The sequence below is a fragment of the Streptomyces amakusaensis genome (assembly GCF_039532665.1).
GTDB classification, from domain to species: domain Bacteria; phylum Actinomycetota; class Actinomycetes; order Streptomycetales; family Streptomycetaceae; genus Streptomyces; species Streptomyces amakusaensis.
This window is the reverse complement of the sequence record NZ_BAAASB010000035.1, coordinates 1-41,747: the sequence shown is the minus strand read 5'-3', so window position 1 is coordinate 41,747 and position 41,747 is coordinate 1. Positions and strand designations below refer to the sequence as shown.

The 41,747-nt window shown below is 73.4% G+C and carries 25 protein-coding genes and 2 pseudogenes; 21 read left to right on the top strand and 6 right to left on the bottom strand.

Going from position 1 to position 41,747, the window contains the following annotated elements:
* Both ABD371_RS34485 and ABD371_RS34480 read left to right on the top strand, forming a co-directional pair.
* Nucleotides 1–229: pseudogene (locus ABD371_RS34485) on the top strand (hypothetical protein); the annotation flags it as partial.
* Nucleotides 230–447: 218 nt separating this feature from the next.
* Nucleotides 448–762: pseudogene (locus ABD371_RS34480) on the top strand (DUF3626 domain-containing protein); the annotation flags it as partial.
* Here ABD371_RS34480 and ABD371_RS34475 read toward each other — a convergent pair.
* Together ABD371_RS34475 and ABD371_RS34470 are read right to left on the bottom strand one after the other, a co-directional pair.
* A complete protein-coding gene (locus ABD371_RS34475; protein WP_190124041.1) occupies nucleotides 749–952 on the bottom strand; it encodes a hypothetical protein in 204 nt (67 codons plus the stop codon). The pseudogene ABD371_RS34480 and the gene ABD371_RS34475 overlap by 14 nt on opposite strands.
* A 170-nt stretch (nucleotides 953–1,122) precedes the next feature.
* A complete protein-coding gene (locus tag ABD371_RS34470) occupies nucleotides 1,123–1,716 on the bottom strand; it encodes a TetR/AcrR family transcriptional regulator (RefSeq protein WP_344486257.1) in 594 nt (197 codons plus the stop codon).
* A 110-nt stretch (nucleotides 1,717–1,826) separates the two neighbouring features.
* On the opposite strand from ABD371_RS34470, the gene ABD371_RS34465 reads away from it, so the two are divergent.
* Both ABD371_RS34465 and ABD371_RS34460 read left to right on the top strand, forming a co-directional pair.
* Entirely contained in the window at nucleotides 1,827–3,014 is a 1,188-nt protein-coding gene (locus ABD371_RS34465; protein WP_344486254.1) for a cytochrome P450, read from the top strand.
* A 5-nt stretch (nucleotides 3,015–3,019) separates the two neighbouring features.
* Complete coding sequence (locus ABD371_RS34460; RefSeq protein ID WP_344486250.1) at nucleotides 3,020–3,238, top strand: ferredoxin; 219 nt, start codon at nucleotides 3,020–3,022, stop codon at nucleotides 3,236–3,238.
* Between the two features lie 50 nt (nucleotides 3,239–3,288).
* On the opposite strand, the gene ABD371_RS34455 is transcribed toward ABD371_RS34460, so the two are convergent.
* Entirely contained in the window at nucleotides 3,289–4,779 is a 1,491-nt protein-coding gene (locus tag ABD371_RS34455; RefSeq protein ID WP_344486247.1) for an MFS transporter, read from the bottom strand.
* Nucleotides 4,780–5,012: 233 nt separating this feature from the next.
* Between ABD371_RS34455 and ABD371_RS34450 the strand changes: the two genes are divergently transcribed.
* From ABD371_RS34450 to ABD371_RS34405, 10 genes are all read left to right on the top strand, one after another.
* Nucleotides 5,013–6,161 (top strand): FecCD family ABC transporter permease, encoded by a 1,149-nt coding sequence (locus tag ABD371_RS34450; protein ID WP_381735504.1) that lies wholly within the window; start codon nucleotides 5,013–5,015, stop codon nucleotides 6,159–6,161.
* A 110-nt stretch (nucleotides 6,162–6,271) separates the two neighbouring features.
* Nucleotides 6,272–7,291 carry a FecCD family ABC transporter permease gene (locus ABD371_RS34445; RefSeq protein ID WP_344486267.1) on the top strand — a complete coding sequence of 340 codons (1,020 nt, stop codon included), beginning with the start codon at nucleotides 6,272–6,274 and terminating at the stop codon, nucleotides 7,289–7,291.
* A gap of 73 nt (nucleotides 7,292–7,364) precedes the next feature.
* Nucleotides 7,365–8,234, top strand: coding sequence for an ABC transporter ATP-binding protein (locus ABD371_RS34440; RefSeq protein WP_344486244.1), 870 nt, complete (start codon nucleotides 7,365–7,367; stop codon nucleotides 8,232–8,234).
* A gap of 252 nt (nucleotides 8,235–8,486) precedes the next feature.
* Entirely contained in the window at nucleotides 8,487–8,657 is a 171-nt protein-coding gene (locus ABD371_RS34435) for a hypothetical protein (RefSeq protein WP_344486241.1), read from the top strand.
* Nucleotides 8,658–8,814: 157 nt separating this feature from the next.
* Nucleotides 8,815–10,209 carry a salicylate synthase gene (locus ABD371_RS34430; RefSeq protein WP_344486238.1) on the top strand — a complete coding sequence of 465 codons (1,395 nt, stop codon included), beginning with the start codon at nucleotides 8,815–8,817 and terminating at the stop codon, nucleotides 10,207–10,209.
* Nucleotides 10,206–13,778 carry a non-ribosomal peptide synthetase gene (locus tag ABD371_RS34425; protein ID WP_344486233.1) on the top strand — a complete coding sequence of 1,191 codons (3,573 nt, stop codon included), beginning with the start codon at nucleotides 10,206–10,208 and terminating at the stop codon, nucleotides 13,776–13,778. The genes ABD371_RS34430 and ABD371_RS34425 overlap by 4 nt, the downstream gene beginning before the upstream one ends.
* Nucleotides 13,775–15,439, top strand: a complete 1,665-nt coding sequence (locus tag ABD371_RS34420; RefSeq protein WP_344486230.1) for a (2,3-dihydroxybenzoyl)adenylate synthase — start codon at nucleotides 13,775–13,777, stop codon at nucleotides 15,437–15,439. Before ABD371_RS34425 ends, ABD371_RS34420 begins: the two co-directional genes overlap by 4 nt.
* A 122-nt stretch (nucleotides 15,440–15,561) precedes the next feature.
* Complete coding sequence (locus tag ABD371_RS34415) at nucleotides 15,562–20,331, top strand: amino acid adenylation domain-containing protein (RefSeq protein WP_344486227.1); 4,770 nt, start codon at nucleotides 15,562–15,564, stop codon at nucleotides 20,329–20,331.
* Nucleotides 20,328–25,028 carry an amino acid adenylation domain-containing protein gene (locus tag ABD371_RS34410; RefSeq protein WP_344486224.1) on the top strand — a complete coding sequence of 1,567 codons (4,701 nt, stop codon included), beginning with the start codon at nucleotides 20,328–20,330 and terminating at the stop codon, nucleotides 25,026–25,028. Before ABD371_RS34415 ends, ABD371_RS34410 begins: the two co-directional genes overlap by 4 nt.
* A complete protein-coding gene (locus ABD371_RS34405; RefSeq protein WP_344486221.1) occupies nucleotides 25,025–32,605 on the top strand; it encodes a non-ribosomal peptide synthetase in 7,581 nt (2,526 codons plus the stop codon). The genes ABD371_RS34410 and ABD371_RS34405 overlap by 4 nt, the downstream gene beginning before the upstream one ends.
* A 63-nt stretch (nucleotides 32,606–32,668) precedes the next feature.
* On the opposite strand, the gene ABD371_RS34400 is transcribed toward ABD371_RS34405, so the two are convergent.
* On the bottom strand, nucleotides 32,669–33,697 hold the full coding sequence (locus tag ABD371_RS34400; RefSeq protein ID WP_344486218.1) for an ABC transporter substrate-binding protein: 1,029 nt from the start codon (nucleotides 33,695–33,697) through the stop codon (nucleotides 32,669–32,671).
* A 465-nt stretch (nucleotides 33,698–34,162) separates the two neighbouring features.
* Between ABD371_RS34400 and ABD371_RS34395 the strand changes: the two genes are divergently transcribed.
* The gene (locus ABD371_RS34395; protein WP_344486215.1) at nucleotides 34,163–35,092 is read left to right on the top strand and encodes a TauD/TfdA family dioxygenase; all 930 of its coding nucleotides are present in this window, start codon (nucleotides 34,163–34,165) and stop codon (nucleotides 35,090–35,092) included.
* A 68-nt stretch (nucleotides 35,093–35,160) separates the two neighbouring features.
* Here the strand turns inward: ABD371_RS34395 and ABD371_RS34390 are convergent, their stop codons facing one another.
* Nucleotides 35,161–35,838 (bottom strand): TetR/AcrR family transcriptional regulator, encoded by a 678-nt coding sequence (locus ABD371_RS34390; protein ID WP_344486212.1) that lies wholly within the window; start codon nucleotides 35,836–35,838, stop codon nucleotides 35,161–35,163.
* A gap of 83 nt (nucleotides 35,839–35,921) precedes the next feature.
* On the opposite strand from ABD371_RS34390, the gene ABD371_RS34385 reads away from it, so the two are divergent.
* From ABD371_RS34385 to ABD371_RS34365, 5 genes are all read left to right on the top strand, one after another.
* The gene (locus ABD371_RS34385; RefSeq protein ID WP_344486209.1) at nucleotides 35,922–36,527 is read left to right on the top strand and encodes a PadR family transcriptional regulator; all 606 of its coding nucleotides are present in this window, start codon (nucleotides 35,922–35,924) and stop codon (nucleotides 36,525–36,527) included.
* 67 nt (nucleotides 36,528–36,594) lie between these two features.
* Nucleotides 36,595–37,581, top strand: coding sequence for a hypothetical protein (locus ABD371_RS34380; protein WP_344486206.1), 987 nt, complete (start codon nucleotides 36,595–36,597; stop codon nucleotides 37,579–37,581).
* Nucleotides 37,582–37,728: 147 nt separating this feature from the next.
* Nucleotides 37,729–39,291, top strand: coding sequence for an alpha/beta fold hydrolase (locus ABD371_RS34375; protein WP_381735510.1), 1,563 nt, complete (start codon nucleotides 37,729–37,731; stop codon nucleotides 39,289–39,291).
* 153 nt (nucleotides 39,292–39,444) lie between these two features.
* Nucleotides 39,445–40,053, top strand: a complete 609-nt coding sequence (locus ABD371_RS34370; RefSeq protein ID WP_344486200.1) for a GNAT family N-acetyltransferase — start codon at nucleotides 39,445–39,447, stop codon at nucleotides 40,051–40,053.
* Between the two features lie 111 nt (nucleotides 40,054–40,164).
* Entirely contained in the window at nucleotides 40,165–40,920 is a 756-nt protein-coding gene (locus ABD371_RS34365; protein WP_344486264.1) for a class I SAM-dependent methyltransferase, read from the top strand.
* 11 nt (nucleotides 40,921–40,931) lie between these two features.
* Here the strand turns inward: ABD371_RS34365 and ABD371_RS35925 are convergent, their stop codons facing one another.
* The gene (locus ABD371_RS35925) at nucleotides 40,932–41,117 is read right to left on the bottom strand and encodes a DUF6192 family protein (protein ID WP_381735512.1); all 186 of its coding nucleotides are present in this window, start codon (nucleotides 41,115–41,117) and stop codon (nucleotides 40,932–40,934) included.
* Between the two features lie 323 nt (nucleotides 41,118–41,440).
* Between ABD371_RS35925 and ABD371_RS34355 the strand changes: the two genes are divergently transcribed.
* The coding region (locus ABD371_RS34355; protein ID WP_344486197.1) for a phosphopantetheine-binding protein at nucleotides 41,441–41,747 on the top strand (307 nt) is incomplete at its 3' end.

Below are 41,747 nucleotides of genomic sequence, written 5' to 3'. Positions count from 1 at the left end.
CTCCCGCCCCGACCCCCCCCTCCACACCCCCCCCACCCCCCGCACCCCCCAACTGCCCCCACCGGGCCAACGCGTCCCCTGGCCCGGCGCCCACGAGCCCCGCCCCTCGGTCCCGAAGCCGCCCGCACCCCAGCCGGGCACGACCTACGGCATGAAGGACATCTGCGACAGCTCCGCCGGAATCACCGACCCCTCCGTCACCGTCCTCTGCCGCGACGCCTACCGCTGAACCGGCATCCCCTCCCGGCCCGTTGGCACACGCGTCCCCCGTACGAACTCGGGTGCGGCGGCGACCGCCGTTCCCGCACAATGCGCGGATGGCCGCTCACACCCACGCTTCATCGCCGAGTCAGAAGGCCCTGCGGCATGTCGCGCTTCTCTCCACCGGCGGACCCCTCCCTCCCGACATGCGGGTGACGATGCACTTCCACCCCGATCGCCCGGCGGGAGGCCGCCGCTCACCGGCTTCCGTGCCCGGTGGAATGGCATCCCGGCTTCCGGCTCGGCGTGGACGAGCTGCGACGCCGTCCGGGCTACCGGGGGCAGCGATATGTCGACCTGGGGGTCGAGATCGCGGTGGGCGGCCGGCTCACTCCCGAGGTCGTCGGGGATGCCGCCCGTTCGGGCCGGTACGCGCTTCAGGACCTCAAGAAGGTCTGGCACTGCCTGGCGCGATTCGGCCACCCGTCGTACCGCGCCGGAGCCGGGGTGCGGGAGTGCGGCCGGCACCCCGGCGGGGGGCCGGGCCCTAGGGGGCGGTGATGTGGAAGACGCCGCACTGCACGGACGGCGAGAGCACCACCCAGTGCGGGCTACACCCCACCACCACGTTCGGGTTCTGCTCCGAGGAGATGACGATGTCGCCGAAGTCGAGGGCCGACGCGGCGGTCGTGGTGCCGAGGATTCCGGCGGCGGTGAGGGCGAGGGTGGTCAGGACGGCGCGGACGCGCATGATGGTTCTCCTTGGTGGTCGACGGACCGGAGTACGGGAACTTCCGCTGAAACGTTCCCGCGCTGTTGGCCGGGACATCGCGACACGCCGGTACGCACCTGATTGGCGGTCGGGTTTCACACGGCCGCAGCAAGGGGATCCGCCGTACGGCGGCCTGTTCGGCGCGGACGCTACTCCGTTCGGTCCGGCGCGGACCAGAGGTGGTCGAGGGCTCCGAGGACGAGCCGGCAGACGGCGTCCGGGTCCGCGCTCGCCAGGGGCTCGCGGGCGACGACCGTGCGCATGAGGCCGATGCCGAGCAGCCAGGCCATGGCGAGGTCGGCGCGGAGGGCCCCGTCCTCGGCGCCGGAGAGGGTGGCCAGGGCGCTCTGGTACTCCTGGCCCAGCTCCCGCAGGGTTCCGGCTTCCTCCTCGCCGCGTCCGACGGACCGCAGATAGACCTCCAGCGAGCGGTCGGCCGCGCCGGTGGCGCTGCCGGTCAGCATCGATCGCAGGGAGGCCTCGAACAGCTCTCCGGGGGGTGTCGCGCGCAGCCGCTCCAGACCGCCCTGGGCGACGACCTCGGTGAGCAGGCCCTGCTTCGACCCGAAGTACCGGAACAGCAGTGCCTGATTGGCCCCGGCCCGCTCGGCTATCTCACGGACCGTCGTCCCCTCGTACCCCCGCTCGGCGAACAGGTCCCGGGCCGCTTCGAGGAGCCGCAGCCGGGTGGCAGCGGCGTCGCGGCGGCGTTCTCCGGCGGGTGGACAGGGAGCTTCTTCCACGAGGTGATCCTTTCCGGCGATTGGTCAAAACAACGGCTGTATACGGTCGTTGACCGCCCCGAAGGCCGGGCCTACCGTTGTAAGCAGATGCTTACATCTGGGAGGTCGCAGTGACAGCCGACACCACACCCCTTGCCTACCCCTTCAACACCGCCGACGGGCTCCGGCTCGCCGACGCCTATGAGCACGCCCGCGATCAGGAGGGCCTGCTCTCCGTCCGTATGCCCTACGGCGAACCGGCCCTGCTGGTCACCCGTTACGCGGACGCCCGGTTCGTCCTGGGGGACCAGCGCTTCAGCCGCGCCCTGGCCGCCGAACACGACGCGCCCCGGCAGTCGGAGGGCCGTACCGACAGCGGGATCCTCGGCATGGACCCGCCCGACCACACCCGGCTCCGCTCCCTGGTCGCCAAGGCGTTCACGGTCCGCGCGGCGGAGCGGCTCCGGCCCCAGGTCAAGGAGTTCACCACGGGCCTCCTCGACGCCCTGGAGGAGACCGGGGCCCCCGCCGACCTGGTGGACGGCTTCGCGCTGCCGCTCCCGGTCGCGGTGATCTGCCGGCTGCTCGGGGTGCCCCTGGAGGACCGTCCCCGCTTCCGGATCTGGAGCGACGCCGCGCTGTCGACCAGCTCCCTCACCGCCGCCGAGGCCGAGGCCAACAACGAAGAGCTGCGCGTCTACATGGCCGGGCTGATCGAACTCCACCGCGAGAAGCCGCAGGACGATCTGATGACCGAGCTCATCGAGGCCAGGGACGGCGGCGACCGGCTCTCCGAGGAGGAACTCGTCGATCTGTGCGTGGCCGTGCTGGTCGCCGGGCACGAGACCACCGCGACCCAGATCCCCAACTTCGTCCTCACCCTGCTGGACCACCCCGATCAGCTCGCCCTGCTGAGGGCCCGCCCGGAGCTGATCCCGGGCGCGGTCGAGGAACTCCTGCGGTTCGTGCCGCTGGGCAGCGGCGCGGCCCACCCCCGGTACGCCACCGAGGACGTCGTGGTCGGCACCACCCTCGTCAGGGCGGGCACCCCGGTCCTGGTCGCGGCCGGCGCGGCCAACCGCGACGCGATGAGGTTCACCGCCCCCGGCGTCCTCGACATCTCCCGCGAGGGCAACCAGCACCTCGGATTCGGTCACGGGGTGCACCACTGTCTCGGCGCGCCGCTGGCCCGGCTGGAGCTCCAGGAGGCCCTGGGCGGGCTGATCTCCCGATTCCCCGGGCTGCGGCTGGCCGGCGATGTGGTCTGGAAGTCCGAGATGCTGGTGCGCGGCCCCCGGGCCATGCCCGTCGCCTGGTGACCGGCGTGAGCTGGAGCGTACGGGTCGACTCCCGGCTCTGTCTGGGCTCGGGCATGTGCGCCGCGATCGCCCCCGAGGTGTTCGCGCTGGACGGCGATCACGCGCGGGCCCGTGAGGACGGCGCGGAACCGGACGAACGCGCCCTGGAGGCCGCCGAGATCTGCCCGGCCCTGGCGATCACCGTCCACGACGGGACCGCCGTGATCGGCCCCCGCCGCGAATGAACCGCCGAGGAGCGCGCAGGCCTTCCCCCGGCTCCCGCTCCGGCTCCGGCTCACGCTTCCTGTGCGGCGGTGGCCCGGAGCCGGGGGAGAGCGACCGAGGTGAGCGCGGCGGCGGCCAGCGCGAGCGCGGCGGTGACGAGGAAGGCACGGCCGTACCCCGCCGCCAGCGCCTCCCGGGCTCCGGCCCCCGTGCCCTCGGCGGCCCTGGTCGCGGCGGCCGCGACGGTGGCGAGCACCGCGAGGCCGATGCTCCCGCCGCACTGGCGGCCCGCGTTGAGGAGTCCGCTGGCGAGACCGGCCTCGTGGTGGGCCACCCCGGAGGTGCCCATATAGGTGTTGGTGACCATGCTCAGCCCCATGCCGACGCTCGCCACCAGGGAGGGCCCGAAGAACCCGCCGATCAGGGTCGAGGAGGCGTCCGCCAGACTGAACCAGGCCATTCCGGCGGCGAGGAGCAGCAGACCGCCGACGATGAGCAGCCGCCGGTCCACCGTCTTGACGAGGCGCATGCCGGCCACGCTGCCGCCGATGGCCCCGAAGCAGAAGGGCAGGAAGGCGAAGCCCGCCTCCAGGGGGCTGTAACGCAGCACGTCCTGGAGGTACAGCGAGGCCAGATAGAAGCCGCTCACCATCGCCGCGCCCACCAGCAGCGAGTTGACGTTGGAGAGCCACACGGTGCGGCTCCGGAGTATCCCCAGCCGTACCAGCGGGGCGCTGCTCCGCCGCTCCCACAGGGTGAACGCGAGGCCGAGGAGCACGGCCAGGCCCAGTACGGACAGGGTCCGGGCCGAGCCCCAGGGGTGCCGGTCGGTACTCAGGACGCCGTAGACCAGGGCGGTCATCGACGCGGTGCCGAGGACCGCGCCGAGGATGTCGAGCCGGGGCCGCTCGTGGGACGGCCGGTCCCGCACGGCCGCCATCGCTATCGGCAGGGCCACGGCGATCAGCGGCACATTGATCAGCATCACCCAGCGCCAGCCGAGCAGATCGGTGAGCAGTCCGCCCGCGAGTACGCCCAGGGCACTGCCGGAACCGGCGACGGTGGCCCAGGTGCCGACCGCCTTGGTACGGGCCGGTCCCTCCGCGAAGGTGACCATGATCACGGTGAGGCCGATCGGCGCGAGCACCGCGCCCGCCAGCCCCTGCCCGGCCCGGGCGGCGATCAGCTGGCCCGGGGTCTGCGCGAAGCCGCCCAGCAGCGAGGCGATCCCGAACAGCAGCAGTCCGGCGATCATGGTGCGGCGGTGTCCGAACAGATCGGCCAGCCGCCCCCCGAGGAGCAGCAGTCCGCCGAAGACCAGGGTGTAGGCGTTCACCACCCAGGCCAGCGAGCCCGCCGAGAAGCCGAGATCGCGGCTGATGGCGGGCAGGGCGACATTGACCACGCTGATGTCCAGCGCCACGATGAGCTGGGACAGACAGACCGCGGCCAGCACCAGCCCGGTGCGCGCGGACGGCCCCCGGCCTCCGGCCCCCGTGGTGCCGGGGAGCGGTCCGGGCGCGGTGTCCCTGGTCGGGGAGAGGCCGCCGGAATCACCCATGGTTACCTCCTGTGTACCCGAGTCCCAACTGCTTAGGTAAGGTATGCCTAAGTCCACTTGTGTGCAAGTTGGAAGGGTTTCCTGCGGCCCCAACTGCCGTGCGGAGCAAGTTGATTCGTTCGCTGAGAGATGGTTAGGCTTTCCTTATCAACTTATGGACTGCTGGGTGCGAACGGGGGAGGCCTGGTGGTGAAGACGTTGTGCCGTTTTCCCGGAGCGACGGTGACCGAGTGGTGAGGCGGTACAGGCCGGCGGCGACGACCCCGGCCGAGTCGCCGGATCCGCCGGGCGGTTCGTCCCCGGCGGTCCTGACGAAGACCGCGGAGGAACCGGTCCCGACGGCCCCCGGGCCGACCGTGAGGGCCGCCTCCCCCTCGCTGCGCCGCCGGGCCGCCACGATGCGCTGGGGCGGCCTGCTGGCCGGTGCCGTGCTGCTCGCCGGGGTCTGTGTGCTCAGCCTCTCGGTCGGCGCGCGGAGCATCCCGTTCGCGGCCGTCTGGGAGGTGCTCTTCGACGGCAGGGGCGGCGAAGAGGGCTTCATCGTGCGGGAGCTGAGGATCCCGCGCACCGTGCTCGGCCTGCTGGCCGGCGCGGCACTGGGGCTCGCGGGCGCGCTGATGCAGGGGCTGACCCGCAATCCGCTGGCCGATCCCGGACTCCTCGGTGTGAACAACGGGGCCTCGGCCGCCGTGGTGGTGGCGATCTCCTTCCTGGGCGTCGGTTCCCCGATCGGCTATGTCTGGTTCGCCTTCCTGGGCGCCGCGGCCACCTACACCCTCGTCTATCTGCTCGGCTCCACCGGCCGGGCGGCCACCCCCGACCGGATGGTGCTCGCCGGGGCGGCGATCAACGCCGCGATGATCGCCTTCGTGTCCGCCGTCCTCCTCCACGACGTGGAGACCTTCGACAAGTTCCGCTTCTGGGACGTGGGATCGCTCGCCGGCCGCGATCTGGCCGTGGCCCTCCAGGTCGGCCCGCTGATCCTGCTGGGCGTGGTCGTGGCGCTCGCCCTGGCCCGCCCGCTGAACGCGCTGGCCCTGGGCGACGAGACTGGCCGGGCGCTGGGCGCGCACACCGAGCGGACCCGGCTGATCGGCGCGCTGGCGGTCGCCCTGCTCTGTGGCGGGGCCACCGCCGCGGCCGGGCCCATCGCCTTCGTCGGCCTGGCGGTTCCCCATGTCGTCCGGCTGGTCACCGGCCCCGACCAGCGCTGGGTGATGGCCTATTCGCTGGTGCTCGCACCGGCCCTGCTGCTGGGCGCGGACGTCGTCGGGCGGCTGCTCGCCGCGCCGGGGGAGCTGGAGGCGGGCATCGTCACCGCGTTCCTGGGCGCGCCGGTCTTCATCGCGCTCAGCCGCCGACGCAGGGTGACCGGGCTGTGAGCGCGGTACGCGGGGGTCCCCCCGTCAACAGGCCCGCCGGGCCCCACGAGTCCGCCGGGCCCGACAGGCCCGGCAAGCAGGGCAGGCCGGCCAGGCCGGTCACCGGGCGGGTGCTCCGCACCCCGGCCGGGGCGGTCTCCCTCCGCTTCCACTTCCGCTCGCTGGCCGCCGGGACACTGCTGGCCGCGGTGACCTTGGCCGTGGGTGTCGTGAGTCTGACCACCGGCAGCTATCAGGCCTCGGTCCCCGACGTGATCGCCACGCTGTTCGGCGGCGGTCCCGACGGGCTGGACTTCATCGTCAACGAACTGCGGCTGCCCCGGCTGCTGGTCGCCGTCATGGTCGGGGTGGCGCTGGGGATGAGCGGGGCGATGTTCCAGAGCATCTCCCGCAATCCGCTGGGCAGCCCGGACGTCATCGGCTTCACCACCGGCTCGGCCACCGGCGCGCTCATCGTGATCCTGCTGCTCGGCGGCGGCCTCCAGAGCGTCGCCGCAGGCGCGGTCGTCGGCGGTCTGGCGACCGCCGCCGTGGTCTACGGGCTGGCCTTCCGGCGCGGGGTGCAGGGCTTCCGCCTCATTCTGATCGGCATCGGCACCACCGCGATGCTCGCCTCGTTCAACGCCTATCTGCTGACGCGCGCGGCGCTCGCCGACGCGCACACCGCGCAGCTCTGGCTCACCGGCAGTCTGAACGGCCGCCGCTGGGAACACGCGCTGCCGCTGGCGCTCGCGCTGCTGGTCCTGGTGCCCGCCGCGCTCGCGCTCGGACGGCGGATGTCGCTGTTGGAGATGGGCGACGAGACGGCCCGCGCCCGGGGCGTGCCCGCCGAGCCGACCAGGCTCGCCCTCCTGGTGACCAGCGTCGGGCTGACCGCGGTGGCGACCGCCGCCGCGGGCCCCATCGCCTTCGTGGCGCTCGCCGCCCCCCAGCTCGCCCGCCGGCTGACCCGCTCGGCCGGGTCGGGACTGCTGCCCGCCGCGCTGATGGGAGCCCTGCTGCTGGTCGTGGGCGACCTGGCCGCGCAGCGGGTGCTGGCCCCGACGCAGCTGCCGGTGGGCGTCGCCACCGCCGCGCTCGGCGGGGTCTATCTGGCCTGGCTGCTGAGCCGGGAATGGCGGAACCGCTGATGGCGCGCCCCCGCCGGGACATCGCCGCAATCCACCACGCACCACACCACTTCGGAAGCGGGCAGGGAACGACATGAGCGACTCCGCGCACGGTGTCCGGCTCCAGGGCGAGGGCCTCACCCTGGCCTATGACGAGCGGGTGGTGGCCAGCGCCCTGGACGTCCGCATCCCGGACGGCTCCTTCACGGTGATCGTCGGGCCGAACGCCTGCGGCAAGTCCACCCTGCTCAAAGCCCTGTCCCGGATGATCAAACCGAGGGCGGGGACGGTCCGGCTGGACTCCGCGCCGATCTCCTCCTACTCCGCGAAGGAGGTGGCGCGGCGGCTCGGACTGCTGCCGCAGACCTCCACCGCCCCCGGCGGCATCACCGTGGGCGACCTGGTGGCGCGCGGGCGCTATCCGCATCAGCGGATGCTCCGTCAGTGGTCCGCCGAGGACGAGCGCGCGGTCGTCGAGGCCATGGAGATGACCGGCGTCCTGGAGCTGGCCGACCGGTTCGTCGAGGAACTCTCCGGCGGACAGCGCCAGCGGGTCTGGCTCGCCATGGTCCTCGCCCAGCGGACCGGGGTGCTGCTGCTGGACGAGCCCACCACCTTCCTCGACCTCGCGCACCAGGTCGAGGTGCTCGACCTCTGCTGGGACCTGCACCGGGGGCAGGGGCACACCCTGGTCCTGGTCCTCCACGACCTCAATCAGGCATGCCGCTACGCCACCCATCTGATCGTGATGAAGGACGGCAGGATCGCGGCCCAGGGGGACCCCTCGAAGATCATCACCGCCGAGCTGGTGGAGGAGGTCTTCGGGCTCGCCTGCCGGATCATCCCCGACCCGGAGGTGGGCACTCCGCTGGTGGTCCCCCTCGCCAGGCCCGACGACCCCCGGCGGCTGGGCGCGTCCTCCTCCTCCGGGCTGCTCGCCGCCGACGGCGCGCGGCGGAGCTGAGCCGGGCCGGGCCGTGCCGTGCCCGTCGTACGGAGGGACGGACTCCCGTCCGTCCCCCCATTCCCCCGCCAACTGCGGTAATTGTGCCGGGTTCCTTATGCGGAAGATCATTAATTACCCTTCCAACAGGGGCATTTGGGATGGGTGGCAGTGGTGCGCGCGGAAGGGATTAGGTTAGACTTACCTAAGTATCCGTGTGAGCGGATCATGGCACGGGAACCCCAGGCCGACGACGTAAGGATCAACTCGTCCATGACGACGAATCCCTTTGACGACGACAGCGGAACCTTCTACGCCCCGGTCAACCATGAAGGCACTCGCTCCTCGTGCCCGGAGCACATCGAACGGCAGCGGACCGACCTGCGTCCGCAGAGCCTCACGCGCCGGATGGAGCGGGACGCCCGGGCCCCCGCGCCCCGCTGACCCGTCGCACCCGTTCGCGCACAACCCCCCTCATCAGCAGGTGCGAACCTGCCTCTGAGCCGTCCAGGACCTGAATCTGTCACGGCGCACTCTGTGCTGCCAGAAGAGGACTTCCCATGCGGACCACGGAGCACCTTCAGCATGCAGTGAGCGTGCGGTGACCACACTTTCCGATCGCTCTGGCTATCGATCCACCACCGCGGGCGCACTCGGCGACCCCCTCGCGGTCGCCGCCTCCCTGGCCGGGGCCTCCACCGCGCCCCATGTGCTCTACGAGCGCGCGGGCCAGTGGTCCTTCGGGGCCGGCGCCGCCTACGAACTGCTGCTGTACCCGGACCGGATCGAGGTGCGGGACGACTTCGGCGCCCGCACCCTGCCGACCGGCCCCGCCCCCCTCCAGCAGATAGCCGACCTCCTCGCCGCCTGCCCGCTGCCCGGGTGGCGCGCCTACGGCTGGGCCGGGTTCGAGCTGGCGTACTTCCTGCACGGCCTGCCCCAGCTGGCCGGCCCGGAACCGCTGCTGCATCTCATCGTCCCCGAGACCGAGGTCCGCTGGCAGGACGGCGAGGCCACACTGCGCGCCCTGGACCCCGGGGCCCTGCCCGCGCTGGCCGAGCGGCTCGCCGGGGAACCCGCCCCGGCCGCCGGCGCGCCGCTCGACCTCGACGAGGGCGAACTCGGCGAGGAGTACCGCAAGGCCGTCGCCGCCGCCGTCGAGGACATCCGGGCGCGACAGCTCCAGAAGGTCATCCTCTCCCGGGTCGTCCCGGTGCCCCAGGAGATCGACCTCGCCGCCACCTATCTGCTGGGCCGCCGGGGCAACACCCCCGCCCGCTCCTTCCTGCTGGACCTCGGAGTCCACCGGGCGGCCGGATTCAGCCCGGAGACCGTCGTCGAGGTCGACGCCCACGGCCTGATCTCCACCCAGCCACTGGCCGGCACCCGGGCCCTGACCGGCGACCCGGCGGCCGACCACGACCGCCACGAAGAACTCCTCGCCGACCCCAAGGAGATCTTCGAGCACGCGATATCGGTCAAGGCCGCCTGCGAAGAGCTGTACACGATGTCCGAGCGCGGCTCCGTCACCGTGGACGAGTTCATGAACGTACGCAGACGGGGCAGCGTCCAGCACCTCGCCTCCCGGGTCGGCGCACGCCTCGCCCCCGGCCGCAACGCCTGGCACGCGCTGGCCGCGCTCTTCCCCGCGGTCACGGCCTCCGGCCTCCCCAAGACCGCCGCCTGCACCGCGATCCACCGGTACGAGAGCGCCCCCCGGGGCCTGTACAGCGGCGCGGTCCTCACCGCCGACGCGGACGGCTCCCTCGACGCCGCCCTCGTCCTGCGGACCGTCTTCCAGCGCGACGGCCGCACCTGGCTGCGCGCCGGGGCCGGCATCGTCGAACACTCCACTCCCGAGCGCGAGTTCGAGGAGACCTGCGAGAAGCTCCGGAGCACCAGCAGATTCCTCGTACCCCGCACGCGGTCCGACGCCGGCAGCCCCGAAGGGCCCCGCGACCCGCGCAACCGCGACTTCGGAGCGACAGAGCGATGACCTCACACGAACCGACCCCCGAGGCGCTGCGCCGGACGATCGCCGAACTCGTCGACGAGGAACCCGGGGCGATCGACGAGAACGCCAACCTCTTCGCGCTGGGACTCGGCTCCATCGCGGTGATGCGCCTGATCGGCGGATGGCGGCGCGGCGGCCTCATGGTGAACTTCGCCGAACTCGCCGAGAACCCCACGCTCGCGGCCTGGACCGGGCTGCTCACCACCCGTACCCCCGAAACGCCCGCCGCCCCCGAGCACGGCGACAGCGACAGCGACGGCGACAGGCCCGGCGATGACGAAGACGGCGAGTTCCCCCTCGCCGTGATGCAGCACGCCTACTGGATCGGCCGCACCGACGGACAGCGGCTCGGCGGCGTCGCCGCGCACCTCTACACCGAGTTCGACACCGCCCCGGGCGGCGGCGTCGACCCGGCGGCCTTACGCACCGCGCTGGAACGGCTGGTGGAGCGCCACGCGATGCTCCGCGCCCGCTTCACCGACGACGGACGCCAGCGGGTCGAGGCCCGCTCCGGCTGGCGCGGGCTGACCGTGCACGACCTGCGCGGGCTCGACGGACCCGCCCTCGAACGGCGGCTCGAAGACATCCGGCAGACCCTCTCCCACCAACTGCTCGGCATCGACCGGGGCGAGGTCTTCTCCACCGCGCTCAGCCTGCTCCCCGGCGACCGCACCCGTCTCCACCTCGATGTGGACATGGTCGCGGCCGACGCGGTCAGCTACCGGCTCCTCCTCGCCGACCTCGCGCGTCTGCACACCGAGCCGGACACCGAACTGCCCGCCATCGACTACAGCTACCGGCAGTACCGCGCCGCCCGCCCCGACAGCCGCGCCGAAGCCGCGCGGACGGCCGCCGACTACTGGCGGGAGCGGCTGCCCCACCTCCCCGGCGCGCCCGAACTCCCCCTGGCCCCCGAGCCGGACCGGACGGCCGCCGCCCGTGTCACCCGCCGGCACTTCGTCCTCGGCCCCGAGGCGCGCGGCCGGCTCACCGAAGCCGCCAGGCGGCGCGGACTGACCCCGGCGATGACCGTGGCGACCGCCTTCGCCGAGGTCATAGGGGCCTGGTCGGCCACCCCCCGGTTCCTGCTCAATGTGCCGCTGTTCGACCGCGAGCCGCTCCACCCGCACATCGACCGGATCATCGGCGACTTCACCGGCTCCGTCCTCCTCGACGTGGACCTCACCGAGCCGCTGCCCTTCGCCGACCGCGCCCGCGCGATCCAGACCCGGATGCACGCCGACATGGCCCACGCCGACCACTCCGGCGTCGAGGTGCTGCGCGACCTCACCCGGCGGGCCGGTGAACAGGTGCTGGCCCCCGTGGTGTTCACCAGCGCCCTCAACCTCGGCGAACTCTTCCACCCCACCGTGCGCGCCGCCTTCGGCGACCCGGTGTGGATCGTCTCCCAGGGCCCCCAGGTGCTGCTCGACGCCCAGATCACCGAACTCGGCGGCGGTCTGCTGGTCAACTGGGACATCCGCGAGGACGAACTGGCCCCCGGTACGGCCGAGGCCATGTTCGGCGCCTTCGAACGGCTGGTGCACCGGCTCGCCGAGGACGGCCCCGCCTGGGACCTGCCCGTCGACGGGCTGCCGCCCGCGGCGCAGCCGGCGGCCCGCGCCCGCGCCAACGACACCGGGCGGCCCCGCCGCGACCGCCCGCTCCACCAGGACTTCTTCACCCTGGCCCGGCGGAATCCGCACGCCCCCGCGCTGCTCTGGGGCGACGACGGCACGATGACCTACGGCGACCTCGCCGACCGCGCCCTGCGGGTCGCGGCGGCGCTCGTCGCCCGGGGAGTGCGCCCCGGCGACCCCGTCGGAGTGACCCTCCCCAAGGGACCGGGCCAGGCCGTCGCCGTCCTCGGAGTGCTGGCCGCCGGCGGCTCCTACACACCGATCGGGGTGGACCAGCCGCCCGCCCGCGCCGCCCGCATCACCGGGACCGCGGGGCTCTCCGTCACCGTCACCGCGGGCCACCCGGACCCGGACGCGGCCGAGGACTCCGGGCGCGCCCTGCCGCTGCCCGCCGCGCTCCAGGTACCGCCGCTGCCCGCCCCGGTCTCCGGCGGCGCGGGGGAGTCCGGGGACGGGACGGACGGCGATCCGGAGCGCCCCGCGTATCTGCTGTTCACCTCAGGGTCCACCGGCGAGCCCAAGGGCGTCGACGTGCCGCACCGGGCCGTCGTGAACACCCTCGACGACCTCGCCGAGCGCTACTCGCTGGGCCCGGACGACCGCACCCTCGCCCTCTCCGCCCTCGACTTCGACATGTCGGTCTTCGATCTCTTCGCCCCGCTCTCCACCGGCGGCGCGGTCGTCCTCCCCGACCAGGACGACCGCCGCGACGCCGCGCGCTGGGCCGAACTGGCCCGCCGCCACCGCGTCACGGTCCTCAACTGCGTACCCGCGCTGCTGGACATGCTGCTCACCGGAACGAACCACCCCGGCGACAGCCTGCGGCTGGTCCTGCTCGGGGGCGACCGGGTCGCCCCCGAGCTGCCCGGACGGCTCGCCGCGAAGGTCCCCGGCTGCCGGTTCGTCGCCCTGGGCGGCACCACCGAGACCGCCATCCACTCCACCGTCCGCGAGGTGGACGGGGTGCCGCCGCACTGGCACTGCGTCCCCTACGGGACGCCCCTGCGCAATGTCGTCTGCCGGGTGGTGGACCACCTCGGCCGGGACTGCCCCGACTGGGTGCCCGGCGAGCTGTGGATCGGCGGCGACGGCGTCGCCCTCGGCTACCGGGGCGACCCCGTGCGTACCGCCGACCGCTTCGTCGAGCACCTGGGCCGGCGCTGGTACCGCACCGGTGACCAGGCCCGCTGGACGCCCGTCGACGGCATCGAATTCCTGGGCCGCCGCGACCACCAGGTGAAGATCCGGGGCTTCCGGGTCGAACTGGGCGAGGTGGAGGCAGCGCTCACCGCCGACCCCCGGGTCCGCTCCGCCGTCGCCCTCGCCGCGGGCACCCCGGCCGCCCTCACGGCGGCCGTCGTCCCGGCCGGACCGCACGGCGCGTCCGACACCACCTCCGAAGCCCTCCGCGAAGCCCTCCGCGACCGGCTCCCGCCGCACATGGTGCCCGACCGGATCACCGTCCTGGACGCCCTCCCGCTCACCGCCAACGGCAAGACCGACCGCGCCGCGCTCGCCGCGCTGACGGCCCGGCAGAGCCCGGGCCCCACCCGTACCCCGCCGGGCACCCCGCTGGAGCGGGCCGTCGCCCACATCTGGCAGCAGACCCTCGGCGTCAAGGACGTCGCGGCCGACGAGGAACTCTTCGCCCTCGGCGGCGACTCGGTGCGCGCCACGGGGATCATCGCCCGGCTGAGGGAGGCCCTGGACGCCCCCCAGGCCTCCGTGCGGATGCTCTTCGCCGCCCCCACCGTCGCCGGACTGGCCCGCGCGCTGGCCGCCGCCCACCCCGACCCGGGCCGGCTGGAGCGGGTCGCCCAGCTCTTCCTCGACATCGAGGCGCTGAGCGACGACGAGGTCGTCACCCGGCTCGACGCCGCCCGCCTCCCCGGTCAGGAGGACGGCCGGTGACCTCCGTACCCTCAGCACCCGAGGGAACTCCAGGGCCCGCGAGCCTCCCCGACGGACCCGCCTTCACCCCCTGGCCCGCCGAGGACGCCCGCCGCTACCGCGACCTCGGCCACTGGCGCGGCACCGCCCTCGGCGAGCTGCCGCGCGCCTGGGCCGCCCGCTCCGGCGACCGCACGGCCCTGGTCTCCGGGGACCGGCGTCTCAGCTACACCGAACTGGACCGCCGCGCCGACACCCTCGCCGCCGGACTCCTCGCCCTCGGCATCGCCCCCGGTGACCGGGTCCTGGTCCAGCTCCCCAACAGCGCCGACTTCGCCGTGCTGCTGTTCGCGCTGGCCCGCTGCGCGGCGATCCCCGTCCTCACCCTCCCGGCGCACCGGCGCTCCGAGATCGCCCATCTGGCCGCGCTCTCCGAGGCCGTCGCCTACGTCGTACCCGACCGGCACGCGGGCTTCGACCACCGCGCGCTCGCCGCCGAGGTCGCCGAACGCGTCCCCACCCTGCGGCACATCCTGGTCGCCGGGGACCCCGGACCCTTCACCGCGCTCGACGGGGTGAGCGCCGAACCGGGCCCGCTGCCCACCGCGGACCCCTCGGCCCCCGCCGTCCTGCTGGTCTCCGGCGGCACCACCGGCAAACCCAAACTCATCCCCCGTACCCACGACGACTACGCCTACAACGCCCGCGCCAGCGCCGAGGTCTGCCGGCTGGGCCCGGCCGACGTCTATCTGGCCGCCCTCCCCGCCGCCCACAACTTCCCGCTGGCCTGCCCGGGACTCCTCGGCATCTGGAGCGCGGGCGGCACCGCCGTGATGGCCCCCGCCCCCAGCCCCGACGTCGCCTTCCCCCTCATCGAACGCGAGGGCGTCACGGTCACCGCCCTGGTGCCGCCGATGGCCCGGCTGTGGACGGAGTACGCCGAGTGGTCCCCGGAGGACCTCTCCTCGCTGCGGCTCCTCCAGGTGGGCGGCGCACGGCTCGACCCCGATCTCGCCCGCCGGATCCCGCCCGCCCTCGGCTGCTCCCTGCAACAGGTCTTCGGCATGGCCGAGGGACTCCTCAGCTACACCCGGCCCGAGGACGGCCCGGAGACCGTCGCCACCACCCAGGGCCGCCCCCTCTCCCCGCAGGACGAGGTGCGCGTACTCGACCGGGACGGAGCCCCGGTGGCGGACGGGACCGTGGGGGAGCTGTGGGCCAGGGGCCCGTACACCCTGCGTGGCTACTACCGGGCGGCCCGGCACAACGCCGGAGCGTTCTCCCCGGACGGCTTCTTCCGCACCGGGGACCTGGTCCGCCGGCTGCCGACCGGACACCTCGTGGTCGAGGGCCGGGCCAAGGACGTCGTCAACCGGGGCGGCGAGAACGTCTCCGCCTCGGAGCTGGAGGAACATCTCCTCGCCCATCCGGGCATCGCCCAGGCCGCGGTGGTCCCCCTGCCCGACGAGACCCTCGGCGAGCTGGTCTGCGCCGTGGTCACCGCGGCCCCCGGCGCCGAACGGCCCCGGATCAAGGAGGTCAAGGCCCATCTCGCCGACCGGGGCCTGGCCGATTTCATGCACCCCGACCGGCTCGTGGTGCTCGACACCCTCCCGCTCACCGCCGTCGGCAAGATCAGTAAGCGCGACCTGGTCGCCCGGCTCACCGACGAAGCCGGCTGACGCGCGACAGCGCCGACCCGCACACGCATACGCACACACAGACACAGACACAGACACGTACGCCGACTCACCACGCCGGACCCGCTGACAGCCAGACCCGTGCCCATGGAAGGCGAACCCCCGTGACAACTGACGGTGCCCGGACGGAACCAGGCGCGGCCGAGCGCCGGCGCGAACTGCTGCGCCTGGCCAAGGCCCGCGAGAACCTCACCGCGGACCCCACCCCGCCGCCCGCCCCCGCGACGCCCCACGGGGACCTGCCCCTCTCATCCGGCCAGCGCCGCATGTGGTCGATCCAGCAGCTGCACCCCGAGAGCACCGCCTACAACGTGCTGATCGCCCTGGACCTCCAGGGACCGCTGGAAGGACCCGTCCTCGGCGAGGCCCTCGTCCGGCTCACCCGGCGGCACGACATCCTGCGCACCACCTACCACACGGGCCCCGATGGCACCCCCGTCCAGCGGGTCAACGCCGAACTCCCCGTCCCCTTCGACATCGTGGACCTCCGCGACCTCGCCGAACCCGAGGCCGCCGAGCGCACCCGGCACGCGGCCCGCGCCGCCGCCGAACACGTCTTCGACCTGAGCGGCCGGCCCCCGCTGCTGCTGCGGCTCATCCGCACCGGCGAACACACCAGCGTCCTGGTCCTGGTGGCCCACCACATCGCCTGGGACGACAGCACCTCCGCCGTCTTCTTCGGCGAACTGATGGAGAACTACACCGGCCTCCTCACCGGCGCGGAGCCGGCGCGCGGCCCCGCCCTCCAATTCGCCGAGGCCGCCGCCCCCGACCGGCCCGCCGAACCCCGGCCCGAGGGCCTGGCCCACTGGCGCGAGACCCTCGCCGCCCCGCCGGCCCCCATCGACCTGCCCCGCCTCAGCGGCGGCAGCGGCGGCACCGGACGCCCCGGCGACGACCAGGCCCACCGGCTCCGGCCGGGCACCGGCCGCAGGCTGCGCGAGTTCGCCCGCGCCGAGGGCGCGTCCCCCTTCATGGTGCTGCTCGCCGCGGTCAACGCCGTGGTCCACCGCTACACCGGGGCGCAGGACTTCCTCATCGGCGCGCCCGTCGTCAACCGCGACTTCCCCCGCGCCGAGGAAGTCGTCGGCTACCTCGGCAACACCCTCGCCCTGCGCGCCGACGTCCGGCCCGGCGACACCTTCACCCAGCTCGTCGCCAAGGCCCGCGCCCGCTGCGTCGCCGCGTACGAGAACCAGGACATCGAACTCGAACACGTCACCAGGGAAGTCGACCCCCAGCGCCGCCGGGGCGAACAGGGCCTGTTCAACCTGGTCCTCTCCCTCCGCAGCACCGTGCTCGACCCGTTCACCGCCGCCGGGCTCACGGCTTCCCGCCACCACCTCTACAACGGCAGCGCCCGCTTCGATCTGACCCTCGCCGCCGAACTCCTCGGCGACGAGGTGGGCGTCGAGGCCAACCACTGGGCCGACGACGGGGCCGCCGCCATGGCGCGCGGACTCCTCCACCACCTCGACACCCTGCTCAACGCCGCGCTGGAGAGCCCCGACACCCCCATCAGCGCCCTGGAACTGCTCACCCCCCGGGAACACGCCAGGATCGCCGCGGCGGCGGCCGGCCCCACCCCCGAACTGCCCGGCGCGCTGCTGCCGGAACTCTTCCAGGCCCAGGTGCGGCGCACCCCGGACGCCACCGCCCTGCTCTCCCCGGCCGGCGCGATCGGCTACGCCGAGCTGAACGCCCGCGCCAACCGCCTCGCCCGGCACCTCACCGGCCTGGGCATCGGCCCGGAGGACCTGGTGGCGCTCGCCGTCCCCCGCTCGCACGACACCGTCGTCGCCGCGCTGGCCGTCCTCAAGGCGGGCGCGGCCTATGTGCCCGTCGACCCCGGCTATCCGCCGGACCGGGTCCGCTTCATGCTCACCGACTCCGCGCCCGCGCTGCTGATCACCACGGTCCCCGCCGACTCCCGGCTGCCCCGCGACACGGGCCCGGACCGGCTGCCGCTGGACGCCCCGGAGACCGTCGCCCTCCTCGCCGCCCACCGCGACGACGACCTCACCGACGCCGAGCGGACCACCCCCCTCGACCCGGACCACCCGGCGTACGTCATCTACACCTCAGGATCCACCGGCACCCCCAAGGGCGTCGTCGTCGCCCACCGCGCGCTCGCCGCCCATCTCGACTGGGCCGGCCGCATGTTCACCGGACTGGCCGGACACACCCTGATGCACTCCTCCGTCTCCTTCGACTTCTCGGTGACCCCGATGTACGGGCCACTGCTCCGGGGCGGCGTGCTCGAACTCTGCGAGGACACCCTCGACGGCCTGACCGCCGCCGCCGGCCGGGCCAGCTTCATCAAGATCACCCCCAGCCATCTCCCGCTGCTGCCCGCCGTCCGGTTCTCCGAGACGGGGGAGCGCACCCTCGTCATCGCGGGCGAGGCGCTGCGCGGCGAGGCCCTCGCCGGCTGGCGGCCCCCGGCCGGCGGAACCGTCGAGGTCATCAACGAGTACGGACCGACCGAGACCACGGTCGGCTGCCTCATCCACAGCCTCGGCACCGCCCACGACACCCCGCCGGGCCCGGTCCCCGTCGGCCGCCCGGTGCCCCACACCTCCGCCCATGTCCTGGACACCGCCCTGCGCCCGGTCCCCGACGGCGTCATCGGCGAGCTGTACGTCGGCGGACGCCAGCTCGCCCGCGGCTATCTGGGCCGCCCCGCCCTCACCGCGGCCCGCTTCGTCGCCGACCCCTTCGGCGAACCCGCCGCCCGGCTCTACCGCACCGGCGACCTCGTACGCCGCCGCCCCGACGGCACCCTGGACTTCGTCGGCCGCACCGACGACCAGGTCAAGATCCGGGGCTTCCGCGTCGAACTCGGCGAGGTCGAGGCCGCCGTCGCCGCCTTCCCCGGCGTCGCCAGGGCCGCCGTCGCCGCCCACCACGACGGCCCCGGCGGGGCCTATCTCGCCGCCTACGCCGTCCCCGCCGCCCCCGGCTCCGTCGACGTCGCCGCACTCCGCGACCACCTCGCCGCCCGGCTCCCCGAACACTCCGTCCCCGCCGCCACCGTGCTGCTCGACGCGCTCCCGCTCTCCCCCTCGGGCAAGACCGACCGCCGCGCCCTGCCCGCACCCGACTTCACCAGCGCCGCACCCGTCCGCGAACCGGGCACCGAGGCCGAACGCACCCTGTGCGCCCTCTTCGCCGAACTCCTCGGCGTCGAGAACGTCGGTGTCGACGACTCGTTCTTCGAACTCGGCGGCGACAGCATCGTCAGCATCTCCCTGGTCAGCCGCGCCCGCGCGGCAGGCCTCGCCCTCTCGCCCGGCGACGTCTTCGCCCACCGCACCCCCGCCGCCCTGGCCGCCGCGGTCGCCGACGCCGACGGGCTCGGCGGTACGGAAGAGCCCGCCGCCGCACCGGCGGACGACGGCTCGGGCACCGCAGGCCCCACCCCCGTCATGCGCGCCTTCGCCGCCCGCCCCGGCGGACTGCTGCCCCGCCACCACATGTCCGCACTGCTCGACGTGCCCGGCGACCTCACGGCGGACGAGCTGACCGCCGTGCTCCAAGCCCTGCTCGACCACCACGGAGCCCTGCGCTCCCGCCTCGAACCCGGCCCGCTCCTCACCGCCCCGGCCCCCGGCTCCGTACCCGCGAAACCCCTGCTGCGCCGCGTCGCCACCGAAGGCCTCACCGACGCCGAACGCACCGCGCTCACCGACCGGGAGCACACCGCCGCACTCGGCCGCCTCGACCCGGGCGCGGGAACCATGGTCCAGGCCCTCTGGCTCGACGGCGGCCCGGCCGGCGGACAGCTCCGCCTCCTCGTCCACCACCTCGCCGTCGACGGCGTCTCCTGGCGGATCATCACCGAAGACCTCGCCACCGCCTGGCGCGCCGTCCGCGCGGGCGAGCGGCCCCGGCTGCCGGAGGTACGCACCACCCTGCGCCAGTGGACCGGCGGACTTGCCGAAGCGGCGCACCACCCCGACCGCACCGCCCAGCTGGAGACCTGGCGGGCCGTCCTGGACGGCCCCGACCCGGTGCTCGGCACCCGCAGGCCCGACCCGGCCCGCGACCTGTGGTCCACCGTGGACACCGTCACCGTCACCGTGCCCCCCGAGACCACCGGCGCGCTGCTGACCACCGTGCCCGCCGCCTACTTCGCCGGCGTCGAGGACATCCTCCTCACCGCGCTCGGCCTCGCCGTCGCCGCCTGGCGGCGCGAGAGGGGCGTCCACGAGCCCACCGCCGTCGTCACCCTGGAGGGACACGGCCGCGAGCAGAACGTCGTCCCCGGGGCCGACCTCACCCGTACCGTCGGCTGGTTCACCAGCCAGTACCCGGTCCGCCTGGACACCGCCGGACTCGACCTCGACGAAGCGCTCGACGGCGGACCCGCCGCCGGAACCGCCGTCAAACGCATCAAGGAACACCTGCGCTCACTGCCCGACCGGGGTCTCGGGTACGGACTGCTGCGCCATCTCAACGACACCGCGGCCGGCACGCTCGCCGCCCACCCCGAACCCCAGATCGGCTTCAACTACCTCGGCCGCTTCGACACCACGGCCCGCGAGAAGGGCCAGGACTGGACCCTGGGCGCGGGCGGCCTCACCGCCGCCTCCGACCCCGGCATGCCCGCCCCCGTCGCCGTCGTCGTCAACGCCCTCACCGAGGACGGCCCCGAGGGCCCCCGGCTCACCGCCCACTGGACCTTCCCCACCGGTGTGCTCACCGCCGAGGAGACCACCGCCCTCGCCGACTGGTGGCGGCGCGCCCTCACCGCCCTCACCACCCACGCCCGGCGGCCCGACGCGGGCGGGCGCACCCCCTCCGACCTCTCCCTGGTCTCCCTGGACCAGAGCCAGCTCGACGCCCTGGAATCGAGGTGGCGCACCGCATGAGCACCCGATCCCCGATCGAGGACGTCCTGCCCCTGAGCCCGCTCCAGGAGGGGCTGCTCTTCCACTCCGTCTACGACGAGACCGGCATCGACGTCTACACCGCCCAGCTCCTCGTGGACCTGACCGGACCGCTCGACCCCGGCCGGCTGCGCCGCGCCGCCGAGGCGCTGGTCCGCCGGCACCCCACGCTCCGCTCCGGCTTCGTCCGCGACACCGGCTCCTCCCCGGTGCAAGTGGTGCTCCGCGAGGTCACCGTCCCCTGGCGGCACACCGATCTGACGCACCTGGACGAGCCCGCCCGCGCCGCCGAGCTGACCCGGCTGGTCGAGGCCGACCGGATCCGCCGCTTCGACCTGGAACAGCCGCCGCTGATCCGCTTCCTGGTCATCACCACCGGACCGGAACACCACCGGCTGGTGATGACCAACCACCACATCGCGCTCGACGGCTGGTCCACCCCGCTGCTGATGCGCGACCTGTTCGCCCTCTACGCGGCCGACGGCGACCCCTCCGGCCTGCCCGCCGCCCGGCCCCACCGCGACTTCCTGGCCTGGCTCGCCCGACAGGACCGCGAAGCGGCCCTCGCCGCCTGGCGCACCGCCCTCGACGGCGTCGAGGAACCCACCCTGGTCGCCCCCGGCGACCCCGCCGGGAGCCCCCGGCTGCCCGGACAGGTCACCGCACGGCTGTCCGGCGAACTCACCGACCGGCTCACCGCGCTCGCCCGCGGCCACGGCATCACCCTCAACACCGTGGTCCAGACCGGCTGGGGCATCCTCCTCAACCGGCTGACCGGCCGCCGCGACGTGCTCTTCGGAGCCACCGTCTCCGGCCGCTCCCCGCTGCTCCCCGGCGTCGAGACCATCGTCGGACTGCTCATCAACACCCTGCCGGTACGGATACGCCTCGACCCCGCCGAGACCGTCTCCCGGCTGCTCACCCGCGTCCAGGCGGAGCAGGCCGCCCTCGTCGACCACCAGCACATCGGACTCGCCGAACTCCAGCGCACGGTCGGCGCGGGCGAACTCTTCGACACCCTGACCGTCTTCGAGTCCTTCCCCTTCGACGCCGACGCCATCACCACCGCCCAGCGCGGCGCGGGACTCACCGCCGCCTCCACCACCCGGCCCATCGCCACCCACTACCCGCTCACCCTCATGGTCGAGCCCGGCCCCACCGGACTGGGGCTCACCCTCAAACACCGGCCCGACGTCTACGACGGGCCGCGGGCGCGCACCCTCCTGGACCGCTTCCGGCGCATCCTCGCGGCGATCGCCGACGACCCAGGGGCCCGCACCGCACGGGTCGACGTCCTCACCCCCGGCGAACGCCGCGCCCTGCTGGCACCCGCACCCGCACCCGCCGCTTCGGCACCGGCCTCCGGCGCGACCCTGCCCGCGCTCTTCGAGGAGCAGGCCGCCCGCACCCCCGACCGGGTCGCCGTCGTCCACGGCGAGGACCGCCTCACGTACCGCGAACTCAACACCCGGGCCAACCGGCTGGCCCACCGGCTGATCGCCCTCGGCGCGGGCCCCGAACAGCTGGTCGCCCTCGCCCTGCCCCGCTCCCCGGAGCTGGTCGTCGCCGTGCTCGCGGTCCTCAAGACCGGAGCCGGCTATCTCCCCGTCGACCCCGAGTACCCCGGCGACCGCATCCGGCTGCTCCTCACCGACGCCCGCCCCGCCGCCCTGCTCACCGTCCGCGACACCCCCGCCGCCACGACCCTCGGCACCCTCGCCGGGACCGCCCCGCCCACGCTCCGGCTGGACGACCCGGCGACCCTCGCCGACCTCGCCCGGCAGCCGGACACGGACCCGGCCGACGCCGACCGCCGCACCCCCCTCGACCCCGACCACCCGGCCTACGCCATCTACACCTCCGGGTCCACCGGCACCCCCAAGGGCGTCCTGATCCCGCACCGCAACGTCGTCCGGCTCTTCGCCGCCACCGCCGCCCTGATCGAGCCCGGCCCCGACGACGTCTGGACCCTCTTCCACTCCTACGCCTTCGACTTCTCCGTGTGGGAGATCTGGGGCCCGCTGCTGCACGGCGGGCGGCTCGTGGTCGTCCCCACCGCGACCAGCCGCTCTCCCGAGGAGTTCCTCGCCCTCCTCGACGAGCAGCGGGTCACCGTCCTCAACCAGACGCCGTCCGCCTTCCACCAGCTCGCCGCCGCCGTGCGCGAACGCGGCACCCCCACCGCCACCCTGCGCGCCGTCGTCTTCGGCGGCGAGGCCCTGCAACCGCCCCGCCTCGCCGACTGGTACGCCGACCACCCGGCCGGCGGCCCCCGTCTGATCAACATGTACGGCATCACCGAGACCACCGTGCACGCCACCCAGCAGCCGCTGACCCCCGCCATGACCGCCACCGCCACCAGCCCCATCGGACACGCGCTGCCGGGGCTGACGATCCATCTCCTCACCCCCGAACTGGACCTCGCCCCGCCCGGCGTCATCGGCGAGCTGTACATCGGCGGCCCCCAGCTCGCCCGCGGCTATCTGGGACTGCCCGCGCTGACCGCCGCCCGCTTCGTCGCCAGCCCCTTCACCCCCGGCGAACGCCTCTACCGCACCGGCGACCTCGCCCGGCGCGCCGCCGACGGCACCCTGGAATTCGCGGGCCGCGCCGACGACCAGGTGAAGATCCGGGGCTTCAGGATCGAACCCGGCGAGGTCGAGGCCGCCGTGGCGACCCACCCCGGGGTCTCCCGCTGTGTGGTGCTCGCCCGCTCCGACGGCCCCGGCGGCACCCGTCTCCTCGCCTACGCGGCCACCGCCACAACCACGCCGCCCACCGCCGCCGAACTGCGCGCCCACACCGCCGACCGGCTGCCCCCGCACATGGTGCCCGCCTCCTTCACCGTCCTCGACACCCTCCCGCTCACCCCCCACGGCAAGGTCGACCACCGCGCGCTGCCCGCCCCCGACACCGCGGGCACCACCGGGGCCCGCCCGCCCGCCGGACCCGCCGAGACCACCCTGTGCGCACTCTTCGCCGAACTCCTGCGCCTGGACCGGACCGGCCCCGACGACTCCTTCTTCGCACTCGGCGGCGACAGCATCCTCGCCATCGGACTGGTCTCCCGGGCCCGCGCCGCCGGCCTCCCCCTCACCCCCCGCGACGTCTTCACCCACCGCACCCCGGCCGCCCTGGCCCGCGCCGCCGAACAGGCCGCCCGGTCGGCCGGGGCCCCCGCCGAGGACGAGGGCACCGGAGAGATCGGCCCCACCCCCATCACCGCCTGGCTCCGGAGCATCGACGGCCCCACCGACGGACTCTCCCAGTCCGCCACCCTCCCCGTACCGCCCGGCACCACCGGGGAGCAGATCACCACCGCCCTCCAGACCCTCATCGACCACCACGACGCGCTGCGGCTGATCGCGGAGCACACCGAAGGCGCCGAAGGCCCCTGGACCCTGCGGGTCCGGCCCGCCGCCACCGTCCCCGCCGCACCCCTGACCCACCGGGCGGACCTCGCCGGACAGAGCCCACGACAGCTGTACGAGAGCGCCCGCGACCGCGCCGGGGCGGCCCGCGCCCGCCTCGCACCCGGCACCGGGCACATCCTCGCCGTCGACTGGCTCGACGCGGGCCCGGACCGCCCCGGACTCCTCCTGCTCGTCCTGCACCACCTCGCCGTCGACGGCGTCTCCTGGCGGATCCTGCTCCCCGACCTCACCGCCGCCCTCGAAGCCGCCGCCCGGGGCACCGCGCCGGAACTGCCCGCCGTGACCACCTCGCCGCGCCGCTGGGCCCGGCTCCTCGGCGAAGAGGCCCGCCACCCCCGGCGCACCGCCGAACTCCCGCTGTGGACCGAGATCCTCACCGACCCCGGCCCACTGCTCCGGGGCCGCCGCCCCGACCCCGCGCACGACACCCAGGGGAGCGCCGGACGCCTCGAACTCCAGCTGCCCGCCCACCGCACCGAACCCCTGCTCGGCCGCGTCCCCGCGCTCTTCCACGCGGGCGTCCAGGACATCCTCCTCGCCGCGCTCGCCCTCGCCCTCGCCCAATGGCCCCAGGGCGGCCGGCCCGCCGTCGTCGACGTCGAGAGCCACGGCCGGCACGAACACCTCTTCCCCGGCACGGACCTCTCCCGCACCGTCGGCTGGTTCACCGCCGTGCACCCCGTACGGCTCACCACCGAACCCCTCACCCCCCAGCAGATCCTCGACGACCCCGCCGCCCTGGGACGCGCGGTCAAGGACGTCAAGGAGCAGCTGCGCGCCATCCCCGGCGACGGACTCGGCCACGGCCTGCTCCGCCGGCTCAACCCCGAGACCGCGCCGGTCCTCGCCGCGCTCCCCGAACCGCTGCTGGGCTTCAACTACCTCGGCCGGTTCGCCGCGCCCGAGGAGGGCGACACCGCGGGCGGACCGGTGGGCGGCGGCGCGGACCCGGCCATGCCGCTCGGCCACGCCGTCGAGGTCAACGCCGCCACCTGGGACACCCCGGCGGGACCGCGCCTCACCGCCCGCTGGACCTGGGCCCCCAGCCTGCTCACCGAGGAGCAGGCCCGCGCCCTCGCCACCGCCTGGTTCACCGTCCTCGAAGCCCTCGCCGACACCGCCGACCTGCCGGGCGCGGGCGGGCGCACCCCCTCGGACCTGTCCCTGATCGACCTCTCCCAGGACGACATCGACGCGCTGGAAGCAGAGTTCGAGGACCCCGACACCGACAGGATGCCGTCATGAGCCAGCAGTCCCGCATCGAGGACGTCCTGCCCCTCACCCCGCTCCAGGAGGGCATGCTCTTCCACACCCAGCTCGACGACGGACAGGGCCCCGACGTCTACACCGTCCGCCTCGGCGTCGAACTGGCCGGCCCCGTGGACCCCGCGGCCCTGCGCCGCGCCGGACAGGCACTGCTGGAGCGCCACCCCAACCTCAGATCCGCCTTCCGCACCAACGCCCAGGGCCGCCCGATGGCCGTCGTGCTCCGCCGCGTCGAACTCCCCTGGACCGAGCACGACCTCTCCGCCCTCGACGAACGGGAGAAGCCCACCGCCCTCGCCCGGCTGGCCGACGAGGAGCGCTCCCGCCGCTTCGACGTCCGCAAGCCGCCCCTGCTCCGCATGGCGCTGATCCGGCTGGGCGCCGACCGCTTCCGGCTCGCCCTCACCTTCCACCACGTCCTGCTCGACGGCTGGTCCTCCCCCCTGGTCCTGCGCGAACTGCTCACCCTCTACGCCACCGGCCAGGACCCCCGGACCCTGCCCGCCGTCACCCCCTACCGCGACTACCTCGCCTGGCTCGCCGCCCAGGACCGGCGGGCCACCGCCGCCGCCTGGGACGAGGCGCTCGCCGGACTGGAGGAGCCCACCCTGCTCGCCGGGCCCGCGCCCGCCCGCACCCCGGTCCTCCCGCACCGCGTCGACCTCACCACCCCGCCCCGCCTCGCGGCCGCCCTGCACACCCTCGCCCGCGGCAGGGGAGTGACCACCAGCACGCTCGTCCAGGCCGCCTGGGGCCTGCTGCTGGCCCGCCGCACCGGCCGCACCGACGTCGTCTTCGGCACCGCGGTATCCGGCCGCCCGCCCGAGCTCCCCGGCGTCGAGAACATGGTCGGACTCTTCATCAACACCGTCCCCGTACGCGTCCGGCTCGACCCCGCCGAAACCCTCGGCGACCTGCTCGAACGCCTCCAGGACGAACAGTCACGGCTGCTCGGCCACCAGTACCCGGGCCTGGCCGAGATCCAGCGCTCCGCCGAAACCCCCGACACCGGCGACCTCTTCGACACCCTCGCCATCGTCGAGAACTACCCGCCGCCCGCCACCGGCGAGACCCTCGGCGGCCTGCGCGTCACCGGACTCGACGGCGAGGACGCCACCCACTACCCGCTCACCCTCACCGCCCTACCCGACCGCGACACCCCCGGCGGCCTCACCCTCACCCTCGACCACCGGCCCGACACCTTCGACCACGACCACGTGGCACTCCTCGGCGAACAGCTGCTGCGCGTACTCGAACAGCTCGCCACCGACCCCGAACTCCCCACCGCCCGCTGCGAGGCCCTCGCCCCCGCCGAACTCACCCACCTGCTGGACGGCTGGCGCGGCGAGCGGGCCCCACTGCCCGAACAGACCCTGCCCCAGCTGTTCCAGGCCCAGGCCGCCGCCACCCCGCACGCCCAGGCCCTCGTCCACGAGGGCGGCACCCTCAGCTACGCCGAGCTCAACGAGCGCGCCAACCGGCTCGCCCGGGTCCTCACCGGGCTCGGCATCGGCCCCGAACGCGTCGTCGCCCTGGCCCTGCCCCGCTCGGCCGAACTCGTCACCGCGATCCTCGCCGTGCACAAGGCCGGAGCCGCCTATCTGCCCATCGACCCCGACTACCCGCCCGAGCGCGTCGCCCTCATGCTCGACGACGCCCGGCCCGCCCTTCTGCTCACCCCGCCCGGCCCGGCCCCCGCCCACCCGGAACACCCCGCCACCCCCCGCCTCGCCGTCGGCCCCGACACCGGCCACGACCAGCCGGGCCACGACCTCCTCCCCGCGGAGCTGGGCGCCCCCCTCGACCCGCGCCACCCGGCGTACGTCATCTACACCTCGGGCTCCACCGGCCGCCCCAAGGGCGTCACCGTCCCCCACCGGGGCATCGTCAACCGGCTCCGCTGGACCCAGCACGCGTACGGACTCCGCCCGGACGACCGCGTCCTCCAGAAAACCCCCTCCAGCTTCGACGTCTCCGTCTGGGAATTCCTCTGGCCCCTCGTCACCGGCGCGACCCTGGTCCTCGCCCGCCCCCAGGGCCACAAGGACCCCGCCTACCTCGCCGCACTCATCCGCGACGAAGCCGTCACCACCGTCCACTTCGTCCCCTCCATGCTCGACGCCTTCCTCCGGGAACCGGCGGCGGCCCACTGCGGCACCCTGCGCCGCCTGCTCTGCAGCGGCGAGGCCCTCCGCCGCGAGACCGCCGACCGCTGCCACCGGGTACTGGGCCTCAGCCCGCACAACCTCTACGGACCCACCGAGGCATCCGTCGACGTCACCGCCTGGCCCCACGACCCCGACGCCCCGCCCGCCGCGACCGTGCCCATCGGACGCCCCGTGCACAACACCCGCGTCTACGTCCTCGACCCCGCGCTGCGCCCGGTGCCGCCCGGCGTCCCCGGCGAACTCCACCTCGCCGGGGACCAGCTGGCCCGCGGCTACCTCGGCCGCGCGACGGCCACCGCCGAACGCTTCGTCGCCGACCCCTTCGGCGAGCCCGGCACCCGGATGTACCGCACCGGCGACCTGGTCCGCTCCGACGCCGACGGAGTCCTGGAGTTCATCGGACGCACCGACGACCAGATCAAGATCCGGGGCTTCCGGATCGAACCCGGCGAGGCCGAGGCCGCCCTGACCGGAGCCCCGGGCACCGCCCGCGTCTGCGTCGTCGCCCGCGAGGACCGCCCCGGCGACCCCCGCCTCGTCGCCTACGCCGTACCCGCGCCCGGCGCCGAAGCCGGCGCCCTGGACCTCGAAGCCCTGCGCGCCCACGCCGCCCGGACCCTGCCCGAACACCTGGTCCCCGCCGACTTCGTGGAACTGCCCGCCCTGCCGCTCACCCCCAGCGGCAAACTCGACCGCCGCGCCCTGCCCGCCCCCGGCCACCGCCCCGACCCGGCGGGCCGCACCCCCCGCACCCCTCGCGAAGAACAGCTCTGCACCCTCTTCGCCGACGTCCTCGGCCTGCCCGCCACCGGCCCCGACGACCACTTCTTCCGGCTCGGCGGCCACTCCCTGCTCGCCACCCGGCTGGTCAGCCGCATCCGCACCGAACTCGCCACCGAACTGCCCCTGCGCGCCGTGTTCGACGCCCCCACCCCCGCCCGGCTCGCCCTCCTCCTGGACGGCGGCCCCACCGCCCGGCCCGCCCTGCGCCCCGCCGTCCGCCCGGCGGCCGTGCCGCTCTCCTTCGCCCAGCGGAGGATGTGGTTCCTGGACAGCCTCGACCCCGAAGGCACCACCTACAACATCCCCTGGGCCTGGCGGCTGGCCGGACCCGTCGACCCCGCGGCGCTGACCGCCGCCCTCGGCGACCTCACCGACCGCCACGAGGCCCTGCGCACCGTACTCCCCGCCGAGGACGGCGTCCCCCGCCAGCGGGTCCTGCCCCCGGGCGAGGCCCGCCCCGAACTGCGCACCGAGAACACCACCCCCGCACAGCTGCCCGCCCGGCTCGCCGCCGCAGCCGCCCACCGCTTCGCCCTCGACCGCGACACCCCCCTGCGCGCCCATCTGCTGACCCTCGCCCCCGACGACCACGTCCTGGTCCTCCTCGTGCACCACACCGCCGCCGACGGCTGGTCCCGGGGACCGCTGCTGCGCGACCTCGACACCGCCTACACCGCCCGCCGCGCCGGAGCGCCCCCCGCCTGGCGGCCACTGCCCGTCCAGTACGCCGACCACACCCTGTGGCAGCGCGAACTCCTCGGCGACGAGGACGACCCGCGGAGCCTGGGCCGCCGCCAGGAGACCTACTGGACCACCGCGCTGGCCGGCCTGCCCGAGGAACTCCCCCTCCCCGCCGACCGGCCCCGCCCGGCCACCGCGAGCCACCGGGCCGACTCCGTCCCCTTCACCGTCACACCCTCGCTCCACCGCGCCCTGCGCACCCTCGCCGAACGCTGCGACGCCAGCGTGTTCATGGTCTTCCAGGCCGCGCTCGCCACCCTGCTCACCCGCCTCGGCGGCGGCACCGACATCCCCCTGGGCACCCCCGTCGCGGGCCGCGACGACGAAGCCCTCACCGACCTGGTCGGCTCCTTCACCAACACCCTCGTCCTGCGCACCGACACCTCCGGCGACCCCGGCTTCCTCGAACTCCTGCGCAGGGTCAGAGACACCGACCTCGCCGCCTACGCCCACCAGGAACTCCCCTTCGAGCGTCTGGTCGACCTCCTCAACCCGGCCCGCTCACTCTCCCGCCACCCGCTCTTCCAGGTCATGCTGGCGCACCAGGTCGCCCCGCCCGCCCGCCCCACCCTGCTCTCCGTGCCCGCCGCCCAGCACGACACCGGACTGCGCACCGCCAAATTCGACCTCGCCCTCGACCTCACCGAACACCCCGGGGCCGACGGCGTCACCGGCCGCGTCGACTACCGGCTCGACCTCTTCGACCCGCCCACCGTCCAGACCCTGGCCGAACGGCTCATCAGGGTCCTCGAAACAGCCGCCGCCGCCCCCGAACGGCCGCTCAGCCGGATCGACGTCCTCTCCCCGGACGAACGGACACGCATCCTCGGCCCCTGGAGCGGCTCCCCCTCCACCCACCCGCCCGTCACCCTCGTCGACGCCTTCGAGGAACAGGCCCGGCTGCGCCCCGACGCGGTGGCGGTGGTCCTGGAGACCGACGAGGTCACCTACGCCGAACTCGACGCCCGCGCCAACCGGCTCGCCCGGCTGCTGCTCGCGCGGGGCGCCGGCCCGGAACGGATCGTCGCCCTCGCCCTGCCCCGCTCGATCGACACCGTCGTCGCCCAGCTCGCCGTGGTCAAGGCGGGCAGCGCCTACCTCCCCCTGGACATCGACTACCCCGCCGAGCGGATCGCCCTGATGCTGGCGGACTCCGCACCCGCCGTCATCGTCACCGCCGGCGACCCGGTACCCGGCCTCCCCGACTCCCACCCGGCCGCCCAGCCGCTCCGCCTCGACGACCCGTCCACCGCCGCCGCTGCCGCCGGACTGAGCGACACCCCGCTCACCGACGCCGAACGCGGCGGCCCCCTCACCCCCGACAGCGCCGCCTACCTCGTCTACACCTCGGGCTCGACCGGCCGCCCCAAGGGTGTCCTGCTCACTCACGCCGGAGTCGCCGGACTCATCTCCACCCAGCGGGAACGCTTCGGCGTCGGCCCCGACACCAGAGTCCTCCAATTCGCCTCGCCCGCCTTCGACGTGGCCTTCTGGGACCAGTGCCTCGCCCTGTGCTCCGGCGGCCGGCTGATCGTGGTCCCCGCCGAGCGGCGGGTCGCGGGCCCCGAGCTGACGGAGTACGCCGTCGAGCACGGAGCCACCTTCATGATCCTGCCCCCGGCCCTGCTGGAGGCGCTGCCCCCCGAGTGCGCACTCCCCGAGGACTCCGTCCTGCTGGCCGGCACCGAACGCGTATCGCCCCAGCTGGTCACCCGCTGGGGAACCGGCCGGCGGCTCTTCAACGCCTACGGGCCCACCGAGGCCACCGTCAACTCCACCCTGGGCGAGTGCGACCCGCTGGAGTACGCGGCCACCGCACCCGGATCGGTGCCCATCGGCATTCCCGACCCCGGCACCCGCGCCCACATCCTCGACGCCGCGCTGCGCCCGGTGCCGCCCTCGGTCCCCGGCGAGCTGTACCTCGGCGGCGCGGGGCTGGCCCGCGGCTATCTGGGCCGTGCCGCGCTGACCTCCCAGCGGTTCGTGGCCGACCCCTTCGGCCCTCCCGGGGCCCGGCTCTACCGCACCGGCGACGTGGTGCGCTGGCGGCCGGACGGCCGGATCGACTTCGTCGGCCGCAGCGACGACCAGGTCAAGATCCGGGGCTTCCGGATCGAACTCGGCGAGGTCGAGGCCTCCCTGACCGCCCACCCGGACGTGGTGTCGGCCGCCGCGACGGTCCGCGACGATCTGCCCGGCGGCGGACGGCTGGTGGCGTACGCGGTGCCCGTACGGGGGCGCGCACCGGACCCGGAGGAGCTGCGGGACGCGCTCGCGGCCGTGCTGCCCGCGCCCATGGTGCCCTCGGTCGTGGTGATCCTCGACGCGCTCCCGGTCACCGGGAGCGGGAAGCTGGACCGCGCGGCACTGCCCCGGCCCGACCGGCGGAGCCCGGCGGTCGAGGCCCGGCCGTCCGATCCCCTCCAGAAGGCCCTGGCGGAACTCTTCGCCGAACTCCTGGGCCTGGAAGGGGTGGGCGCGCACGAGGACTTCTTCGCGCTCGGCGGCCACTCCCTGCTGGTACCGCGCTTCCTCGCCCGGGTCCGTACCGAGCTGGGGGCGGAGCTGGCCACCAGGGCCTTCTTCGACGGCCCCACGGTCGCCGCCCTCGCGTCGGTGATCACCACCAGCGCCGCCGGGACGTCCGGCCGCGACGACGACGAGAAGGAGAGTGACGCCGTGGCGACGGCCGACCCGCAGGCGGAGATGGCGCTGGACGCCCGACTCGACCCGTCCCTGAGGCTGCCCGCCGCAGCCGCCCCGCCGGCCGACCGGCCGGCCGAGATCCTGCTCACGGGGGCGACCGGATTCGTCGGGGCGTTCCTCCTCGAAACCCTCCTGGAGCGCACCGACGCCCGGGTGCACTGCCTGATCCGGGCCGAGGACGACGAGCGGGCCGGGGAGCGGCTGCGCGAGACACTGGAACGCTTCGGGGTGAAGGCCCCCTCGCCGGACCGGGTGACACCGATCGCCGGCGATCTGGCCAGTCCCGGCCTCGGACTGGGCGAAGCCGCCCATCGCGCGCTCGCCGCGCGGATCGACACCGTCTTCCACAACGCCGCCTCGATCAGCCTGCTCCGGGGCTACTCGGGGCTGCGCGGGGGCAATGTCCTGGGCACCGCCGAGATGGTGCGCTTCTCGGTGACCGGCCGGCTCAAGCGGCTGCACCACACCTCGACGCTGTCGGTGATCCCCCGGCTGGAGACCGGGCTGCCCCGCTGGCCCGAGGAGGAGGAGCTGCCGGACCTCGAAGGCCCCGGCAACGGCTATGTTCTCAGCAAGCGCGCCGCCGAGGCGCTGGTGGCTGCCGCCGGGCGGCTCGGCGTCCCGACGACCGTGCACCGGCTCGCCCGGGTGACCGGGCACAGCAGGACCGGCGTGTGGACCGCCGACGACTTCCTCGGCCGTCTCCTCGTCGGCTCGCTGCGGGTGGGCCTGCTGCCCAGCCACGGCCCGGCCGAACTGTGGACCCCGGTGGACCAGGTGGCGCAGGGGATGGTCCATCTCGCGCTGCGGCCCGAGTCGCGGGGCGGGGTCTTCCACCACGCCGACACCCCGCCGATCACCATGGCCGAGCTGGGGGAGTGGATGGCCGCCTGCGGCCGGCCCGTCGGGCTGGCGGAACCCGCCCGGTGGGCGGAGGCCCTGGCGGCGGACCCCGGCAATCCGGTCGGCCCGTTCCTGCCCCAGCTGCGCGGCCAGGCACCGAGGCCGGCCGCCGTCTGGTCGCCCGAGCCCTTCCGCACCGACCGGCTGCGCGCCGGGCTGGCCGGCTCCGGCCTGGAGCGGCCCGAGCCCGGCCCCGGGCTGCTCGCCGGCTATCTCCGCTTCTTCGAGTCCCAGGGGCTGCTGCCGCCGAAGTGAGCCCGCGTGATTACCCGGCGCGCCCCGCCCGGCCGGCTTCCGGGCGGGGCGCACCGGCTAGGGCTACTTCTTCAGGGCCTTCGCGAGGAGCGGTTCGAGCCCCTTCACCGCGTAGGGGATGCTCAGCACGGAGGCGCTGGACAGGGCCAGGCCCACCGACGGGTGGGAGGGGAAGACCAACCGGTTCTCACGGGCGGCCTTCATCGCGCCGATCTGCGGATACTGGGCGAGGGTCTGCTTCAGCGGCATCTGCTGCTGGCTCAGCAGGATGACGACGTCGGCGTCCGCGTCGCCGGCCTTCTCCGCCGACAGCTCGACGAAGTACTTCTCGTCGCCCAGGCTCTCGACATAGGCCGAGGGCTTGAGGCCCAGCGCGGTGACGAGCTGCATCCGGGTGTCCCCGGCGGTGTAGACGCCGATCTTCCCGCCGAAGGCGAGCAGGATCGAGACGGTCTTCCCGGCGAACGCGGGGTTGGCCTCGGCGGTGTTCCGAAGCAGCGCCTCGGTGTCCGCGATGAGCTTGTCGCCCTGCGCGGTACGTCCCACGGCGGCGGCTATGGTCTTGGTGGACTCCCGCCACGGCACGGCGTTGGGCGTGGCTCCGGCGGGCAGCCCCACCGTGCGGGTGATGTCGGTGAGGGTCTTGTACTCGGTCGCGTCGCCGCCGGACTGGACGTTGACGATGAGATCGGGGGTGAGCGAGGCCACGCGCTCGTAGTCGTACGGGGGCTTGAGGAAGGCCGGCGTCTCGGACCCCAGCGCCTTCTCCGCCCAGACGCCCACGCCGCGCTTCATCGTCGGGATGAACTGCCAGACGCCGACCGGGACGATGCCCAGCGCCAGCAGTACGTCATGGTCGGTGCGGCCCAGCGAGAGCACCCGCTTCGGCTCCTCGGGGATCTCCACGGTGCCGAACTTGTCCTCCACCGTGACCGGGAACGTCGTGGCGTCCGCACCGCCGGACGGCTTCGTGGACGCCTTGGTCTCGTCCTTCCCGCAGGCGGCGAGCAGCGCGGTCGAGCCGAGCACCGCGCCCAGGGAGAGCAGTCCCCGGCGGCTCAGCGAGCGTTCGCGGTCGGTCGTTCCGGTCATGGCGTGGCCCTGTCTGTGAGTGATGGAGCGGCGGAGTGGGGCGACGGCGCCGACGGTCCGTACGGCCGTGCCCCTTCCGGGCGCGGACCCGCCTGTCGCGGGTGCTGTCGGCGGCCCTGATTCCCGTCCGGCCCGACGAACAGTGAAGACCGCACCATAGTCAGGTAAGCCTCACCTTGGCAAAGCGGGCGGGTGTGTTCCTGTTCGAATCTGACGAAGGGTCAACACTTGTGTGATGTCAGGGCCTTGACGGGCGGCGACGCGAAAGTGACGCCTTCCTCGGAGGAGTCAACTTAGGTTAGGCTAACTTCGCTTGACGGGGCCCGGGCCGAGACCGGACTCCGCGCACTCCGGAGGCGTCGGCACCGCCGTACCCGCGGCTGGTTCCGTTCCTCCCGCACACGAGTCTGAAGAAGGCGCGCCGAGGCTTCGGCGGCCGGACCGAGGCGACAGGAGAACACGTTGATGGCTGGCCCGACGCTCCCCCTGACCATCGAAGGCGACGGGGGGCCCGCCTCCGAAGCCGTCCGCCGCGACCGCGCGAACCTCAGGGAGCGGCTGTACCGGCACGGCGCCCTGCTGCTGCGCGGATTCGACGTCGGCGGAGTGGACGGCTTCGAGGCCGTGGTGCGCGAACTGTCGGGCGCCCCGCTGACGTACACCGAGCAGTCGTCCCCGCGCAGCGTCATCAAGGGCAAGGTCTACACCTCGACCGAGTACCCGGCGAAGGCCGAGATACCGCTCCACAACGAGATGTCCTACCAGGCGAGCTGGCCCCTGGTGCTCTACTTCCACTGCGTCGAGCCGCCGCTGACCCAGGGGGCCACCCCGCTGGCCTCCACCCGGGCCGTCTACGACCTCGTCGACCCCGCCGTACGCGAGGAGTTCGTCCGGCGCAAGTGGATGGCGGTGCGCAACTACCGCGACGACATCGGCCTCCGCTGGTGGCAGGCGTTCAACACCGAGAGCCGCGAGGAGGTCGAGCGGCTCTGCGAGGCCGGCGGCATCGAGGCGCAGTGGATCGGGAAGTCGGGCCTGCGCACCCGCGCGGTGCGCGAACCCGTCCACCGCCACCCCGTCACGGGCGACACCGTCTGGTTCAACCACGTCGTGATCTTCCACGTCAGCAGCCTCCCCGCACCCACCCGCAACGGGCTGCTGGAGATCTGCGGCGAGGAGGGCCTGCCGAACAACACCTACTACGGCGACGGCGAACCGATCCCCGACGAGGTCACCGACCATCTGCGCGACTGCTACCGCCAGGCCTCGGTCCGTTTCGACTACCGCCGCGACGATCTGCTCGTGGTGGACAACATGCTGGCCTCGCACGGCCGCGAGCCCTTCACCGGACCGCGCAAGATCGCCGTGGCGATGGGCGAGGCCTCCGACGCCTGAGCCGCCGTCCCCGTCCCCGCCCCCGCCCTCGTGCACTCGTCCGAGCCCCCGCCCGCCGGGGGCTCGGCTCACCCGGCGGGCCGGTCCGACAGCGGGCGGGGATCGTCGTCGGCCAGCTGGGCCAGACACCCCCGGACGAGTCCGCGCATCGTCCACCGGAACACCGCGTCGTCGCCCAGCTCGCGCGCGTGCACATGCTTGATGGGGAAGACGGAGAACTCCTCCGCCGCCGTGGCCAGAACCTCGTCCCGCTGCACGCGCGACTCCTCCGAGCCGAAGACCGCCGTCACCCCGATCGCCTGCTGAGCGACCGTGGACGCCATCCACGACGCCTCCCACGGCTCCAGCCCCAGATCGACCAGACGTACATGCGTCTGCTCGAAGCGGGCCATGCTCACCCGCGAACCCAGCTGGAGACGGGAGAGATACCCGGCGATCCCCGGGTGCTCGGAGACCAGCTTCCGCAAGGACACCGCCAGCGCCAGCAGGAAACCCTCGACCGACTCCTCGGCCGTCTCGGGCGGACTCCAGCGCTCCAGGATCCCCTCCGCCACCAGCAGGCGCAGCGCGTCCTGGGACGGCACATGCCGGTACACGGCCACCCGGCTGACACCCAGTATCTCGGCGACGCCCTGAATGGTGACCTCGTCCAGAGTCAGGGCGATGCCCGCCTCAATGATCACCTTCCGCGTCACCAGCCGCGGCCGTCCCCTCGCCCGCCCCGCGCCAACCGCCTTGGTCGTCATCCGCCAAGCCTAGGGCCTCTCTCCTGCGGCCCGCCGCACCGCGCGAACCGTAAATAGTCTATTCGGACTGTTAGAGTTCGACCATGCCACGCCGCGCTCTCGACAACCCGCTGGTGCTCGCGGTGCTCGGGCTCCTCCTGGAAGGCCCCGCACACCCCTACCAGATGCTCGCCGAACTGCGGACCCGCAGCGACAACCACGCGGCGGCGATCAACCGGGGATCGCTCTACAACACCGTCGCCGCCCTCACCGAAGCCGACTGGGTGGCCGCGCGGGGCCGGCAGCGCGAGGGCAACCGCCCCGAGCGGACCGTGTACGAGCTCACCCCGGCCGGCCACGACGAACTCGTACACCGGCTGGACAGCCGGATCCGCAACCCCGAGTGGGAGTTCTCCCGCTTCCTCGGCGCGATCTCCTACCTCGGCGCCCTCGGACCGGACGCCGCCGTCGAGGCCCTGACGGAACGCGCCCGGCGGCTGCGCCTGCGCACCGCCGCCGACGAGAACCGCCGCACCGAGGCGCTCGCCGCGAACGTGCCCCGGCTGCACATCGTCGAGGCCGAGTACGCACTGCACCTCGCCCGCGCCGAGACGGCCTGGGTCGAAGCCGTCATCGACGACATCCGCACCGGCGAACTGACCTGGCCCACCACCGCCCCGGACCCGGACCGGCCGCCCGCCCGCGCCTAGAAACCCACCGGGAGAGACCGGGAGACCGAAGACCGAAGACCGGAGACCGGGAGAGAGGGAAACCGCCATGCCGAGAACCCCAGAAGGACTGCTCTTCGGCGTCTACCCGGGAAGCGTCGCCGGCGACGACACCGGCCGCCTGGCCGAAGGACCGCCCGACGACCCCGCCCGGGTGACCGCCGCACTCGACCGGTTACAGGGCCGCCCCGGCCGCCCCTTCCTGGTACGCGCCTACACCCGCTACGACGACACCACCCCGCCCGGCGGACCGCACCCCACCGCGACCCCCGCCGCCGCGGAACGGTACGCCGTCCGGGGCCGCCGCCTGGACCTGGTCGCCCAGTACCAGTCCACGACCGGCGACATCGACGGCTACCGCCGCTTCCTGTGCGAACTCGTCGAGCTGTACGGCCCGGTCACCGACACCCTGCAAGTCACCGAAGAACCCAATGTGACCTCCGTGCCCACCCTGGACGGCCACTACCCGGCGGTCAGGGAAGCGATCGTCCACGGAGTGTCCGCAGCCAAGGAACGAGCGCGCGAACTCGGCCACACCCATCTGCGCGTCGGCTTCAACACCACCCCCCTCTTCGGCCCGGCCGCCTCCTTCGTCACCGAACTGACCGAACACGGAGGCCCCGGCTTCACCGACGACCTCGACTACATCGGCCTGGACTTCTTCCCCGACGTCTTCCAGCCCCTGGCACCACCCGACCTCGCCCCCGCCGTCGAGGCACTGCTGCGCCACCACCGGGACACGGTCCTCACCCCCGCCGGACTGGGCCGGCTGCCGCTCCACATCACCGAACACGGCTGGCCCACCGGCCCCGGCCGGCCGCCGAGCCGCCAGGCCGAAGTGGTCGAGACCGTCGTACGGGTCGTCGCGGCCCAGGCCCGCCCGCTGCGGCTGAGCGGATACACCCACTTCGCGCTGCGCGACGCCGACAGCTCCCGGCCCGGAGTGTTCCACCGCTTCGGACTCACCACCGACGACTACACCCCCAAACCCGCCTTCGCGACCCTGGCCCGGCTCGTCGGGGAGTTCAGCCGCTGACCCGGCGACGTACCTGGCCGGAACTCTCCTCCAACCACAGAAGGACCCGCCACGCTCGCCGTGCGACCGGAGATCGACAAAGCCCGACCGGACGGATGATTCGCCGGGCGGCACCGCACGACAAGGTCGACATGTCCTCAACCCGGAATGGAAAGGCCCTCCTTCGTGCACGCACGACATGTGGCACCCCTGCTCGCGGTGAGCGTCATCGCGACACTCGCCCCGGCACTCGCCACCGCCCCGGCGACCGCCGCCCCCGGCGTGAACGCCCAGCACTCCCCGTACCTCCAGCACCCCCAGGTCCACCCGAAGGTGACATGGCAGCGGTGCGCCGCCGACAAGCCCGCGTCCCTCCAGTGCGCCACCATCAAGGTGCCGCTCAACCACGCGAAACCCGAGGGCGGGAAAATCGGCATCGCCGTCTCCCGGATCAGAGCGACCGACCCCGCCCAGCGCCGGGGCGTCCTGCTCTTCAACCCCGGCGGCCCCGGCGGCTCGGGCCTCTACTTCCCGTCGGCGCTGACCTCGCTGCCCGCCTCCGTCAAGGCCCGGTACGACCTCATCGGCTTCGACCCCCGGGGCATCGGCGAGAGCGCGCCCGTCGCCTGCGGACTGACCCCCGACGAGAGGGAGGTGGAGCGCCCCTACAAGGAGGAGACCTTCGCCCAGGACGTCGCCAGGTCCCGCGCCTTCGCCGACAAGTGCCGCGCCAAGCACAAAGACTCCCTCCGGCACATCACCACCCGCAACACCGCCCGCGACATGGACGTGATCCGGAAGGCGCTGGGCGAGAAGAAGATCAACTACCTGGGTTACTCGTACGGCACCTATCTGGGGGCCGTCTACACCCAGCTCTTCCCCCGGAACACCGACCGGGTCGTCCTCGACAGCGCGGTCGACCCCAAGCGCGTCTGGCGCGACGACTTCCAGCTCTGGGCCCCGGAGGCGGAGAAGGCCTTCAAGCGCTGGACGAAGTGGACCGCCGAGCGCTCGGCCGAGTACCGGCTCGGCGACACCCCGGCGAAGGTCGGCAAGACCTTCTGGGACATCGTCGCCCAGGCCGAGCGCGAGCCCGTCGTCGTCGGCAGGACCCCGCTCGACGGCGATCGGATCCGCAGCCTGATGCGCGCCCCCTTCTTCAGGGCCGCCACCGCGGCTGAGCTGGTCGTCACCCTCAAGAAGGCCGCGGCCGGAAAGCCCACCCCGGACCTCCCCGACTCCGGCGGCTGGGACGACCGGTCGGCCTCCGCCCTGTGGACCGTCACCTGCGGCGACGCCAACTGGCCGAGGAACCCGGAGACGTACCGCAAGGACGCGATCCGCGACAAGGCGCGCTATCCGCTCTTCGGTGACTTCGCTTCCAACATCTCGCCCTGCGCCTTCTGGGACAGGACCGCCGAGCCCACCACCAAGGTCGACAACAAGGTGCGCGCGCTGATCGTGCAGAACGAGTGGGACTCCCAGACACCGCTGCCCGACGCGATCGGCCTGCGCGAGGACATGAAGGGCTCGCGCATGATCCTGGTCGACGAGGGCGAGGGCCACGGCGTCTACACCACCGGCCTCAGCGAGTGCGCGGACACCGCCACCACCGCCTATCTGACCCATGGCTCCTTCCCCGCGAAGGACATGACCTGCCTGCCGACCCCGGCCAAGGAGCGCTCGGGAACCGCGGAACTGCCGATCCCCCTGCCCCTTCCCACCCGCTGACCGGACGCCCCGCTCAGGGACCGCCCTCTTCCTGAAACTCGGCCCGCCCGGACGGAGCAAATCCGTCCGGGCGGTCTTCCGCTGGGTTTCAATTGGTCTCAGCGGTTTCAGTGGCAGAGGAATACCGGGACCTACGGGAGAGGCGGCCGGAGAATGAGCGCGGTGCTGCGGAGAGCGGACGAGGGCGACCGGGACACGGTGATCCGGCTCCTCGACACGGCCTTCCGGAACGATCCGGTGACCCTGTGGCTGTTCCCCGAGGAAGAGCACCGCCGCTCGGCCCATCCCCGGCTGATGGCGGCCTTCCTCGACATCGTCCTCCGGGCGGGCCGGGTCGACCTCCTGGCGGACGGCTCCGGCACCGCCCTGTGGCTGCCCGCGCGCGACGGCGACGAGGCGGAGGAGGAACAGGAACCGGAGGACGACACCCTGTCGAGGACGTTCGCCGAGATCGCCCCCGGCAATGAACGCGTGCGGACCATCAACAGACTCACGGCCGAGATCCACCCGGACCGGGCCCACGAATACCTCTGGCTGATCGCCGTGGACCCGGCCCAACAGGGCAGGGGCCGCGGTACGGCACTGCTCGCGCCGGCCCTCGAACGCTGTGACGACGAAGGCACACCGGCCTATCTGGAAGCGACCAGCCCGAGCAGCCGCGCCCTCTACCAGCGCCACGGCTTCGTCCCCACAGAGCCCGCTCTCACCCTCCCCGACGGCCCGACCCTGTGGCCGATGTGGCGCGAGCCGTGCCCCCGTTGAGCACCTGTGTCTGAACCTCGGGCCATTCTTTGAAAACCATTGGTGCCCGGCTTGCCCCGCTGATGGACTGACGTCCTGCCGTGAGTCTGCCGTGTGACGGAGGTAGTGGTTGTGACGGGCTATGACGTGCTTGCCGAGGTGTACGAATGGCTCATCTCGGATGCGAAGTTGCCTCCAGCCGAGTTCGCCGCGTCGTACGACGACGTCCTCAATCTCCTGCCGTCGAACGCCCACGTCCTCGACTGTTCCTGCGGAACCGGACAGCTGGCGGTTGGCCTCGCCGGTCGCGGCATACAGGTTGTCGCAACTGACGCCAGCGAGACGATGGTTCGTCGGACCACGGAGCTGTCCGAGGAGTTCGGGACATCCGTCCGGGCCGTACGGGCGAGCTGGGAAGAGCTGCCCGACCATTTCCAGGACAACACGTTCGACATGGTGTTCTGCGTTGGCAACTCGCTTCACCATGCCGCGGGCGCGACAGGCAGGCGTGCTGCTCTGGAGTCGATGTCACGGCTTCTGCGCCCCGGCGGGCGCTTGGTGCTCACATCCCGCACTTGGGAACTCGTGAGGGCCAGAGGTTCCCGGCTGGAGATCGGTGACCGACTCGTCCGCCGGAACGGTCGCGATGCCGTCGTGGTCTACCGCTGGGAGATTGCCCCGCACTGGGAGGAGGAGCACCACATCGAGATTGCGATCGCGCAAGTTGATGCGACCGGGTTGGTTCTTGTCCGCTCGGAACTGCTCTCCTGCTGGCCCTACCGGTACGAGGAACTCGAAGCCGAGCTGCACCGGGTCGGACTCCAGACGGAACTGAGCACCTTCGATCTTGAGGCCGAGAACTACATGGTGGTCGCGAGCAAGGCATAAACACCGGACTCTCAGCCCCCGGCCGGACCGCACGGCTGCTCGCGGGCCGGCCGGCCCCGCTCTACCTGGGCGTGGTTGACCTGGTGGCGGGCGGTGTCGTCGGACACCGCCCGGAAGGCGACGTCCGGCCACCGCGGCCCTGTACCCGCTTCTGATACTTCTGGCGGAGAGCGAAGCCTGCCCGGATCTCCCACCATCGGGGGAGAGCGCGGGCGTGTGCGCCAATATCCTTCCGGCCCATGGCCTGGGAAATGCCGGACATCAGGGATTGGTCGGCGGTGCGTTTCTCCCTCGACCGGATGAGTACTCGTGAATCTGAGCCGGTAGGACTGTTTACAGCCTTGTGGCGCAACGCCTAGCGTTACCACAGGTGAATCATCGGCAGCGTAAATGCTCAGTAAATTTCAGTCTGAAATCCCCTCGGACAGATTCATTGCCCGATCATTCAAGATCCCGCACTAAATGATGTCCCTCCTTATATGAGCCAGCTCCTCGGGCCACGCACGGAAGGCTTCCCCCAATGAAGAATGACCACGAATCTCGGACCTCGCGAGAGCAGATCCTCTGTGCGTTGTTCGCCGAAGTTCTGGGGCTGCCCGAGGTGGGTGTCGAGGACGGTTTCTTCGACCTCGGGGGCGACAGCATTCTTGCGATCCAGCTGGTGAGCCGCGCCCGGGAAGAGGGCCTTGAATTTACCCGGCGTGAGGTTTTTCAGCGTCAGTCGGTGGGTGGGTTGGCGGTGGTGGCGCGGGATGTGGGTGTGGTGGGGGTGGTGGGTGATGGTGAGGGTGTGGGGGTGTTGCCGTTGACGCCGGTGATGTTTGGGT

What these genes read in the sequence shown, in the direction of transcription:
- ABD371_RS34390 (WP_344486212.1), bottom strand. Translation starts at nt 35,838, where the DNA reads ATGACGACCAAGGCGGTTGGCGCGGGGCGGGCGAGGGGACGGCCGCGG.
- ABD371_RS34395 (WP_344486215.1), top strand. Translation starts at nt 34,163, where the DNA reads ATGGCTGGCCCGACGCTCCCCCTGACCATCGAAGGCGACGGGGGGCCC.
- ABD371_RS34475 (WP_190124041.1), bottom strand. Translation starts at nt 952, where the DNA reads ATGCGCGTCCGCGCCGTCCTGACCACCCTCGCCCTCACCGCCGCCGGA.
- ABD371_RS34375 (WP_381735510.1), top strand. Translation starts at nt 37,729, where the DNA reads ATGGAAAGGCCCTCCTTCGTGCACGCACGACATGTGGCACCCCTGCTC.
- ABD371_RS35925 (WP_381735512.1), bottom strand. Translation starts at nt 41,117, where the DNA reads ATGGTGGGAGATCCGGGCAGGCTTCGCTCTCCGCCAGAAGTATCAGAA.
- ABD371_RS34405 (WP_344486221.1), top strand. Translation starts at nt 25,025, where the DNA reads ATGAGCCAGCAGTCCCGCATCGAGGACGTCCTGCCCCTCACCCCGCTC.
- ABD371_RS34425 (WP_344486233.1), top strand. Translation starts at nt 10,206, where the DNA reads ATGACCTCACACGAACCGACCCCCGAGGCGCTGCGCCGGACGATCGCC.
- ABD371_RS34455 (WP_344486247.1), bottom strand. Translation starts at nt 4,779, where the DNA reads ATGGGTGATTCCGGCGGCCTCTCCCCGACCAGGGACACCGCGCCCGGA.
- ABD371_RS34385 (WP_344486209.1), top strand. Translation starts at nt 35,922, where the DNA reads ATGCCACGCCGCGCTCTCGACAACCCGCTGGTGCTCGCGGTGCTCGGG.
- ABD371_RS34380 (WP_344486206.1), top strand. Translation starts at nt 36,595, where the DNA reads ATGCCGAGAACCCCAGAAGGACTGCTCTTCGGCGTCTACCCGGGAAGC.
- ABD371_RS34410 (WP_344486224.1), top strand. Translation starts at nt 20,328, where the DNA reads ATGAGCACCCGATCCCCGATCGAGGACGTCCTGCCCCTGAGCCCGCTC.
- ABD371_RS34435 (WP_344486241.1), top strand. Translation starts at nt 8,487, where the DNA reads ATGACGACGAATCCCTTTGACGACGACAGCGGAACCTTCTACGCCCCG.
- ABD371_RS34440 (WP_344486244.1), top strand. Translation starts at nt 7,365, where the DNA reads ATGAGCGACTCCGCGCACGGTGTCCGGCTCCAGGGCGAGGGCCTCACC.
- ABD371_RS34370 (WP_344486200.1), top strand. Translation starts at nt 39,445, where the DNA reads ATGAGCGCGGTGCTGCGGAGAGCGGACGAGGGCGACCGGGACACGGTG.
- ABD371_RS34400 (WP_344486218.1), bottom strand. Translation starts at nt 33,697, where the DNA reads ATGACCGGAACGACCGACCGCGAACGCTCGCTGAGCCGCCGGGGACTG.